This window comes from Pseudomonas sp. GW821-FHT07G10 (assembly GCF_059418545.1).
In genome coordinates, this window is the sequence record NZ_JBWKQB010000029.1 from 1 (window position 1) to 57,671 (window position 57,671).

The following is a 57,671-nucleotide window of genomic DNA, read 5'->3' on the forward strand; positions in this document are numbered from 1 at the left end:
CCTGGACGCTCCGCGTCCATGTGACGCAGAGCGTCACCGGGATGCGTTACCACGCAGGAGCGTGGGAACGATCAAACCTCCTTCGCGAGCAAGCTCGATCCTACACAGAAATTGCTCCATCAAGGGGCGACCGTTTGCTCACCCCCTTTTTTGTCTGCGTTCGATCGTTCCCACTCTGCATGGGAACGATCGTCTATGGAAAACCCCAAAAAAAGCCCCGCGACCGAATGAGGCGCGGGGCTGAAAAATGGCTGGTTGCGGCCAACCAAAGAAGCGTTTGAATCAGTTACTGCTGGCAACCGTCTCTGGCTGCCAGCCGCCGCCGAGGGCTTTGTAGATGGCGACGATGCCGCGGTACAGATCGACTTCGGCCTGGGCCTGGGAATCTTCGGCCGCCAGACGTTCGCGTTGAGCGTCGAGCAACACGAGGAAGTCCGCAGTGCCTTCGCGGTAGCGAATTTCCGCCAGGTCGGCAGCAGCGCGGCTTGATTCGCTCTGACGAATCAACGAAATCAGGCGCTGCTGACGTTTGCCGTAATCACTGAAGGCATTTTCCGATTCTTCCAGTGCCAACAGCACTTGTTGCTCATAGGTCGCCAGCGCGCCTTCGGCTTGAGCATTGGCACCGCGCAAGCGAGCCCGCACACTGCCCAGGTCGAACGCTGCCCAAGTGATGCTTGGGCCCAGCGCCCAGGCGTTGGCGGCCGAAGAACCGATCTGCGAGCCACGTCCGGCAGTGAAACCGAGGAAACCGCTCAAGCTGACCTTGGGAAACAAGTCGGCCTTGGCCACACCGATTCGCGCCGTCGCTGCCGCCAGTTTGCGCTCGGCGCTGAGGATGTCTGGACGGCGTTGCAGCAACTCACCCGGATCGCCAATCGGCAATGCCTTGGCAATCGCCGGCAGATTCGCCGGGCTGAGGTCCACGCTCAGTTTGTCCGGGCGCTCACCGAGCAGGGTGGCGATGCGATTACGCTCGCGCACTTGCTCGGCTTGCAATTGCGGCACGCTGGCTTCGACCGCCGCGAGGCGGGCATCGGCACGCACCACATCGAGCTGGTCACCGACACCGACGTCACGCAGGCTTTCGGTGATTTTGCGCGAGTCCTGCTGGTTCTTCAGGTTGGCCAGCGCGATCTTTTCCCGCAGTTGCGCGCCGCGCAGTTGCCCGTAGGCATCCACCAACTCGGCAATCATGGTGACTTGCAGTTGGTAGAGATCGGCGGCGGCCACTTGGGTGTCGGCATCGCTGGCTTCCAGATTGCGCTGGATACGTCCGAACAAGTCCAGCTCCCAGGCCATGTCCAGGCCCAGATCGTAGCGTTCGGTGTGCACGCGCTTTTCAGTGATGCCAGGTTGCTGAGCCGTGCCTAGATTACTGCTGGCGCGGCTGGTGATGGTCGGCATGGCGTCATCGCTGACGTCATCGCGGATCGCTCGAGCCGCTTTCAAGCGGGCAAAGGCCACACGCAACTCACGGTTGCCCTGCAAGGATCGAGTCACCAACTGGTTGAGGGTCGGATCATCGAACTGTTGCCACCAGATGCCTTCGAAACGCGCACGGTCGAAGTTCTTCTGACCGGCAGCGCCATCGGTGGCGGCCGTGATGTTGGCCGGCTCCGTGGCAGGGGTCTTATAGTCCGGGCCCACGGCACAGGCGCTCAAGGCTAGTGCCAGCAAGCTCGGCAGGAAGGCTTTCAGGCTCATTGTTGCTCCTCCAGTTTCAGGGCCTTGGCCGCTTTGCGTGCTTCGCCGCGCTCCACAAAACGGCGGATCAATACGTAGAACACCGGTGTCAGCAACAGACCGAAGAAGGTCACCCCGAGCATCCCGGAGAACACCGCCACACCCATGGCGTGACGCATTTCCGCACCGGCACCGCTGGAGTAGACCAATGGCACCACACCCATGATGAAGGCAAACGAGGTCATCAGGATCGGCCGCAGACGCAGACGGCAGGCTTCCAGTACCGCACTGAGCGGGTCCAGTCCTTCCTCTTGCTTATCCTTGGCGAACTCGACGATCAGAATCGCGTTCTTACAGGCCAGTCCCACCAGTACGATCAAGCCGATCTGGGTGAAGATGTTGTTGTCGCCACCCGAAGCAATCACACCGGTGATGGCCGAGAGCAGGGTCATCGGTACGATCAGGATCACCGCCAGTGGCAGGCTCCAGCTCTCGTATTGTGCGGCCAGTACCAGAAACGCCAGCAGCACGCAGAGCGGGAACACGAACAGCGCGGTGTTACCCGAGAGAATCTGCTGGTAGGTCAGGTCGGTCCATTCGTAGGTCATGCCGTTAGGCAATTCGTCCTTGAGCAGTTTCTCGATTGCTTTTTGGGCTTGGCCGGAGCTGTAGCCAGGGGCTGCGGCACCGTTGATTTCAGCGGTGATAAAGCCGTTGTAATGCATTACGCGGTCCGGGCCCGAGGTGTCGCTGATCTTGATGAAGGTTGCCAGCGGGATCATCTCGCCTTTGTTGTTGCGCACTTTCAGCTGACCGATCTGCTCAGGCTCGAGGCGGAACTGTTGCTCGGCCTGAACGTTGACCTGATAGGTGCGGCCAAAGCGGTTGAAGTCGTTGGCATACAACGAGCCCAGGTAGATCTGCAGGGTGTCGAAGATGTCGCTGACGGCCACACCATGGGTCTTGGCTTTCTCCCGGTCGATGGCGGCATCGACCTGTGGCACGTTCACGGTATAGCTGGTGAACAGCCCGGCCAGTTCCGGCACGCTGCGGCTTTTGTTGATGATGTTCATGGTTTCTTTGAACAGCTCGTCATACCCCAGGTTGCCACGGTCTTCGATCTGCAGGCGGAAACCACCGATGGTGCCCAGGCCCTGTACTGGCGGCGGAGGGAAGATCGCCATGTAGGCTTCCTGAATCCCGGCGTACTGGCCGTTCAAGGCACCGGCAATGGCACCGGCCGATTGGCTCGGGTCCTTGCGCTGATCGAACGGTTTCAGGGTGACGAACACAATGCCGGCGTTAGGGCTGTTGGTGAAACCGTTGATCGACAGACCCGGGAAGGCCACTGCACTTTCCACGCCGGGCTGTTTCAGGGCCAGGTCGGACATGCGTTTGATCACATCCTCGGTACGGTCCAGGCTCGCTGCATCCGGCAGTTGGGCGAAGGCCACCAGGTATTGTTTGTCCTGGCCCGGCACGAAACCGGTCGGTGTGCTGGAGAAACCGAGGAACGTCAGCGCCATCAGGCCGGCGTACAGCAGCAGGGCAATACCGCTGCTGCGGATCACGCGGCTCACGGTGCCTACATAACCATGGCTGGCACGATCAAAGAAGCGGTTGAACGGACGGAACAGCCAGCCACCGAAGATCCCGTCGAGGACCTTCGAGAAGCGGTCCTTGGGCGCATCATGGCTTTTGAGCAATACCGCAGCCAATGCTGGCGACAGCGTCAGCGAGTTGAAGGCCGAGATCACCGTGGAGATCGCAATGGTCAACGCGAACTGCTTGTAGAACTGCCCGGTCAACCCGGAGATGAAGGCGGCCGGAATAAACACCGCACACAGTACCAGCGCGGTGGCGATGATCGGGCCGGTCACTTCACGCATGGCGCGCTTGGTCGCTTCGACCGGTGTCAGGCCCAGGCCGATGTTTCGTTCGACGTTTTCCACCACCACGATGGCGTCGTCAACGACGATACCGATGGCCAGTACCAGTCCGAACAACGACAGCGCGTTCAGCGAGAAGCCGAACAGGTGCATCACCGCGAACGTACCGATCAGCGATACTGGCACTGCCACCAACGGAATGATCGAGGCGCGCCAGGTTTGCAGGAACAGGATCACCACCAGCACGACCAGAATCAGTGCTTCGAACAGCGTGTGCACCACAGCCTCGATAGAACCGCGAACGAAAATCGTCGGGTCATACACGATGCTGAAATCCATGCCTTCAGGGAAGTTCTTCTTCAGCTCGGCCATTTTCGCCCGAACTTCGTTGGAGATCTCGATAGCGTTTGAGCCCGGGCGCTGGAAGATCGGGATCGCCACGGCCGGTTGGTTGTTCAGCAAGGAACGCAAGGCGTATTGGCTCGAGCCCAACTCGACGCGAGCGATGTCTTTGAGGCGGGTGATTTCACCGTTTTCGCCGGAGCGAATAATGATGTTCTCGAACTCTTCCTCGGTGACCAGACGACCTTGGGTATTGACCGAGAGCTGGAACGCGGTGGCGTTCGGTGCAGGCGGCGCACCCAGGGCACCCGCGGCAACCTGACGGTTCTGTTCGCGAATCGCGTTGACCACATCGGTCGCGGTCAGGTTACGCGAAGCGGTCTTGTTCGGATCGAGCCAGACCCGCAGCGAGTAGTCGCCCATACCGAACAGCTGCACGTCACCCACACCGCCCAGACGCGCCAGCTCATCCTTGATGTTGAGCAGGGCGTAGTTGGACAGGTAGAGCATGTCGTAGCGTTTGTCCGGCGAGGTCAGGTGCACAACCATGGTCAGGTCGGGCGAGGCCTTGTCCACCGTGATGCCGATCCGGGTCACTTCTGCGGGCAGCTTGGGCTCGGAACGGGTGACGCGGTTCTGCACCTGCACCTGAGCGTTGTCCAGGTCGGTGCCCAGAGCAAAGGTGATGGTCAGGGTGATCTTGCCGTCAGCGGTGGACTGCGAGGACATGTACAGCATGTTCTCGACGCCGGTGATGGCCTGCTCCAAGGGAGCGGCCACGGTTTCACCGATGACTTTAGGGTTGGCACCCGGGAAGTTGGCGCGCACCACCACGGTCGGCGGTACCACTTCCGGGTATTCACTGATCGGTAACTGGAACAGCGAGATGGCGCCGGCGATCAGGATCAGCAGCGAAAGCACCGCTGCGAAGATCGGCCGTGAGATGAAGAATTGGGAAAAATTCATCGGAGTTGTCTCCCCTTAACCGCGTGGAGTCGCAGCGCTGGCCAGTTTCACCGCTACGCCAGTTGTGCTCTTGGCGGGCGCGACTTGGGGCAGGTTGCTGGCTTCCAGTGCTTGTCGTTGTTGCGCCAAAGCGGCGAGGGTTTCGTTGCTGGCCATGGGGATCACTTCAGGGGCGACCGGTGAACCCGGACGTACCCGCTGCAAGCCCTTGACGATGATGGTGTCGTCTTTGTTCAGGCCGCTGCGCACGATACGCAAGCCTTCGATTTTCGGACCCAGCTCGACCGCGCGATAGGCCGACTTGTTGTCGGCATCCATCACCAGCACGAACTTCTTGCCCAGATCAGTACCGACCGCTTCGTCGTTGATCAGCACAGCGGAGTAGGTACCGCTGCCCACCAGTTTCAGACGGGCATACAAGCCAGGGGTGAATTCGCCTTTGCTGTTGTCGAAGACGGCACGACCACGGATGGTGCCGGTTTTCGGATTGACCTGGTTGTCGACGAAATTCATCTGACCCTGGTGCGGGTTGCCGTCCTCATTGGACAGGCCGAGGTAAACCGGAGTGGTTTGACCGCGTTGGCCCTGGCGGGCGAGTTGGGTGTATTTGAGGAATACACGCTCATCGGCGTCGAAGTAGGCGTAGACCTTGTCGGTGGACACCACGCTGGTCAGGGCCGTTGTGTCGGCGGTCACCAGGTTGCCGGCGGTGATTTGCGCACGGCTGACGCGCCCGCTGATGGGCGAGATCACGCGGGTGAAACTCAGGTTCAGCTTGGCGACGTCCAGTTGCGCTTGAATTGCCGCGACGCCGGCGCGGGCTTCTTGCGCGGCGCTGGTGCGCGAGTCAGCCAGTTCGGCGGAGATCGCGTTGCTGGTCCGCAGGCGCTCGCCACGCTGGGCTTCGTTTTCACTGCGGGTGGCATTGGCGCGGGCCTGTGCAACTTGAGCTTCGAGGCGGCGGACTTCAGCCTGGAACGGCCGAGGGTCGATCTGGAACAGCAGGTCGCCTTTCTTGACCAGTGCACCTTCGATAAAGGCTACTTCATCGATCTGGCCGGACACCCGAGGACGGATTTCCACGGTTTCCGGTGCTTCGAGGCGACCGGTGAATTCGTCCCACTCGTTGACCGGTTGTTCCAGCACCTTGGCCACGCTGACCTTGGCTGCTGGCATGCTGGCGGCAGTGTTTGGCGTCTTGCCGCAGGCGCTCATCACCAGCAAGGCCAGAACGGCCAAGGGGAAGCGCATATGTTTGAGTGACTGTTCCATGAGTGCATCCGCCAATGTATTGAGATGGGCGGATAATGCTCGGCGTGGTTGTATCGCACGAATCGAATGAAGCAAAGGTAACTATCATTCGGAATGATATGAGTTCGAAACGAGCCCTCTAGCATGAGGCTTTCGTTAGGCGGCTATCAATCTTTTTGACGACAATTCACTGTTGCAGGGAATGCAAAAGACGAGGTATCGCCTCGTTCCTGTCGCTGGCAGGTTTTCCTCCCGCAGGTTCGTGTAAAGCCCGTAGCGGCATGGCTTGCAGGCGATTAATACCAATGTAGTGCAGCAAAGCTTCGGCCACTGCCGGTTCGGCAGTGACGAAGCCAACCCGCAGCGAGGGCGCCATGCTTTTAGACGTGCTGCCAATATAAATCACCGCTGCAGGTTGTCGAGGGCGGCCAGTGGTGGCTGGTTGTTCTGTATGTCTGGTCCTGAATAAGGTTTACACCTTCTGACCTATCTTCAGAACTAGCCACACAGGCCACTAGACACTACTCCTGTGGGTAACGATTCAAAGGGTGTTGCAGGTGATTCAGCGATCCCAGGGCGCGGTGCGCGAAGGGGCGGGTTTGTAGCGCTGGATCGCGTCGGCGAGTACGCCGGGGTCGAGGCCGTCGTGGTCCACCAGACTTTTTAAACTGGCAATGACAATGCTGTGCTGATCCACCTCAAAGAATGCCCTGAGGTTTTGTCGATTATCGCTGCGGCCAAAACCGTCGGTGCCCAGGGTGGTGTAGGGCGCTTCGAGGTACTGGGCGATCAGTTGGGGCCAGGCGCGGATGTAGTCGGTGGCAGCGATGATTGGCCGCGTGCCGCCCAGGTATTTGTCCAGCTGGCTGCTGCGCCGGGCGCTGGCGTCCAGCCGATTGTCCCGCTCGACCTCACGGGCCTGACGCGCCAGTTCGCTGAAGCTGGTGGCGCTGAACACCTCGCTGTCGATGCTCCAGTCCCGGGCCAGAATCGCGCTGGCTGCAATCACCTCCCGCAGGATGGTTCCTGAGCCCACCAGTCGCAGGCGAATCCGCGACGGCTCGGCGCTGCTGCTCGAATACCGATACAGGCCGCGCAGGATATCGGCATGGCGGGTTTCAGCGATCGACGGCTGGGGGTAGTTTTCGTTCATCACCGCCACGTAGTGGAACTCGTCGCACTGCTCTTCCAGCAGGCGTCGTGCAGCGTGGTCGAGGATCACCGCCAGTTCCCCGGCAAAACACGGATCCCAGGCGCGGCAGTTGGGCACCATCGACGCCATCACCAGGCTGGAACCGTCCTGGTGCTGCAAGCCTTCACCGCCGAGGGTGGTGCGGCCTGCGGTGGCCCCCAGCAAAATGCCCCGGGAGCGCTGATCGGCGGCAGCCCAGATCAAGTCGCCGACCCGTTGGAAACCAAACATCGAGTAGTAGATATACACTGGCAGCATCGGCTCGCCGTGCACCGAATAGGAGGTGGCCGCGGCCACCCAGGACGACAGGGCGCCGGCCTCGGTGATGCCTTCTTCGAGCAATTGGCCGTCCCGGGATTCGCGATAGGACAGGATCGAACCACAGTCTTCCGGTTCATACAACTGCCCGTGGGGCGAATAAATACCGATTTGCCGAAACAGGCTGGCCATGCCAAAGGTGCGCGCCTCATCGGCCACAATGGGTACCACCCGTGGCCCCAGCTGCGGGGCTTTTAGCCAGGCCGTGAGCATGCGCACGGCGGCCATGGTGGTGGACATCTCCTTGCCCTCGCTGTTCAAGGCAAAACCGCCGGCGGCTTCCAGTGGTGGCACCGGGATCTTCGGCGCCTGGCTCTTGCGCGCTGGCAGTGGCCCGCCCAGGGCCTGGCGACGCGCGCGCAGGTAGTGCATTTCCGGGCTGTCTTCGGGCGGGCGATAGAAACGCAGTTGCTCCACGTCCTCGTCCGACAGCGGCAAATGGAAGCGGTCGCGGAAGGTCAGCAGGGCGGCGACATCGAGTTTTTTCGCCTGGTGCGCGGTCATCCGCGACTCACCGGCCGCGCCGATGCCAAAGCCTTTTTTGGTTTTCGCCAGGATCACCGTCGGGCGGCCCTTGCAGGCTTTGGCGGCGGCGAAGGCGGCATACAGTTTTCGAAAATCATGCCCCCCGCGTTTGAGGCCATTGATCTCTTCGGCGCTCATATGCTTCACCAGGCGCTGGACTTGCGGGTCCTTCTGGAAGAAGTGTTCCAGGTTATACGCGCCGTCATGGGCACCGAGGGTCTGGAATTGGCCGTCCGGGGTGGCCGCCAGGCGTTTGAGCAGCACGTTGTCGGTGTCGCGGGCGAACAGCGCATCCCACTCCGAGCCCCACAGCACTTTGATCACGTTCCAGCCGGCACCGGCGAACAGCGCTTCGAGTTCCTGGATGATCTGGCCATTGCCGCGCACCGGGCCGTCAAGGCGTTGCAGGTTGCAGTTGACGATAAAGGTCAGGTTGTCCAGCTGCTCCCGGGCCGCCAGGGACAGGCCGGCGATGGACTCCGGTTCGTCCATCTCGCCATCGCCAAACACGCCCCAGACGTGACGCCCGGCGGTCTGCGCCAGGCCACGGTGCTGCAAATAGCGCATGAACCGCGCCTGATACACCGCACTGATGGGACCGATGCCCATGGAGCCGGTGGGGAACTGCCAGAAGTCCGGCATCAGCCACGGATGGGGGTAGGAGCACAGCCCCGGGCCGTTGATTTCCTGGCGGTAGTTGGCCAGTTGTTCTTCGCTCAGGCGACCTTCGAGAAAGGCCCGGGCGTACACTCCGGGCGCCGAGTGCGGCTGGAAAAACACCAGGTCGGCGTTGCGTTGTCCCGCGTCGCCATCACCGCGGAAAAAGTGCTGGAAGCCCACCTCGAAGATTTCCGCCGCCGAGGCGTAACTGGCGATATGCCCGCCCAGTTCTCCGTAGGCATGGTTGGCCCGGACCACCATGGCCAGGGCGTTCCAGCGCAGCAGACCGGTGATGCGCTCTTCCAGCAGCAAATCACCGGGGTAGGTGCCCTGTTGCTCCAGGGACAGGGTGTTGCGGTAGGCGGAAAACGCCTGGGCATCGCGACTGATGCCGTGCTCGCCAGCGTATTCCTCCAGGCGCTTGAGCAGGTAGCGGGCGCGCTCCGGGCCACAGGCGGCGAGGGTGGAGGCCAGGGCGTCGAGCCATTCCCGGGTTTCCTGCGGGTCCTGGTCTTGCGCACTGAGGTCGCCATCGTTGACGGGGTTATGTGTGGCCATGTTCAACCTCCCTTAAACGCAGGCGTCCAGGGCCTGGGTGACGTCGGCCAGCAGGTCGGCAATGTCTTCCAACCCCACCGACAAGCGCACCAGCCCCTCGGAAATTCCGTGGCGAGCGCGCTCTTCAGGGGTGTAGGTGGAATGGGTCATGCTCGCCGGGTGCTGGGCCAGGGATTCGGCGTCCCCCAGGCTGACCGCGCGGCTGAACAGCTCCAGGGCGTTCATGAAACGCTTACCGGTGACCAGTCCACCCTTGAGTTCGAAGGCGATCATGCCCCCAGGCAATTTCATCTGCCGGGACGCCAGTTCGTATTGGGGGAAGGAGGGCAGGCCGGGGTAAGTCACCCACTCGACGGCCGGGTGGTCCTGCAAATATTGGGCAACCACCTGGGCGTTGCTGCAATGGCGTTCCATGCGCAACGACAGGGTCTTGAGCCCGCGCATCAGCAAAAAGGCGTCCTGGGGCGACATCACCGCGCCGGTCAGATCCTTCAACCCTTGCAGACGAATCCGGTCCGCCAGTACCTGGCTGGCAACCACGATACCGGCGGTGATGTCGCCATGGCCGCTGAGGTACTTGGTGGCCGAATGCACCACCACGTCGGCGCCCATGTCCAGCGGTCGTTGCAGGTAGGGGGTGCAGTAGGTGTTATCCACCACCAGGGTGACATCCCGGTGTTCACCGGCGATTTCGGCCACCGCCGTGATGTCGACCAACTGCATGTTCGGGTTGGCCGGGGATTCGAAATAGATCATGCGCGTGGCAGGACCGATGGCATCGCGCAGCTCGGCCAGGTTGGACATGTCGACATGGCGCACCTTGACGCCAAACTCGCCGATACCGTGGTGCAGCAGGGCGAAGGTGCAACCGTACAGGGTACGGTTGACGATGATCTCGTCACCGGGGCGCAGCAGGGTCCAGAAGGTCGCGGCAATGGCGCCCATGCCGGAGCTGAAGGCCACCGCCGCTTCGCCGTTTTCCAGGGTCGCCATGCGCGACTCCAGCAGCGCCAGGGTAGGGTTGGAAATACGCGTGTAAAAATGCCCGCGTTCTTCGCCGGCAAAACAGCCGGCGCCGTATTCGGCGGTGGCGAAGGCGAAGGTGGAAGTGAGGTAAATCGGTGGAATCAGTGCGCCGTTGTTGTCCAGCGGGTTGTAGCCGTGATGGATCGCACGGGTGGAAAAGCCAAGGTCATTGTTTTTATTGTTCATGGTGAACGCTCCCGGATTTCCTACAATGCTATGCTCAATTTCAACGCGATAAATTCCAAACTGGCCCATGAATAACGGGTAATTTGGAATAATTACCCATAAAAACAAGATAGAGAGGCAAGACATGCCTGTTGGCCTGGATCGTACCGACAAAGCCCTACTCATCGCCCTGCAAGGCAATGCCCGACTGACCATCGCCGAACTGGCCGACAGCGTCGCCCTGACCACCTCGCCGTGCTGGCGGCGGGTCAAGATCCTCGAAGAAAACGGGGTGATTAGCGGCTACCAGGCGATTCTTTCGCCCAAGGCCCTCGGCTACGGTGTCACCGCGTTTGTCAGCGTGATGATGGAATCCCACTCCCAGGACACGGCCAGAACCTTCGAACAGCGCCTGCTGGAAATCCCGGAAATCGTCGCCTGCCACAACGTGTCGGGGCGCTATGATTTCCTGCTGGAAGTGGTGGCCAAGGACCTGGAGTCCTTCGGCGAGTTTGCCCGAGAGGTGCTGCAAACCTTGCCGGCGGTCAAAGAGATCTACTCCAGTTTTTCGTTTAAATCGGTCAAGCCGTCGCGGGTGATCCCGGTGCTTGCTGCTGCGAATTAACCAAAGCGTCACTCAATAGAGTGGCGTTTTTGTTTGTGCGCGATTTATGCCTGGCGTCCGGTTTCTCGTCTGATCCGCTTCATGGCAACGCATTGCCTCAATGCGGCGGGAGGGTTGGAATTCACAAGTCACCTGAGGCATAGGTACCAAGGGAGAGAGTCTCATCCGGTCGCGTCTTGCCGCCAGCGGGTTCGGCGCCTAATGTTAAGAAGCGGGCACCAGGCAAGGGAGGAGGTCGTATGCGCTGCGCAAACTGCGGATTCGAGAATCCCTCCGGGGCCAGCTTCTGTGAAGCGTGCGGCACCAGGCTGTTTCGCAGCTGTCCGCGTTGTGGCCACGAGGCGGGCCTTGGCGCCAAATTCTGCAGTGAATGCGGCGCACCGCTAACCGATGCACCTGCTGCGCCATCACCGCGCCCCATGCCTGCTTCAGGGCCTTCTCCAGCGCCCATTCATTACACACCCCATTACCTTGCCGAGCGCATCCGCGCCGAACAGGCGGCCATGGAAGCCCGGGGCGAGACCGCCGGCGAACGCAAGACCATCACCGCGCTGTTCGCCGACATGGCCGGCTCCATGGCGCTGATCCACGACCTCGATCCGGAAGAAGCCCAGCGCCTGATCGAGCCTGTCGTCGCGCTGATGATGGAAGCCGTCCACTACTACGAAGGCTACGTGGCCAAGTCGCTGGGCGATGGCATCCTCGCCCTGTTCGGCGCCCCCATCGCCCATGAGGACCATCCGCAGCGGGCGCTGTATGCGGCGCTGCGGATGCAGGAGGCGATACACCGACATGGCGACCGCATTCGTCTGGAGAAAGGCATTTCGTTGCAAATCCGCGTCGGTATCCACACCGGAGAGGTCGTCGTGCGTTCGATCCGCACGGACGATTTGCACACCGATTACGATCCGGTCGGGCACACGATCCATATTGCGTCCCGGATGGAGGGAATCGCCGCGCCATCGTCGATCCTGGTGAGCGAGTCCACCTACAAGCTGGCGGAGGGCTATTTCGAGTTCAAGGCTCTGGGGGCCACCCAGGTCAAAGGCATCCCCGAGCCGCTCGTCGTGTACGAGGTGCAGGGTATCGGCGCGCTGCGCACGCGCCTGCAACTGGCGGCACATCGCGGGCTGGCCAGGTTCGTCGGCCGCCAGGTCGAGCTGGATCACCTGCATCAGGCACTTGATCAGGCCAAGGCGGGCCACGGGCAGGTTGTCGCGGTGGTAGGCGAGGCCGGGGTCGGGAAGTCGCGGCTGTTCCATGAGTTCAAGGAACGCTCGCGGCGCGGCTGTCTGGTGCTGGAGACATTCTCGGTGTCGCACGGCAAGGCCTTTGCCTATTTTCCGCTCATCGAGCTGCTGAAAAACTACTTTCAGATCACTGCCCTGGACGACGAACGGCGGTGCCGGGAAAAGGTCATGGGCAAGGCCCTGACGCTCGAGCGCAGTTTCGAGGAGCTCGTGCCCTACCTGCTCTATCTGCTGGGTATCGGCGAACGCAGTTCGGCGCTCGCGGAAATGGATCCGCAGATCCGGCGTGATCGCATATTCGACGCGATTACGCAGCTTCTGGCGCGCGAGAGTCGCGATCAGCCGATCGAACTGCTGTTCGAGGACCTGCAATGGCTGGACCGCGAGACCGAAGCATTCCTCGCGTGCCTCATCGACCGCGTGGCGAGTGCGCCGATCCTGCTCCTGGTGAACTATCGGCCCGAGTATCAGCCTGCTTGGACGCGCGCGGGTCATTGCAGCCTGCTGCGGCTCGAACCGCTGGGCCCGGCCGAAGCCCAGGGACTGCTCGCGGCCCTGCTTGGGGACGATCCCACCCTCGTCCCCCTCAAACAGCTCATCCTGGAGAAGACCGAGGGCAACCCTTTCTTCATGGAGGAAGTGGTGCAAACGCTGGTCGAGGAGAAATCGCTGCTCGGCGAACCCGGCCGTTACCGGATCGAGCAAACTCCGGCTGCGCTGCATATTCCCACCACCGTGCAGGGTGTGCTCGCCGCCCGTATCGACCGGCTCCCGGTTGCGCAGAAGGAATTGCTGCAGACGCTCGCCGTCATCGGCAAGGAGTTTGCGTTCAGTCTGATCCAGCGCATCTGTGAGGGCGCGCGGATGGACGACGATTTGCGTGATCTGCTGGCCCGACTGGAGGCCGCGGAGTTCATTTACCAGCGGCCTGCATTTCCGGAGGTGGAGTATTCGTTCAAGCATGCGCTGACCCAGGAGGTCGCGGGCCACTCGCTACTCACGGAGCGGCGCAGCGCACTGCACGAACGCACAGCGCAGGCCATTGAGGCACTGTTCCCCGCCCGCATCGCGGATTACAGCAGCGAACTGGCGCACCACTACAGGCTGAGCGGCAATGTTCCGAAGGCCGTGGAATACCTGCAGCGTACCGGGCAACAGGCCCTCCAGCATTGCGCCCATCTCGATGCGATGCGTCATCTCGGCGCGGCGCTGGAATTGCTCGAGCATTTGCCCGACACGCCCGCGCGCGCTCATCAGGAACTGACGTTGCTGCTCTGCCTGGGGCCGGCCTTGATGGCCGTGCGCGGCTATGGTGCGCCCGAGGTGGAGGCCACCTACACCCGTGCACTGGCGCTATGTGCGCAAGTAGGCGACGACGCGCTTTTCCCTGCGCTGCTGGGGTTGCGGATGTACTACGAGTTGCGTGCGCAATACTCAACTGCATGCGAACTGGGTGAGCGATTGCTCAGTGTTGCGCAAACTGCGCAGAATCCGGACTTGCTCGTGGGAGCCCATGCCGCACTCGGGGCGACATTGCTTTTCCAGGGTGATCTGCGCAATGCCCTTGAACACCTGGAGCGGGCGCGTGACCTCTACAACCCGGACCGTCATCACACATATGCCATTACGTACGGCATGGATCCGGGCTACACCCTGACATTTTCGGCCTGGTGCCTTTGGTTCTTGGGTTTCCCCGATCAGGCAAGCACGCGCAGCCGGGATGCCCTTGCTCTGGCCAACAAGATTTGCGACCCGTTCAGCCTGGCCTTCACCCTGTCTGCTACGTCGATACTGGGACAGTTTCAGCACGACGTACGACTCGCCGAAGAGTGTGCTGATGCCGCCATCAAGCTTTCACTCGAACAAGGGTTTCCGTTTTATTTGGCGTGGGGAAATATTCTCCAGGGTTGGGCTCGCGCCGAGCAGGGAAACGTTGACGAAGGAATCGCTCAGATAACCCAGAGTATCGCCACTTACCAGGCAGCCGGAGCAGAGCTTGGATGTTCTTATTTTCTGGCCCTGCTGGCCACAGCTCACGGACGCGCCGGGCAACCGCAGGCTGGACTGGATGCCGTGACCGACGCTCTGGCGATGGTGAACCGAACAGGTGAGCGCTTTTACGAAGCAGAACTGTACCGGCTCAAGGGAGTTCTTACCCTCCAATGTCCGGGCGAAGACGGACAGGATTCTTCCGTGCAGCAGCAAGCGCAAGCATGCTTTCAAAAGGCGATCTCGATCGCTCGACTACAAGGGGCAAAGTCACTCGAGCTACGAGCCACAGTGAGCCTTGCTCAGCTATGGGAAACACGAGACAAGGAGGCGGCCAGGCAGATGCTGGCCGACATCTATAGTTTCTTCACCGAAGGCTTTGACAGCGTTGATTTGCTACAAGCCAAGGCGCTGCTCGATGCATGAATACCAGGCGGGGTGAACGATCGATGACGCATGGCGCGCAATGGAGCATCGGCGTGTCGCCGGCGAGTGCGTGACGAGGAGAGGCGCCGCAACAAGTTCTCGATTCGACTCAGCACCGACGAGGAGATCAAGAATGACCACGAAGAACGCAAAGCCTCGGGGCGGTGACGAGCGTAAGCCGGTCGCGCTGGCTTTGCAGGGCGGCGGGATGCACGGTGCGTTCACCTGGGGCGTGCTCGATCGGTTGCTCGAGGACGGCAGGCTGGCCATTGAAGGGGTGAGCGCAACCAGTGCCGGCGCGATGAATGCCGTCGTGCTGGCCTACGGCATGCTGCAGGGTGACGAGGCCGGCGCACGCCAGGCGCTGCACGATTTCTGGTACGCCGTGGCGCAATCCGCCGAGCGTCATAACCCGTTGCGCTGGATGCCATGGCTGAAAGGGACCCACAGCTTCGGACTGGACCATTCGCCCATGTATGCGTTCGCGGACATGGCGCTTCGTATCTTCTCGCCTTACCAGTTCAATCGCCACAACTTGAATCCGCTGCGGGAGGTGCTGGAGAGTCAGATCGATTTCGCCGCCTTGCGAAAGCAATGCCCGCTCCACCTCTATCTGTGCGCGACCAATGTCGAGACGGGGAAGATACGCATCTTCTCGGGCGAGGACGTCTGCGCCGAGGCAGTGCTGGCTTCGGCCTGTGTGCCGACATTGTTCCAGGCGATCACGATCGACGGCCAGCACTACTGGGATGGCGGTTATATGGGAAACCCGGCCATTTTCCCGTTGATCTACCACTGCAATACGCGCGATGTAGTGATCGTCCACATCAACCCGCTCGTCCGCCCGGGCGTGCCCATTACAGCTGTCGACATCCTCAACCGCATCAATGAAATCAGCTTCAACTCGTCGCTGATGCGTGAGATGCGCACCATCGCCTTCGTCACCGACCTCATCCAGCAAGGCAAGGTCGATCGCGACGAGATGAAAGAGATGCTGATCCACTCCATTCGGTCCGACGAGGCGATGTGCGCGCTCAGCGTGTCCAGCAAGTACAACGCGGGCTGGGACTTCCTTTGCGGACTGCGCGACAACGGACGATGCGAGGCCGAGGCGTGGCTCACGGAGAACTACCGGAATATTGGCGAACGGTCGAGTATCGACATCCGAAAGGAATTTCTTTGAACGCCGCCATGAGACTGGAAAAGGTGGCTGGCGTCGGCACGATCGGTCGCGCGATGTGCAGCGGTGCTGCGTCGCCGCGCTCGCCTGAATGAGCGAAAGGGGCGGGGGATGAGCCAGACGCAAGCGCGCCTCATCTCACTGTGGTCATGCAGCGGCGGCATCCGGCGATAAAATTGACTCTGCCGCGCGGATGAGCTGTATTTTTGTATCTTGTATTGATGAGAAACAATCGTGCTAAGCTGATTGGCGAATTATTGGAGAGCACTCTGACGAAGCTTCGATCGGTAACAGGGTGTCAGCGGTGCGCTCTATATCCCATCATCTTCTGGCATGACGTGCCGATGAGTCTTGAGTCGGCCCACTTCGTCGAGATGCCTCCAGAGAAATTGCGCGGCTTCTTCACGCCGATCAGACTCGATGAGGTCGAGCAAATGGATGTGTTCCTGGCATTGCGCCATAAGACGAGTGCGATCGACGTTGGCTTTGTAGCCCATGAATCGTCTGAGTTGATTTTGCTGGCGGATGGCATCGATGAAAAAGACATTTCCGGAGCACTGCACGATCAGTTCGTGAAACTGGGCGCCCACCTGGAACAGTTGGGCACGGGACAAGGTGTGGATATCCCCGTCGAGCATGGCCTGCTGTTGCTGCCTGGCCTTGGCAAACGCGGCATGATTGATCTGATAGCCGGGCTCAAGCAGGGCGGCCGGCTCGATGGCCATACGGAAGCGGTAGCTTTGGATGTGTGTCTGGGCGTTATGCACGAAGTCTTTGAGAACCCATCCTTGCCCCGGCTTGCGCTCCACCATGGCTTCGCTGGCCAGCCTGTTCAATACCTTGAGCAATTGTCCGCGGGGCACTTCGTAACGGCGCAACAGCTGCGCTTCAAAAAAGTGGTCAGGTATTTCGCCGCCAAGTATGTCGTCGACCACGCGAAGGTAAAAGTCTTCGAAAGGATCACTGGCAATAGGGAATGTCGCCTCCCGAATCTGCCCCGCGTCCTGTTTCAGGAAGTAGCCACGATTGGGCTCCTGGATGGCCAGGTCCCACTCGGCGAGCAGGGCAAACACTCGTCGAATGGGCGAGCGCGAAACACCAAGCGCTTGCGCGAACGTCTGCTCGCGCAACGGCTCACCGGCTTTCATCGACCGGGCGCGAACCATGTCGATGACGCGTGGGGCCAACTGCAAGGCGAGGTCTTTCTTGATCACAGGCTCTATCTCGAATGGTTAGCTTCAGCCCGTTCCCGTTGGGGCAGATGCCCTCATCGGACTGGAGATGGAAAATACCATACGAACAGGATGTGGGTACCTGCACAAAGAGCGCTGGCGGACTTGTCGAACAACCTTGTCGAGGCACATGAGCATGAAGGCTCCACGCATTTTTCTGATCCACGCGACCGCACTGGCGATCGATCCCATCACGGCGGCCTTTGCCCGGCTATGGCCGCAGGCACAGATTGTCAATCTGCTCGAAGACTCGTTGTCCCGAGATCGAGTGGAGGAGGGCGGACTAACCACGAGTATGAAGGCGCGCTTTCTGACGCTTTCCCACTACGCAGCACAAAGCGCAGCGGACGCCATTCTTTTTACCTGCTCGGCTTTCGGCGATGCCATCGACCTATGCAAGCCTGACATTTCCATATAGTGCAGTGCTGGAGCTGCGAAGGATGCTCCAGGCTGATGATTTCGTTTCTTTCCAGGATGGATGTTTACCCAATGCTCAAGTTCAATGCTCATCTCGGTTTTCAGTTCAATGAATTGCCTTTTCTGCAGCGAATCGGGGCCGCTGCGGCAGCTGGTTTTCGGGCGGTGGAGTTTCCGTCTCCCTATGAATTCGACGCCAGTCTCCTGGCCGATCACCTGGCTCAATACGCTCTGCCTCTGATTCAGTTCGCCGCACCGGCCGGTGTTACCAAAGGCATTGCTGCCCTGCAAGGCAAGGAAGAAGAGTTTCGCGCTGGCTTGGTCCAGGCCGCCGGCTATGCAAAAGCGCTGGCGTGTTCGAATGTCCACATCATGTCTGGAGTCACGACGCAGGAAGAGGCACCGGTCATCTTCGGGGATAATTTGGAGTATGCAGTCAAGTACTTCGAAGATCAGGGCTTGCGGCCGCTTATCGAAGTGATCAGTTCGCAGGAGGTGCCGGGCTATTACATGTCTGACTTCAGCAAGGCGCAACAGGTGCTGGAGACGTTCCCGAGCGTTGGGCTGATTCTCGATCTTTACCATGCCCAGCTTCTGACCGGCGACGCAGCAGATGTTCTGGCCCGGTTTTATGACAGAACCGTCCATGTGCAAATTGCCGACTGCCCGGGTCGTCACGAACCGGGAACGGGGAGCATCGACTTTGCTGCCTTGTTCGCGGCGCTGGCGCAGCGTGGCTACTCAGGATGGATCGGTTGTGAGTACCGTCCTTCCGGCTCTACCGTTGCGAGCCTCGACTGGATTAAACACCTAAGTGCCTAGTGACCTGTGTGGTTAGTTCTGTTAGTCAACTTCGGCGCCACAAGCCCCTATCCTGCGTTGCTGTTCCTCGCCATAGCGGGCTATGACTCGTCACAGCGCCTTGGCCAGGGACTTCTGGCATCCGAATTTGAACTAACGAACTAACCGTACAGGCCACTAGTGCTTGCGACCTGCGAGCGACACTCGGGCTACACCCATCAAGCATCTGGCTGTTTCGGCTATCAGCAAGCGCGTGTCGGAATCGGAGGTGCGATCGATAGTGGGACTGATCGTTTCCTACACCAAGCTCATCTGCAAATGGGCTTTCCTCAATCTTGTTTTTTGGAGCACATGATGAGTGCTATCACTCCTACTGTTATCGCCGAACTTGCCCCGGGGGGCGTGCTGCGTGCGGCGATCAATTTTGGTAATCCGGTGCTGGCGCAGAAAGGCCAGGAGGGTGCCCCCCAAGGCGTATCCGTCGCCTTGGCCAAAGCCCTGGCGCAGGAGTTGGGCGTACCCCTGGAGATGCGGACCTTCGACGCCGCCGGCAAGGTGTTTGCCGCGCTGGAGGAGGGGGCATGGAGCATTGCGTTTCTGGCCATTGAACCTGTACGCGAAGAGCAGATCGCCTTCAGCGAGCCTTATGTGATCATCGAGGGCACTTACCTGGTAGCGGCTGACGCGCCTTATCGTGAAGTCGCTGATCTCGATCAGCCAGGCTTGCGGCTCGCCGTCGGCAAGGGCGCCGCCTATGACCTGTTCCTGACGCGTACCCTGAAAAGTGCCCGGTTGGAGCGGGCCGAGACATCGGCGGCAGCGGTGGACCTGTTCTTCGATAAAGGCCTGGACGCCGCGGCGGGTGTGCGTCAGCCGTTGGAAAAGGTGGCCGCGGCCGACTCCCGTTATCGGGTGCTGGAGGGCGCGTTCACCGCCATTCGCCAGGCGATGGCCGTGCCTCGTCAGCGTGAAGCAGGTGCGGCCTATGTGAGGGCTTTCGTTGAGCGCAAGAAGGCCGAAGGCTTCGTCCACAGGGCACTCACCGCGAGCGGTCAAGCGGATGTGACCGTGGCCTCGTAAAGAGGTGCGGCACTGATTGCAGAGATGCCGTTGAAGGTCCGCAGATGGGCGAATAGAGCACGTCATCAAGGGCTGCACTGGGGCGTTTGCTGTCTGTTCGACACACTGGAAACGCCCCGGGCGGACCTGCTTTTCACTTAGCCGGCATGCTGTAGCAGCTCAATCAGCCGGGCATGCAGTGCGGGATCTCCACAGGCCACGACGGTGCCGCCGTTTTGCGCGGTACTTCCATCCCAGGCCGTCATTCGGCCACCTGCGGCCTCTATGATCGGGATCAATGCCTGTACGTCATAGGGCTGCAGTGCGGCCTCGACGATCACATCGACGAAGCCGGAGGCCAGCATGCAGTAGGCGTAACAGTCACCGCCAAAACGGACCAGCTGCGCCTGGCTGGCCACCTGTTCAAAGGCGTTTTTTCGTTCGATTGTGTCGAACATATCGGGTGTCGTGCACATCAGCCGCGCGGATGTGAGCTGGGAGCAGGCGCGTGTTTTCAACGCTGTGCCATTGCGCCAGGCACCTTGTGCGCTGCCGATGTACCGCTCACCGGTGAACGGCTGATTCATCACCCCTAATACCGGGCGCTGGCCATCATTGAGTGCGATCAGCGTGCCCCACAGGGGCAGCCCGGTGACGAAGGCCCGTGTGCCGTCAATCGGGTCCAGGACCCAGGTCAGTTCGCTTTCTCCAGCGTAGACGCCTTCCTCTTCACCGAGGATTCCATGTGTGGGGTAGCGGTTGCGGATCAGTTCACGCATGGCCTGCTCGGCCGCCTTGTCGGCCACGGTGACGGGGTCGAACAACCGGCCACCTTTGTCCTGTACTTCGATTGCCGTGCGGAAGTAGGGCTCAATGGCCGCGGCAGCCGCTTGCGCCAGTTGCTCGGCGAAATTCAGGTACTCATCGAGCTGATCGGTAGTGAGTGGCATCGGGGCGCACCTATATCCAGGTTGATTGATGAAGACTGCTGAAATGGCTCATTTTAATAGGCCACTAGATCAATGGCTTCAGGCCAAAAACTATTAGAGCTGCCCCCCCGCATTTGCCCCCGATTGCACACAGTACTCTGTTCGCTCCCTCCGGCTCGGGCAAGACCGCCACGCTCAACAACTTGCTCAATCAGGTGTATCTATGTTGGATTTAAGCTTCAGTAAACCGAGTGAGATCGTCAAGCGACTCTGCGATCGCCTGCGCACGGAGCGGCTGGCTCTGCAGATGACGCAAGCCGATGTGGCCGGTCGCGCCGGTATCGGGACCAATACCGTGTCCAACCTCGAAGCTGGGCGCAATGTCGGGTTCGAGAATGTGGTCCGTGTGGCCATGGTCCTTGGACGCACCAAGGAGCTGAAAGGACTGTTCTTGCCAAAGCTGGACAGCCTTGAAGACATTCGCCGATACGAAAACAGTGTCAATCGTCATCGTACCAAGAGGAAGTCCGACAATGCTTGAGCAAGTTGACGTCTACTACGATGGTTGGGGTGAACGTTGGCTGTGGGGCACGCTTGTGTCTACGACCGCCATCACCGGTCGCCCACAGATTGTGTTTGAGTACAGCAATGAAGCGAAGAGTAGAGGCCTGGAGCTGTCGTCCTACACACTTCCATTGGAGGGGCCCCAGTTACGTCGAGGCTTTGCGCCCCACCAGTTGGGCCTGCCAGGGCCTGTCTATGACTCGTTGCCTGACGGTTGGGGCATGCTGCTGATGGACCGGTTGTTCAGGCGCCGCGGCCTCAACACAGCACGTATAGGACCTCTGGGGCGGCTTGCCTGTATTGGCAATAATGCCATGGGGGCTATGTCGTTCGAGCCCGTGGCGCCCGAGGGACAGGAGCCGCAAGCGCATATCCCCCTTGAGCAGCTTGGGGTTGAGGTTCAGGAAGTTCTCAATGGTGAAGGTGGGGAATTCCTGCAGACGTTGCTGCTGGTGGGGGGCGCGCCTCAAGGTGCCAGGCCAAAGGCGTTGGTCTATCGCGATCCTCAAACCGGAGCCTTTACCACCGCCGCCAAGCTGGGCTATGAAGCCTGGCTGATCAAGTTCCCGGCAAAAGAAGAACATCCCGAGGTGTGTGCTATCGAAATGGTCTATGCCGAGTGCTTGCGCATGTGCGGCATCCAGACCCCGGACACGCAGCACTTCAGTCTGCCCAACGGGCTGGCAGCCTTCGCGAGTAAACGCTTTGATCGTATAGACGGTCAGCGCGTGCCCATGCAAAGCCTTGCAGCCTTTACCGGGGCCGACTACAAGTCACCGGGGTCCTTGGACTATGTCAACTTCTTGCGTGCGACACAGATGTGCACCAACGATGTGCGAGAGAAAGCTATCGCCTTCGAGCGTGCCATCTTCAATGTCGCGTTCAACAACCGAGACGACCACCCCAAAAACTTCGCCTACGTCATGTCGCCGTCCGGTGCATGGCAGCTGGCGCCGGCCTACGACGTGACTTTCTGCGAGGGACCGGGCGGTTATCACCAGATGGACGTGATGGGCGAGGCCTTGGAGATTGACCGAGACGCGATGCTCAGACTTGCAGACGAAGCAGAGGTCTCAGTGGAGACTGCTGGCGGCATCATTGACAGGATTTGCCGCGTCGCTAGCCAGTTTGCGACCATCGCCGAGAACATGTACCCACGCGCGATCACCCAGGACACCCTGGATACCATTCAAGGCCGAATCGACGAGAACATCGACCTGCTGCGCTAACGCCACTGCTCGCCTACAACTTCAAACGGGTGTTGAACCTGCTGGGCGGTGACGCCCTGATGGCGGCGATGAAGGTCTGAAGTGCAGTTGATGGCCCTCTGTATTCATCGCAGGGCATGGCGGAAATCTCAGCCTGGAAAACAGCCTCCACCTGACCGGTAAGCCAGGCGTGCGCGTACCTCACTCGGAGGGCAGGAAATCGGCCCTCCATCTGGATTACCAGCACCGGCGACCTCAGAATTCCAAAGTGGTGGCGGGGATTAGTTTGGATGCGGCGGATGAAACAGTGGGCACTACGTCAATCACGCGGGTGTGGTAGGCAGTGAGGCTTTCACGATGGCCGATGCTGACCAGCGTGATATTGGTGGCCGCCAGCGCTTCGTACAACCGTCGCTCGGCATCGTCGTCCAGGCCCGATGTGGCTTCATCGAGGAACAGCAACGGTGGCCGAATCAATAATGCGCGGGCCATGGCCAGACGCTGTTGTTCGCCGGGGCTCAGGCGCCGGCTCCAGTCATCGGTGCCGTGCAACGGCAGATGCTGCAACTCTGCCAGTTTGAGTACTTCTTCCAGGCGCGTTTCATCAATATCGATTGCGCTGGCCTCGCCCTGTTGATGCAAGAGTTCATACAGGGAACCACTGGGTAGATAAGGCCGCTGCGGCAGAATGAGCAGGCCATCGCGGTCCAGTTCGGCGCGACCCTGGTGCCGTGGCCACAATCCCGCCAGTGAGCGCAGCAGGGTGGTCTTGCCCACGCCGGAAGGGCCACGCAGCAGCAGCCGTTCGCCGGGTGCCAGTGTCAGCGTCAGCGTTTCGAACAGCGGTAAACCGTGCTCATTCAACGGTGCAAAGTCATGCAACCGCAGGCCGGCTGTACGACGGGTAACGGGGTCGACCGGGGCGGGCAGTGCGTCGAGTTCACGCCAGAAACTGCACAGGCGCGCCTTGGTCGCGCGCCATTCGGCGATTTGCGGGTAGCTGTGAATCAGAAACGACAGCGAGGCCTGTATTTCGCCAAAAGCCGAAGCGATCTGGGTCAGTTGCCCCAGTTGAATCTCCCGCGAGAAGAAGCGCGGTGACACCAGCAACAATGGCAAGGTAAAGGCGAATCGCTCATACGCCGCATTGATGCCCAGCAGGTGTTTTTTCGAGCGAACCAGCTTGCCGTAGTTGCTCAGCAGCAGTCCCAGTTGTCCCAATAACTGCTTGCTTTCCCAACCCTGACCACGGGAAAGGGCGACATTCTCGGCGTCTTCACGCAGACGCGTCAGGCCGAAACGAAAATCCGCCTCACGACGTTGTTGCAGGAAATTGAGCCCGATCAGCGGTCTGCCGATCCAGTGCGCGATGCCGCTGCCGATCACGGCGTAGATCAAGGCGAGCCACAACATATAGCCGGGGATGGCGACGGCATGTCCGGCGACTTCGAATTCCAGCGTGCCGGAAATGCGCCACATGATCATGCTGAACAGCACCACCAGAATGATCGCCTGAAGCAGGTTCAGGCCCAGGTCCAGGGTCTGCTCGACGAAGATCTTGCAGTCCTCGGCAATGCGCTGATCGGGGTTGTCGTAGGTCACGCTGTGAAAACGGCTGCGGTAGTAGCGCTGGTTGTCGAGCCACTTGGCGAGAAAGGCCTGGGTGAGTTTTTCTCGCCAGTTGATCAGCAGTCGTTGTTGAACCTGGAATTTGGCCATGGTGCAGGCAATGAAGGCGACGTCGAGCACCAGCAACTCCACGACGTGATAACCGAACGCGGCGGCATCCAGGCTTTGCAACGAGTTGTAAAAGCCCAGGCTCCACTCGTTCCAGCGCACCTGGATCGCAATGATCCCGGCCACCGCCAGCATGGCCATGGCGAGGGTCAGCCAGGCGCGACGACGGCCTTCAGCCGACCAGTAAGGCGCGGCCAGCAACTTCATATCATGGATGAACATCAGAGCGTCCTGCCTGGCAAACTCGGGGGATGACCCGCCGTGTTGAGTCTTCGGAATTCAAAAAACGTGGTAGGTTAACAGTTCTCAAACTCAGTTACGAAGCCTCATGACGTCTCTTCAAGCCACCGCCCGAATGCTCGACGAAACCCTGCTCGATCAGTTGTTTCGTTTCGAGGGTGCCTTTCTGCGCAGCACCTGCCGACTGAGCAGCCATATCGAAGGCCGTGGGTTGATTGAGTTTCGCGAGCCGCAAACCTGCACCGAGTTGTTGGGTCTTTACGCTCACTACTATCCCGCCGCGCCCCGGGCCGCGTTGGTGTCGCAATGGTCGATGGACTTGATCTGCGTAACACTGGCGTTGCCGCTGGCCGCCGCTGCGCAGCATCTGCGCTGTGTCGTGCGTGATCCTCATGTGGTGCTGGAAAACGGCATGCCCGTGGCTCAGGTGTTTGTTGCCGGTCAACTGCTGCCATTGAACGACCCGTTGGGCTTCGCGCAACAACTGCTGACTGACGACATGGCGCCTCTCGTGCAGGCACTGGCCAGCGCCGGGCGGGTAGCCCAGCGCCTGCTGTGGAACAACGTGGCGGCCGCCATCGATGTCGCGCTCGATTACTTCCAGATGCCGCACGCGCCGCAATGGCGTGATCATCTGTTCCGGGAGCGGCACTGGGCCGATGGCACGCGCAATCCGCTGTACGGCTTCCTGCAACTGGCCCCCGGCCCGAGCGGCGTCCCGTTGCTGATGCGCAAGGTGTGCTGCTTGCACCACCAACTCGGTGATGCGCGCCCGTACTGCGACAACTGTCCGCTGGTGCCGGGCGCTGGCATCACAGCGCCTCATCAGGCATAAGCCGCGTGGGCTTCGACCTGGGTCAGACGGCCGTTCTCGACTTTCAGTACCCGGTCGGCCTGTTGGAAATAAGCGTCGTCGTGGGTTATCACGATCACGGTTTTGCCCCGGGCCTTTAGTTCCGGCAACAGCTCCATATAAAACACGCGCTTGAAGGTCGGATCCTGGTCGGCGGCCCATTCATCGAACAGATAAAACGGCTTGTCGTCCAGATAGGCCGATACCAGCGCCAGTCGCTTGCGTTGACCCGTGGACAGCTCCACGGTAGAAAAGCGGTCGTCGACGATGCTGACTTTATGCCCCAGCCCCAGGGCTTTCACATAGCGGGTAGCCTCGGCGGTGCGGTGTTCGGCGTCCGGGCCGTCGTCGCCCAGCAGATGTTCGAATAGATGGAAGTCGGCGAACACGGCGGCAAAGTGCTGACGGTATTGCTCGCGGTTGTCGTCGTCCACTTCCACGCCGTTCAGCATTACACAGCCGGTTTCCGGTGCATAAAGCCCAAGCATCAGCATTGACAGCGTGGTCTTGCCACTGCCGTTGCCACCCACCACAAACACCAGTTCGCCCTGTTCAAGCGCCAGGTCCACCGGCCCGAGCATGAAGGGATGATCCTCGTGTTCGCCGGGATAGCGGTGGCATACACCGTTGAGCAACAGGCGCATCGGACCTTCACTGGCGAATACATTACCGACCGGCGCGGCCACCTGGGCTTCGGTGCTCAACTCGGCATCCAGTTGGCGAATGCGGTTCAGTGCGATACTGGCCTGACGCAACGAGGGCAGGGCGATCATCAGGTCGGATATCGGCCGCACCAGATACAGCAACGTCACGGTGAAACTGGTCAGCACGGTGATCGGTTGCGGCAGCCAGAACGGCACGACAAACAGCAGCACGCCAAGGTTGAGGTAGAACAGCAGCGTGCCGAGGTTGGCCACCACCGAATACCCGGCCATGCCGCGCAGGAACCGCACGCGAAACTCATCGGCGCCCGGACGGATGACCCGCTCGACGAAGGCTTCGCCACGGGCGTTGTTCAGCTGCAATTCCTTGCTGCCTTCGATCAGGCTGCGAAAGTGCTGGTAGAGCACATCCTTTTGTTGCCGCACCCGTTCCAGATGGCTCAGCGGCCCGCGTTCGGCCAAGTGAAACGCCACCAGACCGACCAGCAAAAACAACGCCAGAATCGCCAGCAACGACCACGACAGCCAGGCCAGATAGGCAAAGCACGCCAGGGTCACCACAGCGTTGACGAACAGCAGCGGCACCCACTCGAACGCCGCCGTAAAGGTGTGCACATCTTCGGTGAGGATCACCAGCAAACGGTGTTTGCCCATGCCTTGCAGGCGTTTGAGCGGGGTGGCGAGTAGCTTGCGCGACAAGTCGATGCGCATCTGGAAAATCGCGCTTTGGGTCAGGTGCAGCAGCGACAACTCCGAGCAAAGTTTGCTCACCAGCATGCCGGCACACAGCCCGAAAAAACCCAGGGCCAGTTCCGGCAATTGCTGCGGGTTGGCCAGCCCGCGGTTGATCAGGATCACCAGCCCCGCACTGGCCAGACCGCCCAGTGCGCCGGTGATCGAGGCCAGTGCCAGCAGGCGTGCCGATTGGCGGTAGAGATAAAGAATCAGGTTCATGCGACGGTTTCCGTCGAGGCCACGGCCAGCGACTTGTTGAGTTGTTCATGGAAGGCGGATTGCCCGAGGATCGTGTCGTGATCGGCGGCGACCTGATGATGACAGGTTCGTTGGCTGATCGCGTCCCACTGCGCCGGCAGGGTCGGGCGCTCGACGAGGGTCTGTTCGGCCCACCACAGGTGCAGGGTGGCACGCACGGTGGGCACTGAATAGCCGTTGACCCAACGGCGCGCGTCGGCCATCACCTTCAAGGTTTTCTCGACGTACGCCAGCGGTGCATTGAGGCTCAGGCTGTTGGCGCTCGACCATTGCAGCAGAGCGAAACGCAATTGATCCACGCGACCCAGCTCAGCTGTGGCTGTGCGCAGTTCCGTCAAACGTTCCGGGGCGAGTGTGGTCAGTCGTTGGCGACTGTCGCTGCTCAGCTCTTGTTGCACGATGGTGTATAGCGCATCCCACGCCAGCGATTCGTCCTCGGCGTGGAAGGTGCTATCGAACAGTCCCAACCACTCAACCGTTTGCCCTTGCGCCTCCAGTTGCCGGGTCAGCTCCAGCGCGAGCAATCCGCCCATGGACCAACCGCCCAGGCGATACGGACCTTGCGCCTGAATCTGCTGGATCTGCGGCACGTATTCACTGGCCAATGTGACGAGGTCTTGGCTGCGCAACGACTCGGGCAGCGCAATGCCATACACCGGCCTGTCCTTCGGCAATCCGGCGACCATCGGCACATAGTGATGAACACCGCCCTCAGGTTGGTGCAGGCAAAATAGCGCTGGCTGTCCTGCTTCGCCGGCCTGCAAGGTAATGACCGTCGTATGGTCGTCGGGCTGGGTAATCTGTCCGGCAAGCCCGATCAACGTCGGGTGCTGGAAGATCACGTTGACCGGCACTTCAATGCCGAGCGTGGCGCGCAACCTGGCGGTCATGCGCACCACCAGCAACGAATGGCCGCCGAGGGCGAAAAAATCGTCGTGGCGACCGATCACTTCGGCTTCCAGCAGCTCTTGCCACACCGCCGCGAGCACCTGTTCGACATGTCCTTCGGGCGCTGCGTAAGCCGCGAGGCTGCGGTTTGGCGCACGGGCCAGCAAGGCACGATGGTCGACCTTGCCATTGGCGGTGCGCGGCAGTTGCGCCAGCCACTGAATGTCGGCGGGAATCATGTGCGCCGGCAACAGCGCCGCCAGGGATTCGCGCACGGCACTGGCCTGAAGTTGAGTGGTCGATTCGATGAAAGCACGCAAGCTCGGCTCGGCCTGGGTGGTGTCCAGCAACACCACCGCCAGTTTGGCGCTGCTAACGTTGCACAGCGCGGTTTCGACTTCGCCCAGCTCGATACGGTAACCGCGCAGTTTGATCTGCGAGTCGGTGCGCCCGAGGAACCGCAGTTGTCCGTCCAGATCCTGCCAGGCGAAATCGCCGCTGCGATACAGACGCTGACCGTCGAGGGATGGATGACTGGCCCGGATGAATTTCTCGGCGGTCATCTGCGGCAGGCCCAGATAACCTTCGGACAAGCCGGGTCCGGCAATGTGGATTTCACCCTTGATCCCTCGGGTCACAGGGGCGCCGTCGCTGTCGAGCAAGTACACCCGAGTGTGGGCAATGGCGCGGCCGATGGGCACAGTCGCCGCGTCTTGATCGGGCTGGCAGAGCGCGACGGTACTCCACACCGACGCCTCCGTCGGACCGTATTCGTTGTACAGCTGTGCACCGGGTTGGCGGCGATAGTGGCTGTCGACCAGCGCTGGCGGGCAGCTTTCTCCGGCGACGATCGTAGTGTTCAGCGGACTCGGGGCATCGCCCAATTCGTCCAGTAACAACGCGTACAACGAAGGCAGGGCCAGCAGGTGCGACACGCCGTGGCTGCGGATCAATCGGGCCAGTTGTAGCGGGTCTTTCTGTTCGGTTTCGCTGGCCAGGTGCAGGCAACCGCCCTGGGCCAGGCTCCAGAACAGCCCGGCGATGGAGCTGTCGAAGGCGAACGACGACAGCAGCAGGAAGCGTTCCACCGGATGCGGATACCCCGCCAGTCGCGCCGCCAAAGAGTGTAGGGCGTTGGCATGGCTGATGATCACGCCCTTGGGTTGGCCGGTGCTGCCAGAGGTATATATAAGGTAGGCCGGTTGATCCCGTGAGACTGTCGGCTCGTCCCGTAACGGCACTGTCGGCATCGCTTGATCAATCGCCAGTGCGCTCGGTTGCCAGTCTGCCGGCAAGTCTTGTATACGGGAGTGGTGGGTCAGCACCAGGCGTGCCTGGCTGTCGCGCAGAATATGCTCGATACGCTCGGCGGGATACGCCGGATCGATCGGCACATAACAGGCACCGGCGCGCAGAATCGCCACCAGCGCCACCACCGCACCGATGTCGCGCGGCAGGAAGTGTGCGATCCGCGCTCCGGGTTCCAGGCCTTGGGCGAGCAGTTGCTGGGTGAGGGCGCTGACGCGCTGATCCAGCTCGGCGTAGCTCAAGGTGCCGCTCGGCCCGGTGACTGCCGGGCGTTGGGCGTTAGTGGCCGAACCCTGAGCGAAGCAGGCGGCCAGGTTGGGCAGGGCGAAGGTGGCGGCATAAAGTTGTTCTTGCGCCGGGCTGAGGGGTGGCGAAGTGGCCAGTGCGCCGGTCACGCGTTGTTGCTCGGCGGCGCTGCAGGTTGCCAGTCGGCTCAGGCTGGCGGACGGCTCACGCAGGCTGTGCTCGATCACGCTCAGCAGTTGCCCGGCAAGAATATCGACATGGGCTGGCGTGTAGAACGCGGCATCAAAATGCAGCGATAAAGCATTGGATGAACGCGGCTGATACTGCAAAAGCAGCGCACAACCGGCGCTGACGCTGTCGGCCTGTTCGATCTGCCAACCGGCATCATTCAGGGCGCTGTGCGGCACGACCGCGAGTTCGCGAAAACCCACGCCGGACAGCGACGGTACATTGCTCAAGTGGCTCGGGTAGCTGTCCCGGGCATCATTGAGCAGGCCGACGCGCTCGGTCAGTTGCTGGCACGACGCGGCAAACGATAGCTCGGGTGCGGTGTCGATTGTCAGCGGCAACGGTTCGGAAAAAAGGCCGAGGGCATCGCCCAACACTTCCGGGCGCGCCTGGTTCTCATAGGCCAGCGTCAGGCGCTCGGCTTCGCTATAGCGCTGCCACAAGGTTAACCAAGCGGCGAGCACGACCGTCCCTGGACTGACGCCGAGACTGGTCGCCTGCTGATCGAGGCGTTGCAGACTCGAGTCGTCGAGACTCAGTTGCAAACGGCCAGGGTTGATCAGCCCGGTGGGCGCCGAGTTTTGGCGCTGCCAAGGCAACGGCACGTCTGCGACCACCGCGTTGAACTGCTCATCCCAGAACTGCCGGCCCTGATCGTCCACCGACTCCAGACGCCAGGCAGCATAGTCGGCGTATTGCAGCGGTGGCTCTTGAGGCGCTGCTTGCAAATAGCCCCGCGCCCATTCTTCGCTGAGGTAGCCCAGGCTGGTGCTGTCCAGATGCAAGGCCGGCAGGTGCAAGGTGGCTGACTGGGTGTCCACGTTCAGTTCGATGCCCAGCGCCTGCCAATCATCAATCGAATCGTCGATCACCTGCATTGGCAACGACAGGCCCGGCAGTTGTTGATAACGGGTACGCAGAATTTCGTGGCGCTGCATCAACGCCAGCAAACTGGTTTTCAGCCGTGAGCTGTCCAGTGGTTGTTCGCTGCGAATGCGCAGCGTGGCCCGCTGCGCTGACGGAGCCAGACGAGTTTGTTGCAGGCGCCACAGGTGCGCCTGTTGCGGCGACAGTTCGAAGCCTTCGAATGGCGTGTCTTCGTGAGTCTGAGTCATGCTGAGACCTGTACAAAAAAGTGGGACATGAGCGCGAGGGTCGACGGGCCGAAGGCAATCATTGTTCGGCATCCTTCACGACACTGCGGCGACGGGCCTGGCCCAGGGTGCTCTGACGCGCGCTGCCGGCTTCACGCAGCGCGGCTTGAGCCTGATCGCGGCGGGTCTGTTGCAGTTGATTGAGAGGCAGCAGCAACTGGGCGACGCTGGTGTCGGCGTTCAGGACGAGTTGCTCCAGCAGGCAGACGAACAGGCTGTCGAGCAGTTCGATGTAGGCACTGGCGTAACGCCCGGTGTCGTAGTCGTACACCACCAGCAGGCCTTCGCCGTCATCCACGACGTTGATCAGCAGGTCCACATCCGAGGCCTGAGGTTCCAGTTCTCGCTCGCTGATCGCCAGCCCCGGCAGATGCAGGTCCTGCTGACGGGTGTTCTGTACCACCAGTTTGACCTGGAAGAACGGCGTGTGACGTGCGTCCCGCTGCGGCAGCAAATCGGCCACCAGGGCGTCGAACGGCAAGTCTTGATGGGCAAAGGCATCCAGCGCGACGCGGCGGGCATCTCGGAGCAACTCATCGAACGTCTGCTGTGGCGTGACGCGGCAACGCAGAACCAACTGGTTGACGAAGAAGCCGACCATGTCTTCGGTTTGTTGCTGATGACGGTTGGCGATGTCGGTGCCCACCAGCAGGTCTTCGCGCCCGGTTTGCTGATGCAGCAACACCTTCAGCGCACTGTGCAGCACCATGAATGGCGAAGCCTCGCGAGCCGTGGCCAACTCGCCGATGGCCCGGGCCAGCGACGCCGGCAGGCGACTGCGATGACGCGCGCACCCGCCGTGGTCGCGGGTCTGGGCGCCCGGCAACAACAGTGGCGCCGGGGTGGCTTGCAACTGCTGGCGCCAGTAGTCCAGTTGTTGCTGCCAGACCGGGCCCGGCAGGTGCGTGCGTTGCCACACGGCGAAGTCGGCGTATTGCAGGGCCGGGGTGGCTATGCGAGGAGCGGCGGTGCCGAAACCGATGTAGTCCGTGGCCAGTTGCTCCACCAGTTGTGCAATCGACCAGGCGTCCACCGCAATGTGGTGCATGGCGATGGCCAGCACATGAGTCTGCGCCTCCAGTTTCAGTAATCGCGCCCGAATCAATGGCGCCTGCGTCAGGTCGAACGGTTGGCCGAAGACCTCGGCCAATTGCGCCTGGATGGCCGGCTCCTGTTCGTGCGCCAGGACATGTTGCAGGTCGGTGACCGGCAAGGCAAACGCCTGCGCTGCTTCGATCCGCTGCCACGGTTCGCCATGATCGCTGTGCACGGTGCTGCGCAACACTTCATGGCGGGCGATCAGTTGTTCGAACGCCAGGCGCAAGGCTTCGACATTCAGCGCGCCGGTCAAGGTCAGAGCGAACGGAATGTTGAAACCGCTGGAGCCAGGGTTCAGTTGCTCAAGGAACCACAACCGCTGTTGGGCAAACGACAACGGCAGCGGTTGCGAACGGTCTGCCACGGTGATCGCTGGCAGGGTCAAAGGCGCCCTCTGCAAGCGAGCGCAGTCGATGGCGCGTGCGAGGTTTTCCAGCACCGGGTGATCGAACACCGCACGCAACGGCAGGTCCACGGCGAGCTGGCTGCGAATCCGCGAAACCACCAGCGTCGCCAGTAGCGAGTGTCCGCCGAGGGCGAAGAAATTGTCGTCGGCACCAATCGCCGACACGTTGAGGATCTGTGCCCAGATTGCACCCAGTTGCTGCTCGGTGTCGCTGCTCAGCAGTCGTTGTTCGCTCAGGTCGCTACTGTCCAGCGCACGTGCGGTCAGCAGTTTGCGGTCGACCTTGCCGTTGGCGTTCTGCGGCAGTGCTTCCAGTTTTTGCCAATGCGCGGGCACCATGTACGACGGCAGACGTTGGGCCAGCCATTCGCGCAGCACCGCCACCGGCGTGTCGTCGCCGGTCCAGTACGCGACCAGTTGCAAGTCGCCTCGAAGGTCGGCATTGACGATTACCACTACCGCTTGCACGGCAGGATGACGACCGAGGTGATCTTCGATTTCACCCAGTTCGATCCGATGGCCACGGATTTTCACCTGCTGATCGCGGCGACCGAGGAACTCGATCACCCCGTCCGCACGCCAGCGTCCCAGGTCACCGGTGCGGTAGAAACGCGCACCGGGTTCAAACGGATGTGCGACAAACGCTGCTCGGGTTTTCTCCGGATCGTTGAGATAGCCGCGACCGACGCCGACACCGCCGACGCAGATTTCCCCCGGTACACCCACTGGCACGGGCCGCAACGCGGCGTCCACCAGGTACAGATGATTGTTGGCGGTCGGCCGGCCAATCGGCATGGCAGTGCCGCCTTCTTCAGGCACAGAAGTCAGCGGGTGGAACGCCACGTCATCCGAGCACTCCGCCGGGCCATAGGCATTCATCAGCGGCACATGGGCAAAGCGGCTCAGCCAGGCCTGGGCCAGCGCCGGAGGCAGGGCTTCGCCGGTCGGCAGCAACCAGCGCAGCGCCAACAGTTGCGTGTCGGTGCGGGCGAGGTCGAGCAGGGCGCGGATCATCGTCGGCACGGCTTCAAGCACCGACAGTTGTTGGTTCTCCAGCGCTTGCAGCAGGCGTTCGGGGTCGTGGGCAATCACGTCCGGCAGGATGTGCACGGTGGCGCCGAGTATCGGTGCGGCGAGGAACTGCCAGACCGAAATGTCGAATGCCGGGGAGGCGGTCTGGGCAATCCGGTCCGCGCTCGACAGGCCCAGCGTCGGCACCTTGCCGAAGATGTTGTTGAGCATGCCCCGTTGTTCGACCATGGCACCTTTCGGCGTGCCGGTGGAGCCTGAGGTGAAGATCACATAGGCCAGATCATCAGGGCTGCCCGCCACGTTGAGTGGCGTTGCATCGCCCGCCAGCCACAGGGCTTCGGTGCGCAGGCGACTCGGGGTCGCGGAGCTGGTGGCCAGTGCCGGGTCGATAACCGAGTCGGCACTTTCGCTGGTCATCAGAATCTTCGCGCCGGACAGTTCGAGGATTTCACTCAGACGCTGTGGCGGATGCTTGATGTCCAGCGGCAGATAAGCCGCGCCAGCCTTGAGCACGGCGATCATCATGCTCAGCAATGGCAACCCGCGTTCGGCGGCCAAGGCCACCAGCGTGTCACGACCGGCGCCGGTTTCGATCAGCGCACGAGCGAGGCGATTCGAGCGCTGATCCAGCTCGGCGTAACTCAGGCTGTCGGCACCACACACGGCAGCAATGCGCTGCGGATGCTCCGCCACTTGCCGGGCGAACAGCTCGGCGTAGGTTTGATCCAGCGGGAAGTCGAGTTCACTGCGGTTCCAGTCCACCAGCAGGGTCTGGCGTTCGTCCGGCGTCAGCAGCGACAGCGTTGCCAGTGGCGCGTCAGGCTGCGCAACCATTTGCGTCAGCAACTGACGCAGGTGGCCGAGCATGCGTTGCACGGTATCGGTGTCAAAACGCGCGGCGTCGTAGGTCAGGCGAATGCCCAGGCGATCGCCGGGGTAGAGCACCACGGTCATCGGGTAGTTGGTGTGCACGCGGTCTTCGTAGATGTCGACGTTGAAGTCGACCTGGCGGTCCGACAGGCCGGCGTCGAACGGCGCGTTTTCGAACACCACCAGGCTGTCGAACAGCGAGCGACCGTGCTCGATTTCACTCCAGCGCTGGATGTCCACCAGCGGCGCATGTTCGTAGGCGCGCAACTCGAAGTTGTGCGCGAACAGCGCTTGTAGCCACGGCACCACGGTTTGCGAATCGTCGACCTTGACCCGCAACGGCAGGCTGTTGATGAACAACCCGACGATGTCTTCCACGCCCGGCAACTCCGTCGGACGTCCCGACACCGTGACGCCGAACAGCACGTCGTCGCTGCCGCTGTAACGGGACAACAGCAAGGCCCAGGCGCCCTGAATCCAGGTGTTGGGCGTGAGCTGATGCTGTTGGCACAACGCGGTCAATGCACGGGTGTCGGCAATCGACAGGGTGACGTCCAGGTTGGCCACCGCTTCGACCGCTTGCTCGGTCACGGCCGGACGATCCACCACCAACGGCGTCGGTGCGCTGAAACCGGCCAGTTCGCGGGTCCAGAATTGTTCAGTGATGGACGTATCCTGGCATTGCAACCAATGGATGTAGTTGCTGAACGGCGGCAGCAACGGACGCGCCACAGGCTGGCCCAATACGCGTGCCTGGTAGTGGGCGAACAGGTCAGCCATCAACAGACCGAAGCACCAGGCGTCGGTCAGGATGTGATGAAAGCTGCGCACGATCAGGAACTCCTGATCGGCCACCTGGAATACCCGAAGGAAGGTCAGCGGCGGGCGGCGCATGTCGAAACCGTGCCGGCATTCGGCGTCCAGCACGGCGTCCAGTTGGCGCTGGCGGGTTGCTTCGTCGAGGTGACGCCAGTCGTACCAGGCGAAGGCCGGGTCGGTGTCGTGGTAGACACATTGCAGCGCCGCCTTGCCGTCTTGCCACCAGAACCCGGTGCGCAGCATCGGGTGCCGGGCCAGTTGCCGGGCCCAGGCGTATTCGATGGCGCTGCGGTCCAGTTCGCCGTCCCAGCGATAACGTTGCTGCATCAGGTAAATGCCGCTGTTGGGGCGCAGCAGCGTGTGCAGCAACATGCCTTCCTGCATCGGCGACAGGGGCAGCAGGTCGTCGATGCCAGCCCAGTCGAAGTTCGCGCCCATGGCCGTGAGATCGTGGCCGGCGGCGCGGCACAACGGGAACGCGTGGGCACCCGGGATGGCTTGCTCGGCGTCGGCGGCCAGCAGGGCCAGCCGCTGCTCCAGCGCCTCGGCCCAGTGTTCGGCGCCTGGGCCACGGCAGTCGATTTGCAGTTGACCGTGTTGCAGGCTGACGTACAGGGTCAGCCCGGTGGCATCGATTGGCGCGCTGGCGGCGATGACCTCGCCCAACGGCCCTTCAGGGGCCTGCCATTCGCCGGCCATGACAATATGCACGGTTGGCTGCGGCAGGCTCAGCAGCGGTTCGCGCAAGTAGTCGTTGTCGGCCAGGTAACGCAGCACGCCGTAGTCGTCACCGGTGTGTGGGGCGGCGGCCAGTTGCGCGTCGATCTGGCCAAGTAACTGCGCGGCGCTGCCGGTGGGTGTCACGCTCAGACGCAGGGGAACGGCGTGGCTCAGCACGCCAATCACTGTGGCCGGGTTGAAGTCGGTGCGGCTCAAGGGACTGGTGAGCGGCAAACGGGCACGCTCGCAGCGACCGCGCTCCAGGGTCAGCCAGACGTCTTGTTCGGCACTTTGCTGCGCCAATTCGGCAGCGACGGCGGTGGCCACCAGCGATGCCCACGGTGCGTGACTGCGGCGTTGCAGCAGTTTCAGACGAGCGCTCAGTGGCGCCGAGATCTGCACGCGGCTTTCAGTCGCCACGTTGTCCTGCGTAGTTGATGGCAGGGTTTCACCGGCGTATTGCAGCCAGTATTCCCAGGCCGATTCCAGACCGTCTTCATCGCGGGCGCAGCGGTTTTGGTGTTCGGCCCATTCATCCAGATTACCGCCGTGACGCGGCAATTCGATCGCACGATCGTATTGCGCTTGAGCCACGGCCAGCGCCAGGTCGGTCATCAGCAAAGCCCAGGAACTGGCATCCAGACGCAGGGCGTGGGTAACCAACAGCACGGCGTCGCCCTGCGCCGACAGGCAGGCGTGCCAGCCTTCGCCTGCCACGTGATCCAGCGTGGCCAGGGTGGCTTCGGCCAGCTCGGCCAGTGCGTTCGAGTTATCAACGATCAGTGGCTGACAACTGGCGCTGACCGGTTTCGGCATGCTCGGCAGGCTTTGCGCCCAGCGGCCGTCCGCCTCTTGGCTCAGTCCCAGTTGCAGCGCACGGTGTTGCTGTTGCAGGGCCAATATCGCGCGGTTCAGCACCTCCAGGCTGATCGGCGCATTCAACGCCACACAGCGCCAGTCTGCCGCTAACGGGCCGGCTTCGAGGCGGGCATGTTGGCCCGCGGTCAGCGGAACATTGCGTGCAACACTGCTGGTGTCCCGGCTGTAGTTCGCGCCTTGACTGATCACCGCAGAAATCTCGGCAATGGTTCGATTTTCGAACAACTGCTTGGGCGTCAGCTTCATGCCGCGCTGGTGGGCGCGCGCGATGATTTGCAGGTTTAGAATCGAATCGCCGCCCAAGGTAAAAAAGTTGTCATGAATGCCGACGCGCTCAACTCGCAACACATCCTGCCAGATCTCGGCGAAAGCGATTTCCACCGCATCGCGCGGGGCTTCGTAGGTGTCCTGGCTGGTCGGGGCGTCGGGCAATGGCAGGCGGGCGATGTCCGCTTTGCCATTGGCGTTCAGCGGGATCGCATCCAGCGCGATGAAGTCCGCCGGCACCATGTAATCCGGTACGCGCAGGGCCAGGTCATAACGCAGTTTTTCGGTGGACATCGAGGTGCTGGCCACCAGCCAGGCGATCAGCCGCGGTGTCTCGTTGGCCGGTTGCACAACACGGACCAGCACTTGCTGAATGTTGCTCGACAGGCGTTTGATTTGCGCTTCGACTTCGCCCAGCTCAATGCGGTAGCCACGCAGTTTGATCTGGTTGTCGACGCGCCCGAGGAACGCCAGTTCACCGGATTCCAGCCAACGCACTCGGTCGCCGGTACGGTAGGCGCGGGGCAGGTCGGCAACGGCCGTGAAGCGAGCGGCGGTTTGCGCCGGATCGCCCAGATAGTCCATGGCCAAGCCTTCGCCGCCGACCCACAGTTCACCTGGCACACCGACCGGCACGGCGTGACCGTGGCTGTCGAGTACCCGCAGTTGGCGGTTCGGTTGCGGATGGCCCAGCGGTTGTACGCCGGCCAGTGGCTGGTCGATGCGCGACAGGCAAATGCCCACGGCGCTTTCGGTCGGGCCGTAGTGGTTGTAGACCGCCAGTTGCGGACTAAGCCCTCGGATCGTGTCGAGCAACGTACCTTGCAGCGCTTCGCCACCGAGCAACAAAGCGCGACGTGGCAGCAGGTTGGCGTCGGGGCGAGCGGCGAGCAAACCGTGCAAGTGGTTGGGCGTGAGCTTGACCAGATCCGGTGTGAACTCGGCAAAACACTGCGCCAGGGCGTTCGGGTCGGCACGGGTATCGTCGTCCACCAGCAACAGGCTGCCACCGCTGACCAGCGCACCGAACAGCTGGGTGTAACCGAGGTCCGCCGCCAGGGTCGAGAGCAGCGCGTGGCGCCACGGTTGTTCCGCCTCGGCGCAACCCAACTCGGCGAGAATGCCCGTGATATAGGCGACGATGGCGCGGTGGGACAGGCGTACGCCTTTGGGCGTACCGGTGGAGCCGGAGGTGTAAATCACATAGGCGCAGGCCTGTTGATCCACTGCGGGCAGGTCGATGCCGGTGGCGCGGGCCGAGGCGTCGATCACCTGTGCCGCGGCGGTGTCGAAGGCCGGCGAGCCGATGATGAAGTCCACGTCGGCACTGGCCATCAGCGCACTCAGGCGCGAGGCTGGTTGGCCCAGGTCCAGCGGCAGGAAGCAAGCGCCGGCCTGCATCACCGCCAGCAGTGAGACCACTGTGTCATTGCTGCGGGGCATGGCCAGCGCTACGCGATCACCCTGTTGCAGGCCGCGCTGGCGCAAGGCGCTGGCCAGTCCGGTCGAGGCTTCAAGCAGTTCGCCGTAGCTCAAGACGCCATGGGTGTCGCGAACGGCTTCACGTTCGGGATGGCGGCGAGCCTGGGCGGCGATCAGTTCGTGCAGCGGAGCATCAGGCAATTCGAGGGTCGCGCCGTTGCCCCAGGTCCAAGTCAGGCTCAGTTCCTGCGCCTGGCACAGCGGCACCTCGGCCAGCGGTCGATTGGCGTCGCGGCTCAGTTCTTCGAGCAGCACCACCAATTGCTCCAGCAGGCGGGCACCGGCAGCATCGGACAAGCGTTTGCGCTGATGCACCAGATGCAGCTGCAAGCTGTCGCCTTCCATCGATGCGATCAGCGACATCGGATAGTTGTTGCGCCCGCCGGTGTGGCGCGAAGGCGCGGTGTGGTCGGCGTCCGGCAGTCCGACGAGGCCATCGTCGATCTGATCCAGCTCCCGGGGGAACGGGAAGTTTTCAAACACCATGATCGCTTCGAACAACTCGCCACCGGGCGGCAGCGCGGTCAACGCCCGCAGACTGGCCAGCGGTGTGTGTTCGTGCTCGCGCATTTCGGCGTTCCAGTCCTGGATGCCCGCCAGCCATTGGCCAACGGTCGGCGCATCGTCCCAGCGCACCCGTAATGGCAAGGTGTTGATGAACAGACCGACCATGCGCTCGACGCCGCTCAGCCGCTGCGGACGCCCGGCCACGGTGACGCCGATCAAGGCCTCGTCGCTACCGTTGTGGCGGCCCAGCAGGTAAGCGTAAGCCGCTTGCAGCAAGGTGTTGATGGTCAGGTTGTTGTCGCGGGCGAAACCGCTCAGGCGTGCAGTCGTTGCCGCATCCAGCACACGCAGATGTTCGGTGCAGGGCAGGTGCGCCTCCACCGGGTCGACGAGCAGGCCGCGCGGGTCGGACTCGGGCACGCGGGTGGTGTTGGCGAAGTCCGCCAGGCGGCTGCGCCAGAACTCATCGGCGGATGGGCGTTCGCTGAGGTAGGCCACGTAATCCTGGAACGGGCGCACCGTTTCCAGCGCCGCGTGCTGCCCTCGACGTGCCGCACGATACAGGTCGCGCCAGTCCGCCAGCAGCGAGCCGACGCTCCAGCCGTCGAGCAGCAAGTGATGGTGGGTCCACAACAACGACCAGTGGGCCTGGCCGTTTTGATCGTCCAGCCGCGCCAGGGTCAAACGCATCAGCGGAGCGGCACCCAGCTCGAAGGCCTGAGCGTGATCTTCCGCCGCCAGGGCTGTCAGCCCTTGCGGGTTGCCGCGCAAATCGACTTCGCGCAGCGGCAGATCGACTTCCTTGAGGATGACTTGATAGGCGTCGTCCAGCTCTTCCCAGAGAAACGCCGTACGCAATACCGCGTGGCGTTGCATCAGGGCCAGCCAGGCCTGACGGAAAGCGTTGAGGTCGAGGTCACCGGCCAGGGCGATGTTCATCTGCTGGTAGTAGACCCGGGACTCGGGAGCATAGGCCTCGTGGTACAGCAGACCTTTTTGCAGCGGCGTCAGCGAATAGATGTTTTCGATTTGGTCATGCATGGCAGCAGTGTTCAATCCAGAAAAACGTAGAGGCACGTGCGCCGCGGACGGCGCACTCTGAAGTCAAATTCAGGGCAATGACGGGGCTCACTTCTTCGGCCCCAGGCGTTTGAGCAGGGTGTCGAGGGTCGCCTGGTTCATGCCTTTGGCCAGCGGGAAGTCCGACGGCATCAGCGTCCCGGCCTGCGGGTCGAGGCAATGCCCGACCAGCGCTTGCAAGTGCTCAAGCAGGCGGCCAGGCAAGCGGCGGTCGGCGCTCGGGGTGACGCTGTGCCATTCGACACGCAGTACGCCGTCTTCCAGCCAGGCCACCACTTCACGGCCATGGGTCACCCGGTTGGCTAACGCCACTTCCGGCGGCGGGGTCAGGGTGCTGGCGCGCAACCAACCCTGCGGCGTTTGCTCATGCCCCAGGTAGTTGAACAGCACATCGCCACTGCCCGGCGGCAACTCGCCGCATTGACGCAGCAGCCCATGGCCAAGGCCCTGGCCCGGCACGGCGCGCAAGGCTTCCTTGGCGTTGCGCACCCGATCGCCGGGGGCTCCGCTGGAATTCACGCGCAACGGGAACAGGGTGGTGAACCAACCGACGGTGCGGCTGACATCCAGGCCTTCGAACGGCGCATCGCGGCCATGGCGCTCCAGATCCACCACGATGTCGGCGCGGCTTTCGGCTTCCGCCAGGGTGGCGGCGAGGGCGGCAATCAGCAGTTCTTCCGGTTGCGTGCGGTACGCGGCCTGGGACTCGGTCAGCCATTGGTGGGTGCGGGTGGCATCCCAGCGAGCCGACAACGTCTGCCGCTCGGCGACTGTGGCCACCGGCGGGATGTTCGCGGTGGTCTGGGCGTTCCAGTAGCGCTGTTCGGTACCGACCGTGGCCACATGGGCGTGCAGGTGCTCGGCCCATTGCCGGTAGGACGTGGTTTTCGCCGGCAGACTCGGCTTCTCGCCACGTTCCAGCCCTTGATACAGCTGCTGGAAATCTTCCAGCAACGGCGTCCACGACACCGCGTCGACGACTAGGTGATGCGCGACCAGATACAGGCGTTGCGGTTCGCCCTCCAGCAAGGCCGCCGCGAACAGTGGACCGTGTTGCAGGTCCAGGTTTTGCGCGATGCTTTCCAGTTGCTCCAAATGCTCGCAGCACGTCAATTGCGCGGGTGCAACGGGGGCGAGGCGTGCTTGCCATTGCCCGTCAACCTCGGTGAAGCGCAGGCGCAAGGCATCATGATGGGCGACCAGTCGGTCCAGCGTTGCCTGCACGAGGTCCGGCTGCAGACGACGGTCGCTGTCGGCCAACACCGACTGGTTCCAGTACGCGGCCTGCGGCTGTTGTTGGTCGAAGAACCACTGATGCAACGGCATCAACGGCATCGGACCGGTCACGTCGCCTTGTTCGGCCAGGGTCAGCAACGGACTGGCCACCTGAGCCAAGGCCGCCGGGGTCGGCGAGCGGAACAGGTCTTTTGGCGTGAGCGAGTAGCCTTGCTCACGCAGCCGCGAGATCAGCTTCAAACCGAGAATCGAATCACCGCCCAGGGCGAAGAAACTGTCCGAGGTACCGACCTCGCGACCACCGGTCAAGGCTTCGCCGAGCAGTTCGCCGAACAACTGGCAAAGCAGGGTTTCCAGTTCATTGCGCGGTGCGGCGTAATCTTCCTGAGTCTGTGGCAATGGCAGGGCGGCCAAGGCCTTGCGGTCGATCTTGCCGTTGGCTGTCAGGGGTAGGGCCGGTACTTCGACCCATACCGCTGGCACCATGTACGCCGGCAGCTCGGCGCTGAGTAGGGCGCCCAGCTCCGATTGCGCAGCGCTGCTGCTGTAGAACGCCACCAAGCGGTTGTCGATCACCAGGGTGCAGGCGCCGGTGATTTCAGGCTGGTTCAGCAGCGCTGCATCGATTTCCCCCAGTTCGATCCGCTGACCGCGCAGTTTCACCTGATGGTCGAGACGCCCCAGGTATTCGATGTTGCCGTCGGCGAGGAAGCGGCAACGGTCGCCGGTGCGGTACAGGCGATCACCGTCGATGAACGGGCTGGCGAGGAAGCGTTCCTCGGTCAGGTCCGGCCGTTTCAGGTAACCCCGAGCGACGCCGACCCCGCCGATGTACAGCTCGCCGATGCTGCCGATCGGCAGTGGCTGCATTGCCTCGTCGAGAATGTACAACCGCAGGTTGGCGATCGGTTGGCCGATCGGCACGATCAGGTCGTCCACCGAGCAACGCCATACCGAGACGTCGATCGCCGCTTCGGTCGGGCCATAGAGGTTGACCAGCGCGGCCGGGTGTTGGCTCATGAAACGCCGCACCAGATCCACCGGCAGCGCTTCACCACTGGCGAACACCTGACGCAGGCTGTGGCAGTCGGTCAGGCTCGGCTCTTCGACAAAGGCGCGCAGCATCGATGGTACGAAGTGCAGGGTGGTGACCTGCTCCTGCTGGATCAATTGGCTGAGGTATGCCGGATCGCGATGACCGTCCGGACGAGCCACCACCAGCGTCGCACCGGTGATCAGCGGCCAGAAGAACTCCCACACCGACACGTCGAAGCTGTACGGGGTTTTCTGCAAGACGCGGTCGTTCGGGCCAATCGGGAAGGCGTCCTGCATCCAGTGCAGACGGTTCATCAAGGCGCCGTGTTCGTTCATCACGCCTTTGGGTTGGCCGGTGGAACCGGAGGTGTAGAGCACGTAGGCCAGGTCGTTGGCGCTGACGCTGATCGGTTCTCCGGCAGGCGCTGGTGGCAGGGCATCCAGCGTCCAGGCCTGGTGTCCGGCCGGCAAACGCGCCAGCCACTGCGGTTGAGTCAAGCTGACCTGGGCGTCAGCGTCGGCAATCAGGAACGCCAGACGCGCAGCCGGCAGTTCCGGATCCAGCGGCAACCACGCCGCACCGGCATGCACGATGCCGAGCAGGGCCACGACCATTTCCACCGAGCGCTGCATGCACACCGGGACGATGGCGCCGTAGCCAATACCGGCAGCACGCAAGGCCCGGGCGACGGTTTGCGCGCGCTGATCGAGCTCGGCATAACTCAGGCGCTGGCCTTCGAACACCAGTGCCGGAGCGTTGGGGCTCAGCGCCGCTTGTTGGGTCAGGGCGGTGTGCAGGTTGCTCGGGCCGCTGTAATGACGTTCGGTAGCGTTCCAGCGATCCAGTTGCTGCTGATCCTGTTGTTGCGGGAACAGTTCAACCAGCGCCAGCTCCGGTGTCGCCACCAGAGCGTCCAGCAGGGCACACCATTGCGCGCTCCAGCGCTGCATCGTCGACTCGTCATACAGCGCCGCCTGGTATTCCAGCGCGAGGCTCATGTCGCTGCCGTCGTCCTGGACTTCCCAGCTCTGTTCGAACTTGGCATCGATCACCGGCAGCGTCTGCTCTTCGATGTTCAGCCCCGGCCATTGGCTGCTGTCCATGCGGCCGTGGTTGAGGGAGAACATCACCTGGAACAGCGGCGTGCGGTTAAGGTCGCGGCGTTGGGCCACGGCGCCGACCAAGGTGGCGAACGGCAGGTCGGCATGGGCCTGAGCTGCGCGCAGGTCTGCTTCAACGCTGGCGAGCAACTGCTCAGCCGGGGCCTGTTGGTCGACTTCACCGCGAATCACCAAGGTGTTTACCAGGCACGCCAGCAGCGCCTGGGCTTGTGGCTGATCACGTTGATCGGCCGGGGTGCCAAGGCGAATATCACGCTGACCGCTGTAGCGGGCGAGCAGGGCAGTCAGGGCAGTGGCCAGCACGACATAGGTGGTGGTGCCGCGTTGACGGGCGAACTGGCGGATCGCCTCGGCTCGCTGGGCGCCGAGGCTGACAGTCAGTTGTTGGGCGCGACGATCCGCTTCGGCAGCGCGTGGATGGTCAAGCGGCAGGTCGAGTTGGTAGTCGTCCTGGCCGAGGTGGTTTTTCCAGTAATCCAGGCTGTCGTTGCGCCGAGCCTGGGTGTCCGGGTGCTGCTGCCACAGGGCGAAATCGACATAGTCGACGTCCAGCGCCGCCCAGACGGGCGACTGCCCGTTCAGGCCGGCGCTGTAGGCCTGGGCCAGTTCGTCGATCAGCAATTGCATGGCCCAACCGTCGGTAGCGCTATGGTGCAGGCACACCAGCAACAGGCTTTCGTCGCTGCCTTGACGTTGCAACAGCTGCGCGCGCCAAGGTGCGGCGGCAGCCAGGTTGAACGGTGCCATCAGCTCGTTCCGAGCAACGGCGCACGCCGCCGCCCAGTCTTGTGTGGCGACCGAAGTGACCGCGAGCGCCGGGCCGTGATCGTCGATCAACAACTGCGGCTCGCCCTGGACTTCGACAATGCGGCTACGTAGCACCAGGTGGCGCTCGCTGACCTGCTCGAACGCCTCACGCAAGGCCTGGACCTGAAGCTCGCCACGCAAGGTCAGGGCGAACGGCATGTGGTACTCGCGGGAATCCGGCACCAGGCGGCTGAGCATCCAGAACCGTTGCTGAGCCAGACCGAGTGGCAGTTGTGTCGGACGCAGCTGTGCGGTGATCAGTTCGCCCGGCATCGCCGCGCGCAGATGACCGGCAAGCGCCGCCACCGTTGGTTGGGCAAATACCAGCGCCAGCGGCAGGGTGGCGCCGAGGCGTTCACGGACCCGGGCGACCAGCCGGGTGGCCAGCAAGGAGTGGCCACCGAGGTGGAAGAAGTGATCATCGATTCCCACCGACGGGCATTCCAGCAGTTCGCTGAACAACTCGCAGAGCACCGTTTCAGTGGCGTTGCGCGGTGCTGTGCGTGGCTGGTCACTTTTCGTTTCAGGCAATGCCATGTCGGCCAGCGCCTTGCGGTCGAGCTTGCCGTTGCTGTTGAGTGGCAGGCTGTCGAGTTGCACCAAAAGGCTTGGGAGCATGTGCGAAGGCAGGCTGTCGCTCAATGCCGCGCGCAGTCCGGCTTCTTCGGCGTCACCGCACCAGAAGCTCACCAGGCGCTGATCAAGCAACAGCGTGGCGGCATCGCGAACGCCGGTCTGTGCCAGCAATTCAGCGTCGATTTCCCCCAGTTCGATTCGTTGGCCACGCAGTTTCACCTGATGGTCGAGACGCCCCAGGTATTCGATGTTGCCGTCGGCGAGGAAGCGGCAACGGTCGCCGGTGCGGTACAGGCGATCACCGTCGATGAACGGGCTGGCGAGGAAGCGTTCCTCGGTCAGGTCCGGCCGTTTCAGGTAACCCCGAGCGACGCCGACCCCGCCGATGTACAGCTCGCCGATGCTGCCGATCGGCAGTGGCTGCATCGCCTCGTCGAGAATGTACAACCGCAGGTTGGCGATCGGTTGGCCGATCGGCACGATCAGGTCGTCCACCGAGCAACGCCATACCGAGACGTCGATCGCCGCCTCGGTCGGGCCATACAGGTTGACCAGCGCGGCCGGGTGTTGGCTCATGAAACGCCGCACCAGATCCACCGGCAGTGCTTCGCCGCTGGCAAACACCTGACGCAGGCTGTGGCAGTCGGTCAGGCTCGGCTCTTCGACAAAGGCGCGCAGCATCGACGGTACGAAGTGCAGGGTGGTGACCTGTTCCTGCTGGATCAATTGGCTGAGGTACGCCGGATCGCGATGACCGTCCGGACGAGCCACCACCAAGGTGGCGCCAGTGATCAGCGGCCAGAAGAACTCCCACACCGACACGTCGAAACTGTACGGGGTTTTCTGCAAGACGCGGTCGTTCGGGCCAATCGGGAAGGCGTCCTGCATCCAGTGCAGACGGTTCATCAAGGCGCCGTGTTCGTTCATCACGCCTTTGGGTTGGCCGGTGGAACCGGAGGTGTAGAGCACGTAGGCCAGGTCGTTGGCGCTGACGCTGATCGGTTCACCGGCAGGCGCTGGTGGCAGGGCATCGAGGGTCCAGGCCTGGTGTCCGGCCGGCAAACGCGCCAGCCACTGCGGTTGAGTCAAGCTGACCTGGGCGTCAGCGTCGGCAATCAGGAACGCCAGACGCGCAGCTGGCAGTTCCGGATCCAGCGGCAACCACGCCGCACCGGCATGCACGATGCCGAGCAGGGCCACGACCATTTCCACCGAGCGCTGCATGCACACCGGGACGATGGCGCCGCAGCCAATACCGGCAGCGAGCAAGGCCCGGGCGACGGTTTGCGCGCGCTGATCGAGCTCGGCATAACTCAGGCGCTGGCCTTCGAACACCAGTGCCGGAGCGTTGGGGCTCAGCGCCGCTTGTTGGGTCAGGGCGGTGTGCAGGTTGCTCGGGCCGCTGTAATGACGTTCGGTAGCGTTCCACTCGACCAGTTGCCGTTGACGTTCCGGCACCGTCAACGGTGACCAGTCGCCGAGGCGAGTCTGTGGTGCATCGAACATGGTTTCGAGCAACTGTTGCCATTGCGCCAACCAACCTCGGGCCGTGGTTTCGCTGAACAGCGCGGCGCGGTATTCGAGCAATACCGACAGCACCTCGCCGTCATGCACTTCCCAGTTCAAGTCGTACTTGGTGGCCTGAGCGGTCACCGCGCGTTCGCGCACCTGCAATTGCGGCCAGTGGCTGGCCGAAGTGTCGGCGTTCTGCATCACGAACAACACCTGGAACAGCGGCGTCTGGCCGAGGCTGCGTTCTGGCGCCAGGTGCTCAACCAGCTGATCGAACGGCACGTCCTGATGCTGCTGGGCATCCAGCACGCGGTTGCGTACCTGGCTCAGCAAACCTTCGAAATCCAGCGCCGGGTCGAGGTCGGCGCGCATCACCAGGGTGTTCACGAAGCAACCGATCAGCGGCTGCAGTTCGGCCAGCGGACGCTGGCCGACCGGACTGCCGATCCGTACGTCGCGCTGGTTGGCGTAGCGCCCCAACAGCAGTTGCGCTGCACTGAGCATCAACATGTACAGGGTGGCGCCGCGTTGTTGGGCGAACTGCCGCAAACGTCCCACCAGTTCTGCCGGCAACTGCAGTTGTACCGCGCCGGCGACCGGGTCCAGCTGGTTTGGACGCCCCTGCTCGGTGGGCAGGTCCAACAGGTAATTGCCGTCTTCCAATTGCGTGCGCCAGTACTCGAGTTGACCACGGAACAATGCCTGCTGCCCTGATTCGCGCTGCCAGAGCGCGTAATCCGGGTATTGCAGCGCCAGATTCGGCAGTGCGGCGACGGTGCCCAGGCATTGAGCGGCGTAGAACTGCGCGAGTTCATCCAGCAGGTTCTGGCTGGATGCATCGTCGGTGGCGCAGTGGTGCACGGTCAGCAACAGCAACGCCTGGGCGCGACCGTTGCGCTGTATCAGCGTGGCGCGGATCGGCGCTTGGGTGGCAAGGTCGAAACGGTGTCCGGTTTCGGCGTGGATGGCATCAAAGGTCAGCTGTTGCCAGGTATCGTCGGTGGCCGCGTCCAGCGCTGTCACGCGCAAGGTGAGGTGGGCGTCGGTTTCGATGATCAGCGCCAACTCGCCAGCGGTATCGCGCACGATCCGGCTGCGCAGGATTTCGTGGCGTTGAACCACGCTGTTCAGGGACGACTGCAAGGCCTGGGTGTTCAGCTCACCGTCGAACTGCACGGCGCTGACCACGTTGTATTCGCCACCGCCGGCGCTCAATTGCTCGAGGAACCACAAGCGTTGCTGTTCGAACGACAACGGCAAACGGGCGGGACGTGCCATCGGGATGAAGGTCGCCGCTGGCGCATGCAGCGGCTCACCCAACAGGTCGGCCAGCGCGTCGAGGGTTGGGTGTTCGAACACTGCACGTAGTGACGGAACCGTGGCGAACTGTTGGCGCAGACGGGCAAACAGCACCGCCGCCAGCAGCGAATGACCGCCGAGGTAGAAGAAATGACTGTCGCGACCAATCTGGGTCAGCGGCACGTTCAGCAGCTCGGACCACAGGGCGGCGAGTTGCTGTTCGGCGACAGTGCGCGGAGGGTCCTGCGCATCCGGTTCAGCCTGGATGTCCGGCGCTGGCAGGGCCTTGCGGTTGAGTTTGCCGTTGTCGGTCAGCGGCAATTCATCGAGCAGCACGAACGCTGACGGCACCATGTAGTCGGGCAGGGCGGCGCCGATGGCTTTGCGCCAGGCGTTGATGTCGGCCTGCTGGTCGCAGGTGACATACGCCACCAGACGCTTGTCGCCGGGCAGGTCTTCTCGGGCCAGCACCACCGCCTGACGGACACCCGGTTGGGCGCCGATCAAGGCTTCGATTTCACCCAGCTCGACACGGAAACCACGGATTTTCACCTGATGGTCCATGCGCCCCAGGTATTCGAGCTGACCGTCGGGCAGCCAGCGCACCAGGTCGCCGGACTTGTACATCCGCGCACCCGCCAGCGGTGAGAACGGGTCTTCAATGAACACCTTCGCGGTCTGTTCGGCGCGGTTGAGGTAGCCCAGGGTCACGCCGGCACCGCCGATGTGCAGTTCACCCGGTACGCCGACCGGCATCGGATTGAGAAAGGCATCGAGCACGTAAGTGCGCACGTTGGCAATCGGCCGCCCGATGATCGGACGCTGCGGGTAGTCATCGACGGCGCACCCGGTCGCATCAACGGTGCATTCGGTGGGGCCGTAAGTGTTGAAGAAGCGGCTGCCGGCAATCGATGGCAGGCGCTGCCAGAGCTGCGCATCCACCGCGTCGCCACCGAACAGCACGAAGCGCGGCAGGTAAACCTCGCCCCGGCGCACGCCGTCGCTTTCGAGCAAGACCTTGAGCTGCGCCGGGGTGCATTCGAAAGCGTCCAGGTGGGTTTCGCGGAAAAACTGCGCCAGTGCCTCGGGGTCGTAGCGCACGTCCTCCGGGGTCAGGTACAGGCTATGGCCGTCGAGCAGCAAGATGAGCTCGGCCACCGAACTGTCGAAGGCAAACGAATAGTTGAAACTGCTGCGCATCGGCTGATCGGTGTAGCGCCGATACAGGCCATGGATGCGCGCCCAGGCCAGGTTGACCACCGAACCGTTGGTGACCAATGTGCCCTTTGGCTTACCGGTCGAGCCGGAGGTGTACATGATGTAGGCCAGGTCATCGGGACCGGCCAGTGGCGTGAGGTTGTTGTCCGGCTGATCGGCGAACAGGGCAGCGTCGCTGTCCAGGCGCAAGCGCGGCAGTTCGGTACCCAGCTGCTCCAGTAAGCCCTGCTGGCCGAGGAACAACGCAGGTTGCGCGTCTTCGAGCATGTACGCCAGACGATCCACCGGGTAGGTCGGGTCCAGCGGCACGTAGGCGCCACCCGCTTTGAGAATGCCCAGCAAACCGATCAACAACTCCAGCGAGCGCTCGACACACAGCGCCACCGGGCGATTGGCGACCACGCCTTGACTGCGTAGGTAATGCGCGACCTGATTGGCCCGACGGTTCAGTTCGCCGTAGCTCAGGCTGCGGCCTTCGAAGCACAGCGCGTCACGCTCCGGGGTGCGCTCGGCCTGCTGCTCAAACAGTTGGGCGAAGGTCAGGTGTTGCGGCACCTCCATCTCGGTACGGTTCCACTCGACCACGGTGCGCTGCCATTCCGCTGCCATCAACAGCGGCAGGGCGGCCACCGGGCGTTGCGGCTCGGCGAGCATTTGCTCAAGCAAGTGTTCCAGGCGGGCGAGGGTTTGGCGGGCGCTGTCGGCGGCGAACAGATCCAGGGCGAACATCAGCTCCAGCTGGATCGGCGTATTGGCCGGGCACAGCACGTGCAGGTCCAGATCGCATTCGGACTGTTTGAGCGGGGTGTCGAGGGCTTCGAATTCCAGCCCCGGGAAGCGTAACCGCGATTCCATGGCCAGTTGCTGGGCGACCATCACTTGATACAGCGGCGCATGACTGAGGCTGCGCGGCAGTTGCAGGCTGTCCACCAGTTGCTCGAACGGCAGATCCTGATGCTGCAAACCCTCGCGCAGACGCTGGGCCACCTGGCCGACCAGCGCGGTGAAATCCGCTTGCGGTTCAAAGTCGGCACGGATGGCCAGGTTATTCAGCAAAATGCCGAGCAAACCTTCGGTGCCCGGTTGTTCACGGTGGGTGACCGGGGTGCCGATCAATACTGTGGCATCGCCACTCAAACGGTGCATCAGCACGGCGAAGCCTGCGAACAACACGGTGAACGGTGTAGTGCCCAGGCGACTGGCAAAGGCTTGCACCCGACCACTGAGGTCGGCGCTGAGTTCACGCTGCACAATGCCGGCGCGGTAGGTTTGCACCGAAGGCCGCGGATAGTCGGTGGGCAAGGCCAGCAGCGGACTGCCTTCGCTGTTGCGACGATCCAGCGTGGTGGTCCAGTAATCAAGTTGGCGCTTGAGTTCGGCGCCTTGCAGGTGTTCGCGCTGCCACAGGGCAAAATCGGCGTATTGCACCGCCAGGGCCGGGAGTTCGGCGGGCGCCCCGTTGCAACGGGCTTCATAACCGAGCGCCAGTTCGCGCAGGGCGATGGTCGCCGACCACGCGTCCGAGACCAGGTGATGCAGGGCGATGCCCAGCACATGTTCACCCGGTGCAACACGTAGCAGTCGTGCACGCAGCAACGGCGGCGAGGTCAGGTCGAACGGCTGCTCAAAGGTTTCTTGCAGGGCATTGAACTGCGCACCTTCGCGAGCAGTGGCGCCCAGGCCCGACAAGTCATCGAACGGCAATGCAATGTTCAGCGATTCGCTGATGTGCTGGCTGGGCACGCCATCAGTGCTGCGGATGCCGGTGCGCAGGATTTCATGACGCACCAGCAAGTCATTCAGGCTGGCGTGCAGCGCTTCGACGTTGAGTTCACCTTTGAGATGCAGGGCAAACGGGATGTTGAACAGCGTCGTGCCGGGCGTCAGTTGCTCGATGAACCACAGGCGTTGTTGCGAGAACGACAGCGGCAGTAGCGCCGGGCGCACCTGGGCTTTAGGCGCACTGATCGCGGCGGCTTGCGGCGCTGCAGCGTCAGCCTGGCGCGCGGCGATGGCGACAGCCAGCAGCGCCACCGTCGGTTGTTCGAACAGCACCCGCAACGGCAGGTCGAGTTTGAAATGGGTGCGCAGGCGCGCGACGATCTGGGTGGCCAGCAGCGAGTGGCCGCCGAGGGTGAAGAAGTTGTCTTCCACGCCTACGGTTTCGCGACCCAGAACCTCAGCCCAGATTTTCGCCACGGCAGCTTCCAGCTCGTTGCGTGGCGCAATGCTTTCCTGGGTATCGGCCTGCCAGTTCAGTTCCTGGGCGGCCAGGGCCTTGCGGTCGACCTTGCCGTTGTTGTTCAGCGGCAAACGCTCCAGGCACACGAACGCGGCCGGCACCATGTACGGCGGCAGTTGCGCGCGCAGGTGTTCGGTTAGCCCGTCGTTGCCCAAAGTATCGTCATGGGCCGACCAGTAGGCCACCAGCCAGGCTTCGCCAACGCTGTTTTCGCGCAGCAGCACGGCGGCTTCGCGAACGTTCGGGTGCTGGGCCAGACGGTGTTCGATTTCGGTCAGTTCGATCCGGTGACCGCGCAGTTTCACTTGCTGGTCGCGGCGGCCGAGGTATTCGATCACCCCATCGGCACGCCAGCGCCCGAGGTCACCGGTGCGGTACACGCGACCTTCAAGCTGCGGGTGGTCGATGAATGCGTCAGCGGTGCGTTGCGGATCGTGCAGGTAGCCGCGGCCGACGCCGACGCCACCGACACAGATTTCCCCGGCAACGCCAATCGGCACCGGCCGCAGCGCTTCGTCCAGCACGTACAAGCGGTTGTTGGCGGTCGGCTGGCCGATGGGCATATGGCTGACATTAGCGTCCGGCGCTTCGAAAATCGGCTGGAAGGCCACGTCGTCGGCACATTCGGCCGGACCGTAGGCGTTCATCAACGCGATGTCGGGGAAACGCGCAAACCAGTCCCGGGCCACGGTCGGCGGCAGCGCTTCACCGGTGGGCAGCACCCAGCGCAGATCGGGCAGTTGCAGGTCACACGGGCACAGCGCAAGCAGCGTGCGCATCAGGCTCGGGACAATTTCCAGCACGCTGAGGCGGTCGCTGGCGATGACTTGCAGAAGGCGTTGTGGGTCGTGCGCCACGTCGTCCGGCAGGATGTGCAGCGTGGCGCCCAGTACCGGCGCGGCGAGGAACTGCCACACGGAAATGTCGAAGGCCACCGAAGCGGTCTGTGGAATCCGGTCTTCGGCGTTCAGCCCCAGGGCCGGCACTTTGCCGAAGATGTTATTGAGCATGCCGCGTTGTTCGATCATCACGCCTTTGGGCGTACCGGTCGAGCCCGAGGTGAACAGCACGTAGGCCAGGCTGTCCGGGCCGCCGAGCAACGGCAGCGGCGCATCGTTGGCGGACTTCCAGCAGGCTTCGGCGAGCAGGCCGTCTCGTGCCTGATCGAGGCCGCTGAGCAACTGGTCGACCAGAGCGCTGCACTCTTCGCTGGCCACCAGCAACGGTGCGCGGGACAGGCTGAGGATTTCCCGCAGGCGCTCGGGCGGGTGATTGACTTCAAGGGGCAGCATAGCTGCGCCGGTCTTGAACACGGCAATCATCATGGTCAACAGCGCCAGACCACGCGGGGCCACCAGCGCGACCAGTTGATCTTCAACGGCACCGGCCTCGCGCAAGGCATGCGCCAGGCGCGTGGCGCGTTGATCCAGCTCGGCGTAGGTCAGGGATTCACCGTCGCAGATCGCAGCAATCTGCCCGCCGCGTTGGGCGACCTGGGCGGCAAACAGTTCGGCGTAACTATGATCCAGCGGGAAGTCGTGGGGATTGACGGCCCAGTCGCTCAACAGTTGCTGACGCTCATCAGCGGCCAGCAGTTCGAAACTGCCCAGCGGCGCATCCGCTGCGGCGAGCATGCTACGCACCAGGCTGGCGATGTGACCAAGCAAGCGCTGCACGGTCGGCGCCTCGAAACGCTCGCGATCGTAAGACACACGAATGCCCAACTGCTCGCCGGGCAGGATCACCACGGTCAATCCATAGTGGGTGTGCACGCTGTGGTCCATACCTTCGAGGCTGAACTGGAAACCGCCTTCCAGAATCTGCTCGTCGATCGGGGCGTTTTCGAACACCAGGATGCTGTCGAACAGGGTTTCGCCCCGGGGGAAATCACTCCAGCCCTGAATGTCGGTCAGGGGTGTGTGCTCAAAGTCGCGCATGTCGACGTTCAGCCCTTGCAGCGCGTTCAGCCAACTGCCGAGCGACGCGTCGGGGTCCACCGACACCCGCAGCGGCAGGGTGTTGATGAACAGGCCGATCATCTCTGCCACGCCGGTCAGCTCCGCCGGACGACCGGCGACGGTGACGCCGAACAGCACATCGCGTTGGCCGCTATAGCGTGACAGCAACAGCGACCAGACACCTTGGAAGAAGGTGTTCGGGGTGATCCGGTGGCTACGGCAGAACGCTGCCAATGCCTGGGTTTCCTGCTCGGTCAGGTGAATCAGCTGATCGTCCACCAGCACCGCGTCGGTGTAACGGTCGCGGCTCACGCCGTTGTCCACGGTCAGCGGTGTGGGCGCATTGAGGCCCTGCAACTGGCCACGCCAGAACTGCTCGGCCTTGCCTGCATCCTGACGTTGCAGCCATTGGATGTAATCGCGGAACGGGCGCGGGCTCTTGAGTTCAGGCGCGCGCTCATTGCACAGCGCCTCGTAGACTTTGAGGAAGTCCACGGTCACCAGGGAAATGCACCAGGCATCCATCAGGATGTGGTGGAAGCTGCGAATGAATTCGTAGGACTCATCGGCCAGTCGCACCAGGCGGAAGCGGATCAGCGGCGGCTTCGACAGGTTGAAACCGACTTTCTGTTCGTCCGCAAGCAACGTGCGGATCCGCCCTTCCTGTTCGTGCGGGGCGAGTCCGCGCAGGTCGAGGGTGTCCAGCGGCACCTTGACCTCGCGATGGATCACCTGCACCGGTTGTTTTTGGGTTTTCCACTGGAAACTGGCGCGCAGCGACGGGTGCAGCGCCACCACCTGGCGCCAGGATTCAAGGAATGCCACTTCATCAATGGCACCGCCGATGCGGTAGCGATCCTGCATCAGGTAAACGCCGGAGTCTTCATGCAGCAGGGAATGGAACAGCATCCCCTGCTGCAACGGCGACAGCGGGTAGATGTCTTCAATCGGATTGGCAGTGTTTTTTTCGGTGGTCATTGAAAGCGTCCTGCAAAAAAAGGGGCGACGGTGATGGCACGGCGGCGAGGGAAACCGGTCACAGGTTGGCCTCGCTCAGCTCGGCCATCAGCGCCTGCATTTCGTCATCGGACAGGCCCGAAGCGCTGAACTCGGCGCTATCGGCAAGCGGCTCGACGGTGTCAGCGGCCAGCGGCTGCGCGACTTCGGCCATGGCCGCGATGGTCTGGCGCTCGAAGACATGCTTGGCCGAGAGCGCAATGCCTTGCTCATGGGCCTGGGCCACCACTTGCAGGCTGAGAATCGAGTCGCCGCCGATGGCGAAGAAGTTCTCGGTGACGCTCACGGTCGACAGCTTCAAGACCTTGGCGACGATGGCTTGCAGGGTGGTTTCCATCGCAGTGCGCGGTGCCACGTGGGCGTCTTCGTCGAACTGGTCCGGGTCGGGCAACTGGCGGGTGTCGAGCTTGCCGTTGGGCGTGCGCGGGAAGGTCGGCAGGGTCAGCACTCGGGTCGGCACCATGTACGACGGCAGGCGTTCACCGAGAAAACGCTTGATCGCTTCCGAGTCCGGCGCATAGCCATGCGCCGCCACAATGTAGGCCAGCAGACGTTTGCCGGCGGCGTGCTCTTGCACGATCACCGCGGCTTCGCGCACATCGCTATGGCTGCACAGTTGACGCTCGATTTCCCCGAGTTCGATGCGGTAGCCGCGCAACTTGACCTGATGGTCCTTGCGCCCGAGGAACGCCAGGCGTCCGTCCGCCAGCCAGCACGCCAGATCGCCCGTGCGGTAGGCGCGGGTACCATCGGCCAGGGTGACAAAGGCCTTGGCGGTTTCTTCGGGTTTGTTGCGGTAACCGCGCGCCAGGGTCGGGCCGGCGAGGACGATTTCGCCCGGTTCACCGATGCCGCTGGTGACGCCGTGTTCGTTCAGCACCCGCAGGTCCATGCCTGCAATCGGACGGCCAATGGTCAAGGCGCGGCTCGGATCCAGCACTTCATAGGTGGCCCAGACCGTGGCTTCGGTGGGGCCGTATTCGTTCACCAACCGGGCTTGCGGCAAGGTCTTGCTGTGCTGGGCGATCAACGAAGGCGGGCAGGCTTCACCAGCGACAATCCAGCACTCAAGGCTGTTGGCACCGCCATCGCGTTGCAATTGATCGAGCAAAGCCTGATACAGCGACGGCAGCGACAGACCGTGGCTGACCCGATGCTGGGCAATCAACTGCGCCAGACGGGCCATCTCCAGTTCTTCGCCTGTGGCTGGCAGCACCAGACGGCCGCCCTGGGCCAGGGTCCAGAAAATCCCGGCGACCGAGCTGTCAAAGGCAAACGATGACAGCAGCAGGTAAGCGCGCACCGGCGCCTCATAGGCGGCCATGCGCACTTGGGTCGATAGACTGAGTGCGCCGTGGCTGATTTCCACGGCTTTCGGTGCGCCGGTGGAGCCAGAGGTGTAAATCAGATACGCCAGGTCGTCCGCAGCGGGCATGGGCAGTGGCGGCAGGTCACTGTTTTTTGCAGTTGTCAGATCGTCAAGCACAAAGCGTTGCAGACTGGCGGGCACGCTGTCAGCCAATTCGGCGCTGACCACGATATGCGCAATGGCACTGTCGGCGAGCATGTAGGCACGGCGATCCGCCGGGTAGGTCGGATCAACCGGCACGTAAGCGCCACCGGCCTTCAACACCGCGAGCATGGCGACGATGGCGAGGTTGCTGCGGGCGAACAGAATGCCGACGGGCACGCCCGGACCGATGCCGGCCGCCACCAGTTGATGGGCCAGATGCGTTGCGCAGGCATCGAGCCGGGCGTAGCTCAGGTCGCCGTCCTTGTCGCTGAGCGCGATGGCATTCGGCTGTTGCTGAACCTGACGGGCAATCAGCTCGACCAGGGTCACTGGTTCGATCGACGGCAAGTTCGGTTGGGCACCGATAATTTGTGCTTGAAGCGGCCCGTTCAGTGGCAGATGAGCCCAGGCTTGCTGCGGTTCGGCCAGCGCGCCCAGCAGCAGCTGCAGCCATTGTTCGGCGAGGCAGGCCGCCGCTTCGCTGCTTAACGTGTGGCGGTCGTAAACCACCTGAGCGTGCAAGCTGTCGGGCAATTGACGAACGTCCAGACAGGCCTTTACCGGGCTCATCACCGCGCTGGCATAGCGCTCCCAGGTATCGCCCGAACGCCAGGCGAAGGCGTAACCGCCAGTCAGGTCCTGGGTGTAATAGTCCTGCCAACCAACCGTCCGCTCGATCATGGCGCCGACGTGTTGGCTTTGCTCCAGCAGGGTCGCCTGGGCCTGCAGATCGATGCGCACCGGCAGGCACTGCTCGAACAAACCCAGCGCGTTTTCAAGTTCCGGGCCACGGCTTTCGTGGATCAGTGTGATCGGGACTTGCTGCTGGCCTGCGAGTCGTCCGAGTACTGCGGCCCAGGCTGTCAGCATCAGGTTTGAGGTCAGGGACGGATGGCGGGCGAGATCGGCGGGCACTGCGATCTCCAGGTGTGCCGGCGCAAACACTTTGCCGCTGGTGGATTCAAGCGACAGCTGCAAGGCCGGCTGTTCGGTTTCGCTTAATGGTTTCCAGAAGCTCACGCCCGGATGGTCCGGCTCGTCTTCCGTCAGGCTCCAGCGCCACTCAGCGTAATCGGCGTATTGCAGAGCTTCGGACAGGTTCGGTTGAGCGTCTTGCAACAGCGCAGCAGCCAGCAGTTTCAGGCTGGCGAGGTCGAAGTGGCTGCTGGCGGCGGCCAGGTCCAGTACCGATTGTTCATCCGACAGTTGCACCAGGGTCACGGACAGCGGGTTTGCCCAGTCGCGGGCCAGCGCAGCGAGGCTGGCCAGTGCAGCGTCCTGATCCGTGGGGCTGTGCCGACGCAAATCCTGTACGGTCACGGCCAGTGCACTAGTGTTGTGAATCACCTGCACCGGGTGCCGCAGACCCGGCACCGGCGTCAGGCGCGTGCGCAGGATTTCACTGTCGGCCATCAGTGCCAGCAGACGGCTGTTCAGCGAAATTGCGTCCACCGGACGGGACAACGACCACTGCAAATGACAACTGAACGGGTGTTCGGTCGCGCCGTTGATGTGCGGGTACACAGATGCCTGTTGCGGCGAAATACGAAAACCTTGAAGTCCGCTCATGTTCAACTCGACTAAAAATGGGGGCTTGAAACTGGGCCACGACAGCGGCGCTGAGGCTCGCCGAACAGATGTCAGGCAACCTCTGGCGAGCAACTGGTGTACCCGTTGAAAGTCAGACGGCGACGTCACTCTGCAGCAGGGCTTCGGCCATGCCGGTCATGATTGCGCGCTTGCCGGTGAACGGTTCGCGACCGTGCACCGCGAGCATGTTGTCGATGAACAACACGTCGCCCTGTTGCCAGCTGAAGCGCACCAGCGAGTCGAGGTAGGCCGCTCGCAGCGACTCCAGCACCTGCGGTTCAATCGGTTCGCCGTCGCCATAAAAAGTGTTGGTGGGCAGGTCGAGGTCGTTGAAGTTGCTTTGCAGCGAATCGCGGATCGCCGGGGGCAGGGTGCTGATATGAAAGAAGGTCGCGTGGTTGAACCAGACTTCTTCGCCGGTACGCGGGTGACGCACCACCGCCGGCCCGCGCTGGCGGGTACGCAGGCGGTTGTTTTCTTTCCATTCCACTTCGATGCCGACGCTGGCGCAGTAGGCTTCCACTTCACTGCGGTCTTCGGACTGGAACACGGTCTGCCACGGCAGGCCGAAACCGTCGCCATAGTTGCGCACATACAGCACGCCTTTTTCACGGAACCGCGCTTCGATGTCGGGGCTGATCTTTGCCTTCACCGCACGGGTCGAGCCGATCGGGGTTTGGCCACCGGTCTCGGACGGGATATGGCAGTAGAAGAACAAACGCAGCGGAAAGCGTGGCGAATAGGAATGTTCGTTGTGCGGAAAAATCATCTGGTCGGCCGGGTAGTCGGTCGAGGTATAAATGTTGCCGCCGACCCGGG

General features: G+C 62.4%; 23 protein-coding genes and 1 pseudogene (1 of these 24 running past the window's edge). 9 read left to right on the forward strand and 15 right to left on the reverse strand.

Going from position 1 to position 57,671, the window contains the following annotated elements:
- Window positions 1-282 precede the first annotated feature (282 nt).
- The 6 genes from AC07O1_RS24895 to AC07O1_RS24920 form a co-directional block, all read right to left on the reverse strand.
- Window positions 283-1,707: an efflux transporter outer membrane subunit gene (locus AC07O1_RS24895; protein WP_494994847.1), complete on the reverse strand. Its 1,425-nt coding sequence runs from the start codon at window positions 1,705-1,707 to the stop codon at window positions 283-285.
- Window positions 1,704-4,883, reverse strand: coding sequence for an efflux RND transporter permease subunit (locus AC07O1_RS24900; RefSeq protein ID WP_495090489.1), 3,180 nt, complete (start codon window positions 4,881-4,883; stop codon window positions 1,704-1,706). Before AC07O1_RS24900 ends, AC07O1_RS24895 begins: the two co-directional genes overlap by 4 nt.
- Window positions 4,884-4,898: 15 nt before the next feature.
- A complete protein-coding gene (gene mexE / locus AC07O1_RS24905) occupies window positions 4,899-6,155 on the reverse strand; it encodes a multidrug efflux RND transporter periplasmic adaptor subunit MexE (protein WP_495010866.1) in 1,257 nt (418 codons plus the stop codon).
- A gap of 166 nt (window positions 6,156-6,321) precedes the next feature.
- Window positions 6,322-6,510: a hypothetical protein gene (locus AC07O1_RS24910; RefSeq protein WP_495090490.1), complete on the reverse strand. Its 189-nt coding sequence runs from the start codon at window positions 6,508-6,510 to the stop codon at window positions 6,322-6,324.
- A gap of 186 nt (window positions 6,511-6,696) precedes the next feature.
- Entirely contained in the window at window positions 6,697-9,387 is a 2,691-nt protein-coding gene (gene mdeB, locus AC07O1_RS24915) for an alpha-ketoglutarate dehydrogenase (RefSeq protein ID WP_495090491.1), read from the reverse strand.
- 12 nt (window positions 9,388-9,399) lie between these two features.
- Entirely contained in the window at window positions 9,400-10,599 is a 1,200-nt protein-coding gene (locus tag AC07O1_RS24920; protein ID WP_495090492.1) for a methionine gamma-lyase, read from the reverse strand.
- A gap of 124 nt (window positions 10,600-10,723) precedes the next feature.
- Here AC07O1_RS24920 and AC07O1_RS24925 point away from each other — a divergent pair, with 124 nt between their 5' ends.
- The 3 genes from AC07O1_RS24925 (at window position 10,724) to AC07O1_RS24935 (ending at window position 16,051) form a co-directional block, all read left to right on the forward strand.
- On the forward strand, window positions 10,724-11,203 hold the full coding sequence (locus tag AC07O1_RS24925; protein WP_495010864.1) for an Lrp/AsnC family transcriptional regulator: 480 nt from the start codon (window positions 10,724-10,726) through the stop codon (window positions 11,201-11,203).
- Window positions 11,204-11,442: 239 nt separating this feature from the next.
- Window positions 11,443-14,868: an adenylate/guanylate cyclase domain-containing protein gene (locus tag AC07O1_RS24930; protein WP_495090493.1), complete on the forward strand. Its 3,426-nt coding sequence runs from the start codon at window positions 11,443-11,445 to the stop codon at window positions 14,866-14,868.
- Window positions 14,869-15,001: 133 nt separating this feature from the next.
- Window positions 15,002-16,051, forward strand: coding sequence for a patatin-like phospholipase family protein (locus AC07O1_RS24935; protein WP_494994854.1), 1,050 nt, complete (start codon window positions 15,002-15,004; stop codon window positions 16,049-16,051).
- A 308-nt stretch (window positions 16,052-16,359) separates the two neighbouring features.
- Here AC07O1_RS24935 and AC07O1_RS24940 read toward each other — a convergent pair whose 3' ends face one another.
- Entirely contained in the window at window positions 16,360-17,262 is a 903-nt protein-coding gene (locus AC07O1_RS24940) for a GntR family transcriptional regulator (RefSeq protein WP_495090494.1), read from the reverse strand.
- A 154-nt stretch (window positions 17,263-17,416) separates the two neighbouring features.
- On the opposite strand from AC07O1_RS24940, the pseudogene AC07O1_RS24945 reads away from it, so the two are divergent.
- From AC07O1_RS24945 to AC07O1_RS24955, 3 genes and pseudogenes are all read left to right on the forward strand, one after another.
- Window positions 17,417-17,695, forward strand: a pseudogene (locus AC07O1_RS24945) (arylsulfatase); the annotation flags it as partial.
- 74 nt (window positions 17,696-17,769) lie between these two features.
- Window positions 17,770-18,519, forward strand: a complete 750-nt coding sequence (locus AC07O1_RS24950) for a hydroxypyruvate isomerase family protein (protein ID WP_495090495.1) — start codon at window positions 17,770-17,772, stop codon at window positions 18,517-18,519.
- Between the two features lie 333 nt (window positions 18,520-18,852).
- Window positions 18,853-19,578: a transporter substrate-binding domain-containing protein gene (locus tag AC07O1_RS24955; RefSeq protein ID WP_495090496.1), complete on the forward strand. Its 726-nt coding sequence runs from the start codon at window positions 18,853-18,855 to the stop codon at window positions 19,576-19,578.
- Between the two features lie 137 nt (window positions 19,579-19,715).
- On the opposite strand, the gene hisN is transcribed toward AC07O1_RS24955, so the two are convergent.
- Window positions 19,716-20,507: a histidinol-phosphatase gene (hisN, locus tag AC07O1_RS24960; protein ID WP_495090497.1), complete on the reverse strand. Its 792-nt coding sequence runs from the start codon at window positions 20,505-20,507 to the stop codon at window positions 19,716-19,718.
- A gap of 202 nt (window positions 20,508-20,709) precedes the next feature.
- Between hisN and AC07O1_RS24965 the strand changes: the two genes are divergently transcribed.
- Window positions 20,710-21,027 carry a helix-turn-helix domain-containing protein gene (locus AC07O1_RS24965; protein WP_495090498.1) on the forward strand — a complete coding sequence of 106 codons (318 nt, stop codon included), beginning with the start codon at window positions 20,710-20,712 and terminating at the stop codon, window positions 21,025-21,027.
- Window positions 21,020-22,279 carry a type II toxin-antitoxin system HipA family toxin gene (locus AC07O1_RS24970; protein ID WP_495090499.1) on the forward strand — a complete coding sequence of 420 codons (1,260 nt, stop codon included), beginning with the start codon at window positions 21,020-21,022 and terminating at the stop codon, window positions 22,277-22,279. Before AC07O1_RS24965 ends, AC07O1_RS24970 begins: the two co-directional genes overlap by 8 nt.
- A gap of 234 nt (window positions 22,280-22,513) precedes the next feature.
- Here AC07O1_RS24970 and AC07O1_RS24975 read toward each other — a convergent pair whose 3' ends face one another.
- Complete coding sequence (locus tag AC07O1_RS24975; protein WP_495090500.1) at window positions 22,514-24,217, reverse strand: ABC transporter ATP-binding protein/permease; 1,704 nt, start codon at window positions 24,215-24,217, stop codon at window positions 22,514-22,516.
- A 106-nt stretch (window positions 24,218-24,323) separates the two neighbouring features.
- Between AC07O1_RS24975 and fhuF the strand changes: the two genes are divergently transcribed.
- A complete protein-coding gene (fhuF, locus tag AC07O1_RS24980) occupies window positions 24,324-25,070 on the forward strand; it encodes a siderophore-iron reductase FhuF (RefSeq protein ID WP_495090501.1) in 747 nt (248 codons plus the stop codon).
- Here fhuF and AC07O1_RS24985 read toward each other — a convergent pair.
- The 6 genes from AC07O1_RS24985 to AC07O1_RS25010 all read right to left on the reverse strand — a co-directional run.
- Window positions 25,061-26,704 carry a cyclic peptide export ABC transporter gene (locus AC07O1_RS24985; RefSeq protein ID WP_494994863.1) on the reverse strand — a complete coding sequence of 548 codons (1,644 nt, stop codon included), beginning with the start codon at window positions 26,702-26,704 and terminating at the stop codon, window positions 25,061-25,063. The genes fhuF and AC07O1_RS24985 overlap by 10 nt on opposite strands.
- Window positions 26,701-30,528, reverse strand: coding sequence for a non-ribosomal peptide synthetase (locus AC07O1_RS24990; RefSeq protein ID WP_495090502.1), 3,828 nt, complete (start codon window positions 30,526-30,528; stop codon window positions 26,701-26,703). Before AC07O1_RS24990 ends, AC07O1_RS24985 begins: the two co-directional genes overlap by 4 nt.
- A 58-nt stretch (window positions 30,529-30,586) precedes the next feature.
- Entirely contained in the window at window positions 30,587-39,688 is a 9,102-nt protein-coding gene (locus AC07O1_RS24995; RefSeq protein WP_495090503.1) for an amino acid adenylation domain-containing protein, read from the reverse strand.
- 87 nt (window positions 39,689-39,775) lie between these two features.
- Complete coding sequence (locus AC07O1_RS25000; RefSeq protein WP_495090504.1) at window positions 39,776-53,710, reverse strand: non-ribosomal peptide synthase/polyketide synthase; 13,935 nt, start codon at window positions 53,708-53,710, stop codon at window positions 39,776-39,778.
- A 58-nt stretch (window positions 53,711-53,768) separates the two neighbouring features.
- A complete protein-coding gene (locus tag AC07O1_RS25005) occupies window positions 53,769-56,831 on the reverse strand; it encodes a non-ribosomal peptide synthetase (protein ID WP_495090505.1) in 3,063 nt (1,020 codons plus the stop codon).
- Window positions 56,832-56,943: 112 nt separating this feature from the next.
- Window positions 56,944-57,671 carry the 3' portion of a TauD/TfdA family dioxygenase gene (locus tag AC07O1_RS25010; protein ID WP_495090506.1) on the reverse strand. Its footprint extends 319 nt past the window's final position, so the window shows 728 of its 1,047 coding nt (coding positions 320-1,047); the start codon falls outside the window, past its right edge — the gene reads right to left on this strand; it ends in the stop codon at window positions 56,944-56,946.

Coding starts and splice junctions, on each gene's coding strand:
- hisN (WP_495090497.1), bottom strand. CDS start 20,507: ATGCCACTCACTACCGATCAGCTCGATGAGTACCTGAATTTCGCCGAG.
- AC07O1_RS24955 (WP_495090496.1), top strand. CDS start 18,853: ATGAGTGCTATCACTCCTACTGTTATCGCCGAACTTGCCCCGGGGGGC.
- AC07O1_RS24950 (WP_495090495.1), top strand. CDS start 17,770: ATGCTCAAGTTCAATGCTCATCTCGGTTTTCAGTTCAATGAATTGCCT.
- AC07O1_RS24985 (WP_494994863.1), bottom strand. CDS start 26,704: ATGAACCTGATTCTTTATCTCTACCGCCAATCGGCACGCCTGCTGGCA.
- AC07O1_RS24895 (WP_494994847.1), bottom strand. CDS start 1,707: ATGAGCCTGAAAGCCTTCCTGCCGAGCTTGCTGGCACTAGCCTTGAGC.
- AC07O1_RS24990 (WP_495090502.1), bottom strand. CDS start 30,528: ATGACTCAGACTCACGAAGACACGCCATTCGAAGGCTTCGAACTGTCG.
- AC07O1_RS24900 (WP_495090489.1), bottom strand. CDS start 4,883: ATGAATTTTTCCCAATTCTTCATCTCACGGCCGATCTTCGCAGCGGTG.
- AC07O1_RS24995 (WP_495090503.1), bottom strand. CDS start 39,688: ATGCATGACCAAATCGAAAACATCTATTCGCTGACGCCGCTGCAAAAA.
- AC07O1_RS25005 (WP_495090505.1), bottom strand. CDS start 56,831: ATGAGCGGACTTCAAGGTTTTCGTATTTCGCCGCAACAGGCATCTGTG.
- AC07O1_RS25000 (WP_495090504.1), bottom strand. CDS start 53,710: ATGACCACCGAAAAAAACACTGCCAATCCGATTGAAGACATCTACCCG.
- AC07O1_RS24975 (WP_495090500.1), bottom strand. CDS start 24,217: ATGTTCATCCATGATATGAAGTTGCTGGCCGCGCCTTACTGGTCGGCT.
- AC07O1_RS24925 (WP_495010864.1), top strand. CDS start 10,724: ATGCCTGTTGGCCTGGATCGTACCGACAAAGCCCTACTCATCGCCCTG.
- AC07O1_RS24920 (WP_495090492.1), bottom strand. CDS start 10,599: ATGAACAATAAAAACAATGACCTTGGCTTTTCCACCCGTGCGATCCAT.
- fhuF (WP_495090501.1), top strand. CDS start 24,324: ATGACGTCTCTTCAAGCCACCGCCCGAATGCTCGACGAAACCCTGCTC.
- AC07O1_RS24910 (WP_495090490.1), bottom strand. CDS start 6,510: ATGGCGCCCTCGCTGCGGGTTGGCTTCGTCACTGCCGAACCGGCAGTG.
- AC07O1_RS24935 (WP_494994854.1), top strand. CDS start 15,002: ATGACCACGAAGAACGCAAAGCCTCGGGGCGGTGACGAGCGTAAGCCG.
- AC07O1_RS24965 (WP_495090498.1), top strand. CDS start 20,710: ATGTTGGATTTAAGCTTCAGTAAACCGAGTGAGATCGTCAAGCGACTC.
- AC07O1_RS24930 (WP_495090493.1), top strand. CDS start 11,443: ATGCGCTGCGCAAACTGCGGATTCGAGAATCCCTCCGGGGCCAGCTTC.
- mdeB (WP_495090491.1), bottom strand. CDS start 9,387: ATGGCCACACATAACCCCGTCAACGATGGCGACCTCAGTGCGCAAGAC.
- AC07O1_RS24970 (WP_495090499.1), top strand. CDS start 21,020: ATGCTTGAGCAAGTTGACGTCTACTACGATGGTTGGGGTGAACGTTGG.
- mexE (WP_495010866.1), bottom strand. CDS start 6,155: ATGGAACAGTCACTCAAACATATGCGCTTCCCCTTGGCCGTTCTGGCC.